This window comes from Caballeronia sp. A2-2 (genome assembly GCF_057612605.2).
In genome coordinates, this window is record NZ_JBVFIR010000004.1 from 286,235 (window position 1) to 341,764 (window position 55,530).

A 55,530-nucleotide genomic window follows, 5' to 3' on the forward strand; every position below is an offset into this window, starting at 1 on the left:
GTCGGGCCAGCGGCGGTTTGCATCGACCGTCGAGGCGAAGCCATCGGTGATGGAGTCACCGAAGGTCACCACGGCAGGCGTCACGCGCCCCGTATCGACCACTACGCCCGAAAGGAAAAAGCGGTTGAGCCACTTCTGCGGCGAAGGCTGATCCGCCGATGCCGTGTTGTCGCCGCTCGATACATAGGCCGTCTGCACCGCGAGTTGATGGACTGTTTGCGCCTGCGTGGCATCGGGCAGATAGAAGCTGATGGCGACATCCGCGAATGGTGACACTTTCATGTCGATAGGATCGCTCAATATCGGCGCGCCCGCGTAAAGCGTCGTGGTCGACTTGCCGTTGAAGGTGAGCGTGCGGTCCGTGTTGGGCGCGGTCTTGGCGGCCCCGGCGGACAAGGCGATATGCACCGGCCCTATGGTCACGGGCGCAGTACCGAATTCATTGGTGAAGCGCACGCGCACACGATCTCCACCCACGCTCAGATGGACCACTTGCCGAATCGTGCTGCCGGGATTGAAGAATTGCGGATTACCGATGTTGTTGTTGCGGTCCGCACTGGCCGTCCACGTCGATACCCATTGGTTGCTTGCATCGTCTGCCTGAGCGGCTGCAAGCGGCGGGACGCAAGCCAGAAACGCCAGGCAAAGCCCTGCCATCGCGCGGCACGCCGCGCGTTTCATGATGTCCTCGTTCATGTCTCGCTCCGAATGATTTTGTATAGATTACGTCAGTAACCCGAACTTAATATGGTTCATCGGAGGAGCAATGTCACTATCGTTTACCCGTTGGAATTGCGTGAGGCGAGGCGATCCAACGCCCTCCATGAGCGATCATCCACAAGGCGCTATTCAAGGACCTAGACAGGCACGTCTCGAAACGTACCTGCCACGATTGCGGGCTTCTTATTGCTCGAGCCACGCCTTCACTTTCTCAGGATGGGAATCGACAAACTTCTTGGCCGCCGCATTCCAGTCATTCGTTGCATTGCCATCGAGTTCGATCGCTTCGACATCGGAAAGGGTCAACTTGTAATGCCGAATGAATTTGTCGGCGGCGGGGAATTTCTGCGGAAATTGCTTCGATGAAAACCCACCGATATGTTCGTCACCGCCCAGCACGCCCTTGGGGTCTTTCAAATAACGCATCTTATATTTCTGCCACAGCCAATGCGGACTCCATACCGTCGCGACAATCCAAGTTTGTTGCGGATAAGCGCGCGAAATTGCCGTCAGCATGCCGGCTTCACTGGCGCGAATCAGGTTGTAGCCCGCGAGGTCGTACTCCTTCATCGCTTTTTCGGATGCCGCCATTTCTCCCGCGCCCGGCTCGATGCCTTGAATGTTGCCGTTCAGCTTGGCTTTGACCGCGGGCTTGTTGAGATCGGCAATCGACGACACTTCGCTTTCAGGCACATAGTCCGGCACCGCCCAGCCGATCTTGGCGCCCGAATAGATGGTGCCCATGTCGTTGATCTCATCCTTGAAGCGCGCGTAATAGGCCGCGTGCGTGACCGGAAGCCACGCGCCGAGCATCAGGTCCACGTCCCCGCGCGCGACCCCTTGAAACTGAAGTCCGAGATCGGCGGTGATAAGCGTGACAGGCTGATTCAACTTCGTTTCGAGCACGTATTTCGCCGTGTAGGTGACCGCTTGCGTGTCGGCCCAGTTGACCAGCGAGATCTTGAGCGGATCGGCGGCACTCGCGGACATCGCAAAGGTCACGGTGGAAACCGCCAGGCCAACGTTGAAAACAAATCGTACGACTGAGGAATTTTTCATGAGGGGTTCCCTGAGTTCTTATCGCGATGACGACAACGAAACGAGCTGGACGTGGGACGGAAATCCAGAGTCGAACGGTACGATTTATCCTTTAGCGAGTTGAATGAAATGGCTGCCCCAAGCCGGGCGTCAGGCGCTTGCGTTAATTCGGCGCTTGAGTATTCGAGTGCATAAAGGTTATGTCAACGTGATTTGTTTTCGCGCCGGCATTACTTTGAGTTATGCGACGGGGCACCGCTTCAGCCGTCGTCCCCGTAAGCGCGGCGCGCATAGAAGCGCTGCATCTCGTGCGCTTGCGGACGCACGCCGGTGAATACCTCGACGAATTCGGGAATGCGCTTCATGCGCGTGGCGAAGTCCTCGTTCGGTTGCGTCGCGGCATAGCCGACCTGAGTGAGATAGGTGGTGCGCGCGCGCACGTCCGCCACGCTTATCTCGTAGCCGAAACGAACGAACGTGGCCGTCAAGACCTCGATGCGCTGCGCGTCGTCTTTCTGAATGAGCCGCGCGATGTCGGGCGATTGCTGAGCCCAGTTGCGGATGGCGGCTTCGAAGCGGGTGTCGAAAAGCGTGTCGTCGAACCAGCAATCGAACACGTTCAGCATGGCTTCGCAGATGCTATCGGCGTAAGCCTCGTTGCGGCTGATCCAGTTGCCCGTGTTCTTTTCTTCCCAGCGGGCCAAGAGCTTATCGAGCAGTTCTTCTCTGTCGCGAAAGAACCAATAAAAACTCGTTCGCGCCAGATTGAGTTTTTTAGCCAGCGTGAGTATTCGAAGCGAATCGACCCCGCCTTCCAGCAGGCTCTCATAGGCGCAATCCAACCACATCTCGGAGGAGCCGCGAACGCTCTCGACTGTCTGATCCATGCCGTTCCTTTCGTATGAGGACTGCGCAATCATTAGCGATGTAATCTTTGACAGTCCTAATGTACACCATTGTCACGATACTTGACACCTGTGTACTGGCGTCCTAATCTGAGCGCACAGCACGTCATTCCATCTCCACGCTTCAATGAGACGCCCATGTCGACGGACCCGCTGCTTCAGCCGTACACGCTCAAACATCTCACGTTCCGTAATCGCATCATGACGACATCGCATGAGCCAGCGTATGCGGAGGACGGCATGCCCAAGGAGCGGTATCGTGCATATCACGTCGAGCGCGCGAAGGCGGGTATCGCGTTGACGATGACAGCCGGTTCCGCGGCGGTGTCTAAAGACAGTCCACCCGTTTTCAACAATATCCTTGCGTACAGAGACGAAGTCGTGCCGTGGATGAAGGATCTCGTCGACGAATGCCACGAGCACGGCGCGAAGGTCATGATTCAACTCACGCATCTCGGCCGTCGCACGCGCTGGGACAAGGGAGACTGGTTGCCGGCCGTGTCGCCTTCGCATCATCGCGAGCCCTCTCACCGTGCGTTTCCCAAGAAGCTGGAAGACTGGGATATCGAGCGTATCGTGCGCGATTTCGCGGATGCCGCCGAGCGCATGAAAGCCGCCGGTCTGGACGGGCTGGAAATAGAATCGTACGGTCACCTGATGGATCAGTTCTGGTCGCCGCTGACGAACACGCTTGACGGCGCTTACGGCGGGTCGCTCGATAATCGGCTGCGCTTTACCTTCGATGTGATGCGCGCCATGCGCGAACGCGTCGGCGAGCACTTTCTGCTCGGCATTCGCTATACCGCCGATGAAATGATGGCAGGCGGCATCACGAAGGAGGAGGGTATCGAGATTTCGAAGCGGATCAAGCAAAGCGGACTCGTCGATTTTCTGAACATCGTGCGTGGACATCTGGATACAGATGCGGGACTCACCGATGTCATCCCCATCATGGGCATGCGAAGCGCGCCGCATCTGGATTTCGCGGGCGAAATTCGTCAGGCGACCGACTTCCCCACCTTCCACGCGGCCCGCATTCAAGACGTGGCGACCGCACGCTTCGCCATCGAGTCGGGCAGGATCGACATGGTCGGCATGACGCGTGCGCACATGACCGACCCGCATATCGTGCGCAAGATCATCGAGCGCAGGGAAGACGATATTCGTCCTTGCGTGGGCGCGAATTATTGTCTGGATCGCATTTATCAAGGTGGCATGGCGCTGTGTATTCACAACGCCGCGACCGGGCGCGAGCTGGAGATGCCGCACAAGATCGAGCCTGCGCAGACGAAGCGGCGGATCGTGATCGTCGGTGCGGGACCGGCAGGACTGGAAGCCGCGCGCGTCGCGGGTGAGCGTGGCCATGATGTGATCGTGCTCGAAGCGATGAACGATGCCGGCGGACAAATTCGTCTCACCGCGCAAAACGTTCGCCGCAAGGAGATGATGGGCATCATCGATTGGCGCATGGCGCAGTGTGAAAAGCTCGGCGTGCAATTTTCGTTCAATACGTGGGCCGATCCCGAAACCGTGCTTGCGCACAATCCGGATGTCGTGATCGTCGCGACCGGCGGCATGGCGCACACGGACGTTTGTTCAGAAGGCAACGAGCATGTCGTGTCTTCGTGGGACATCATTTCGGGCGATGTGAAGCCGGGCGCCAACGTGCTGATTTTCGACGATGCCGGCGATCACGCGGCGCTTCAGGCAGCGGAAACCATCGCGCAAGCGGGCGGACGCGTCGAGGTGATGACCCCGGATCGCACCTTCTCGCCCGAGGTCATGAGCATGAACCTCGTGCCCTACATGCGCTCGCTTCAAAAACTCGCGACCACGTTCACGGTGACGTTCCGGCTGGAATCGGTGCGTCGTGAGGGCAAGGAGCTTGTCGCGACCATCGGCAGCGATTATGGCGGCGTGACGAAAGAGCAACGCCACGATCAGATCGTGGTGAATCACGGCACTATTCCAATGGACGATCTTTATTTCGAACTCAAGCCTTTATCGAAAAATCTCGGCGCGATCGACTATGAAGATCTTATCGACGGCAAGCCGCAAGTCATCGAACGTCATCCCGAAGGGCGCTTTCAGCTTTTCAGAATAGGCGATGCCGTATCCGCGCGAAACACGCATGCTGCCATTTATGATGCGCTTCGCCTCGTAAAAGACCTCTAGCCGCGGCGGGAACAATGCAACAGGAAGACTTCGACACCGCTATTCGGCAACTGGCCGCCGCTGCCGATTTGCTTGCGGCTCAGGCCGCATTCGACCAACGAATGAACGCGCAGCAATTGCGTGCTTTTTTCTTGATGCAAGAGAAACGCGCCTATTCGCCCGGTCTCCGACAAACGAGTAACGATGAACTTTTCATGGCGACGGCGGCGGCTTCGCTTGAGATGGCGGGCCGAAAAGAATACCTTGCCGCCGCCGCGCTGCTGGACCAAGCCCGCTCTTTGCTTTAAAAGCCTAAGAAAATGCATAATTTAAAGTAATGCGAACAGGCTAAAAATGCGCGTTGACGCCCTCATTTGCCGGCTCGATACTCAGCGTCATTAAACGCATTCACCGCGTGTCGAGATTCTTCCGGGAAATCCAATCATGGCTGAGATTCGCATCAAAACCCATCGCGAGTTGCTTGATGACCGCGAGGCCGGCCACGGCATGCCCGGTGAATTGTTTGGGCGGCCGGATATATTCGAAACCGACCTCGATGTGTTTTTCAACAAGCTGTGGATTCTGGTTGCAGTGACAGCCGACATTCCCGAACCGGGCGACGTATTTACTATCGATATCGGGCGCGCGTCGGTCATGGTCGTGCGCGACGAAGACGAGAACGTGCGGGCTTATCGGAACGTATGCCGGCATCGCGGATCGCGGCTCATGAAGGAGGAAGGCAAGGCGAGCGTCGGCATGCTCGTCTGTCCTTACCATCAATGGACGTATGAGCTGGATGGAAACCTTCGCCATACGTCGCACATGGGCCAAGACTTCGACCCGAAATGCCATAGCCTCATTCCCGTGCATCTCAAAGTGGTGGGGGCGCATATTTTCATTTGTCTCGACGACACTCCACCCAAGGATTTCTCTACACTCGAAGCCGTCATGGCGCCGCGTTTCGCACCTTATGAATTGCAGCGCACGAAGGTCGCGCACGAGATGACGATTATCGAAAACGGCAATTGGAAACTCGTCATGGAAAATAACCGCGAGTGTTACCACTGTGCCGGCACGCATCCCGAACTGGTGAACTCATTCCTGCCGGAAGATTTTGGATTCTGTCCGGACGGACAAAGTGAGGACGCACTGCTCGCGTTCGAGGAATATCAGCAGCGCAATGCCGCCAGTCATGCGCAATGGGAGAGCGAAGGATTCGTCTGCGCCAGTTTCGAATCGCTGGATGAGACCGTGGAAACGAATTTCCGTACTCAGCGCCTCGTGATCGCGGGCGCCGGGGAATCGCAGACCATGAGCACGAAAGTCGCGTGCACGAAGCTGCTTGGCGGACTGACGCGGCGCGATCTCGGCGATGTGCACATGTGGGGACATCATTCATGGACTCACGTGATGAGCGACCATACGCTGGTGTCGTATGCCATTCCCCTGGCGCCGGATAAAACGCAGGTGAGAACGGTATGGCTGGTGCATGAGGATGCGGTCGAAGGTGTCGATTACAAGCTCGACGAGCTGACCGAAGTCTGGGTCGCGACAACTGCGCAGGATGCCGAACTAGTCCGAAATGCGCACAGGGGAACACAAGACCCGGCTTATCGTCCCGGACCGTTTTCGCAATATACCGAGGCTTATCTCGACCAGTTTTCGCGCTGGTATGACGCACGCCTGAAGGTACACGGCGTATAGCGCGAAACTAAGCGTTAGGTAACAGTGAGCGAGCGAACCGCGTGCTATGGTCACGCGGCCCCTGGATTTTCGCTCGCCTTATGACATCGACATTCACTCGTCGCCGCATTCTTATCAATGGTGGTCTGCTTCTGGCGGGATTCGCCGTTCGACCCGTGCGCGCGGCGCGCACCGATGCATCCACGGTCATCACGCCGTTCGCCTTTGGCGCGCGCGGCGACGGACGCACCGACGATACCGCCGCGCTGAACGCCACGTATGCGCATGCGCGGCAACAGCGCATCGCGGCGGTGTCGTTGCGCGGCGCGACGTTTCGCGTCACGCAGGGCATCTATACGAACGGCGTGTCTACCTTGGGCGAAGGGGCGACCATTGTGTCCGTGCTGGACAGTGCGCGCGGCGGCGCAGCCTTCGAATGGGGCGGCAGCGGAACCTGGGTCGATAGCGTGAACTTCGATCTGTCCAATACGGGCAAGAACGACATGCAGGGCATTCTCAACGGTGTGCACGACGCCCGCAACCAGCGCTTTCGCAACAATCACGTGATCTGCCGCACGACCGCGCCCGGCCGCAAACAAGCGAACATCTTCGGCGCATGGTTCATGGGCACGGGCCTGAGCGGCCTGTATGTGACGGACAATCAGTTCGAAACCTGCTCATACGGCGTTCAGGTCGATAATCAGAAAGGCATGAACGGCGATGTCCGGCGCGCGCCGCTGGGCCGTCCTTCGTCGCATATCCATATCGCGGGGAATGTGTGCATCGATGCGGCCATCGGCATCAACACGCCTCATGTTCGATGTTCGAGCGTCGTCGTCGAAGGCAACACGATGACCGCTAACGCACTCGGCATGGACTTGCCGCTCAATATCGCGCATGTGACGGACCTGGCGGTTTTGGGCAACACGGTGATGTCCAACGTGGCGAGCGCGAATGGCACGTTGCATGTCGAAGATGCCTCGGGCGCGGTGTCGATCACCGGCAACGTCGTGAGCGTGACCGAGCGCAACAACGGCATTCAGGTCGGCACGCGCGCGAGTGTCAGCGGCGATGCACCGCAGCCGCGCAAGATCGTGATCGCGGGTAATCATATCGATGGTAGCGGCGCGGCCCGGGCGGGCACGGGCATTCTGATTCCCGATGTCGAAACCGTCGACACGGTGATCGGCAACAACGTGATCGCGCGTTTCGACGAAGGCATCACGGTGGTCGCGCGAAGCCTCGTGCAAGGCAATGTCATCACGGCATGCCGCACGCCGCTTCGTCTCACGAAGGACAGCGTGCAGGCCGCGAACCTTGTTGCGTGATCACGCAGGCTCGGATAGTTCGAGGTCGGCCGGCTTCATCAACGGCGCCTGCGATGGTTGTTCCAACGCGTAGGCGAGTGTTTTCCGCTCGACCGGCACGCTCACGTTCTGCCGGCGCATGCGCGGCAGATAGGCAAGCAGGATCACGTAGACCATCGGCGCGCCGGTGATCGGCTGCGACAACAGCGCGGTGATGAGCAAGGGCGAACAGATTCCGATCTTCGGCCAGCTCACCTTGATCCCCGGCCGCCATCCCGACATGATGACGACCTGACAAGCGAAGCCGATCAGGCCGAGCATGCCGAGCTGCGCGAGCAGCGAAATGCCATCGTTCTTTTCCGTGCCGCTATACAGTCCCGTGCCGAAGGGATGCAGCGCCACGCGCTCCATGCTGCGCAGCACGGACGACGAGCGGTCACTGACGGATTCGCCGTGGGTCTGCTGCTTGTCCTTCAGCCCGATAACCGGCGTGTAGAGCGCGACCGGATAAGCGAGTCCCAGGAATAACGCCGTCATGGCGATACGTCCCATCAGCAGGCGCTTGTTCGCGCCGCCCGAGAGCAGGAACACGAGGCCGAGCGACATCGCGAGCAGCGCGATGCCAAGCGTCGAGAACGCACACACGACGCCGCCCGCGAGGCACGCCATCACCAACCATGAGCGGCGTGTGAGCGCTTCGTAGATCAGGCAAAAGCATGCCACGGCCTGATAGATGCCGGCCTCGCGAAAGAACGCGCAATAGCGGTCGAGCGACACGAGCCCCGCGTTGTAGTCGCTATAGAGCATCGAAAAGGGAAAATACACCGCACCTGTCGCGATTTGCGCATTTCCTTCGGTGTCCCCATAACCTTTGATGGCGAGCGTGAACAAGTACAGACTCGTCTTGCCGCCCAGACACATGGAGAGCAGGCACGTGATGCAACTCGACAGGCCGAGCAGCGCGATTGCGTTGCAGAGCTGGCGGAAGAACAGCCGGTTGGCGTTGACGTCGAGCAGAAACGCGCTGTACGAGACCATGATGATGAACGTCGTCACGAGTTCGGTCATCGTCCAGGTCAGTTGCGATTGCTCGGACACCAGTGATACCGGTCCCATGTAGATCCAGTAGATCGCGACGAGCGCCAGCATCCCCATGGTTTCGCCGCGCAGGCGTGGGGTCGTGTAGCGCGTTGTGCGGCGTGTGTGGAATAGATAGAGGCCCGTGAGCAACGGCGCGATGAATACGCCGATGCTCGTGAAACGTTCACCCAGCGCGGAAGGGCGCATGATGAACAGATTGAGCACGAGGCCGAGGCTCAGCAGCCGTGGAAGCGAGAAAAACGGCGGTTCAGGTCGCATTGCAGGAGTTCTCTTTTTCGGTTCTGGAGACAGCCACCGCGCCGCCTGTCGCAGGCAACACGAATCCTTGCCGCACGAGCGGCCACGGATCGTCTGGATTCCTACGGAGTAGGCTTCGGACGTTCGAAAGGCAGGCAAAAGTCAGCGGCGAAATGCGGCGGACTTTAAAGGTTTTATCTGGCGCGATCGTCAGAGAATGTGGAGCGGGGCCGTGCGCGGCCGAGGAAACCCGAAAGCAACGAAAGGTCTTTTAAGGTAATTTTTTCTTGGGTCATGACTGGTCTGTGCGTTTTACTTATATAAGCGCCCATTGTAGGAATGTGCGAATGCGGCATCGGCCAAGGACGCCGCCTGATCCGCCAGAAAAGAAACGCAAACGATTGGCCCTGCGCGCGAATGCTTATCGCCACATTGTCATTCGACTTTTGCCTTGCCATTGCCAACATGAGAGTCACGATCTTCGGAAGGACTACAATTCCGGATTGCCTGTCTGTGCGGAGCATTCATGGAGGTCATTCTTGAGCAACTATCCCGATCGGTGGCGACTGCCGAGAGTCTCGAAGAACTTGCGCGGCCTTTACTCGAGATGCTGCAGATCGTCACGGGTTTGGAGTCTGTCTATCTGACATCCATCGACGAGGAAGCCGGCATTCAAACGGTCGACCTCGCGCGCAATTCCGGAGACCTGCAGATTTCCGAGGGATTGAAAGTGCCCTGGTCGGACACGCTTTGCAAACGCTGCATAGAGGAAGGGCGCCGCTTTACGTCGAAAGTCAGTGAAGTATGGGGCGAATCCAAAGCGGCGAGGGTACTCGGTATAGAAACGTATGCGAGCTCGCCGGTCTGCTCGTCGAATGGCGCGGTAATCGGGACGCTGTGCGCGGCAAGCAAGCAAAGCAAGTCGATCGGTCCACGCGCGCACAGCGCGCTCAACCTGTTTTCAAAACTCATTGCGCAGCATATCGAGCGAGAGCGTCTGCTGGATGAATTGCGCCGCTCGAACGAATACCTCGCGAAGTTCGCGTTGACCGATGCGCTCACCGGTCTTCCCAATCGACGCGCCTTGCAGGACGAATTGGGGCGGCTGCTCGCGCGTGCCGCGAGAGACGGTTCCTATGTCATCGTCGGCATGATCGATCTCGATGACTTCAAGGCGATCAACGACGAGCACGGGCATGGCGCCGGCGACAGTCTGCTCAAGGCCTGCGCACAGCGCATTTCGTCGATCACGCGCGAGACCGACATGCTCGCGCGCATCGGCGGCGACGAGTTTGCCTTCGTCGGACCGGGCCTCGTCGATCCCGACGACGCCAACCAAACCGCCGAACTCATTCGTGAACGAACCGCGCGTGCCGCAAGCGGCACATACGTTTTCGGCCACAAGACGGTGGACTATCGCGGTGCGAGCGTGGGTGTCGTCGCGGTTCGTTTTGTCAGCGCGGATCAGGCAATGGCTTTGGCCGATGCCGCGATGTATGAGGACAAGCGTCGCCGCAAAACCAATGAACAGGACGGCGGCGACGGCCCATGACACTCATGCCGTAGTGCTGACGAACATCCCGCTTGCACCTGATGCGCCGCCTTGCAGATTGCTTGCCAGCTTGGTCAGGAATTGTTGAAGCGTGGCGTTGCCGCTGCCGGAACTGGACGAGCTGCCAAGCGTGGCGAGCAGGTTTTGAAAGTCACTCGACAACGCGCTGTCGCTCGAAGCTGCCGTGCTGTTGCTCGTGGCCGTGGCGTTGGTGCTGCCCGATGAAAGCGACTGCGCGAGATTCTCGATGGCCGATGAAAGATCGCCACCGTAACCTTTGGCCTTTTGTGGCGGAGGCGGCGGAAGTGTCGGCTGTGTGCTCGCTGCGGTGCTCGTGGCCGAGCTTGTATCGCTGCCCGCATCAGCCGTGGACGAAGCGCCGTTTTGCCCGAGCGTCTGAAACAGGCCGCCGATGAATTGCTGGAGCGCCGCCGCGATGTCCTGCACGGCGTTGCCTGAAGTCGTTCCCGACGAACTCGTGGATGAACCAACCGTGCTTGAATCGCTCGACGATGAGGACGCCGATGAGGACGCCGATGAGCCGGACGCGCTGGTCGTCACGCCCAACTGCGAAAGCGCAGAAGCGATCGCCGCCTCGAGCGGATTGGTCGTGCCTGAATCGGTGCCGGAGGTGTCGTCCGTGCTGCTCGGAGCGTGATAATGCCTGACGTGCGCGGTTTGTGAGACCTGTGCGCTGGACGTGGTTCCGGTCAGTGCTGAGAGGGACATGAAAGTGCTCCGTGAAGAAAGTGGAAACCCGCCCGTTGGACGTAACCGTTATTACGGCGCAAAGGTTTCACACTGAATGGACGCCGGGCTGTTGTTCCATTACCGGAAATTTCCTTTCAGGTTATTTCGCTTTCCTTACGTTGCAATGCTCATTTCATTGCATCCGATTCGCAAAGTCGAGTCGCGGCCAGATCCCAAAGCGAATCCGGCGCGATCTCATGGAATTGCGTCGTCGATCCCGCTTTCGAGATCACTGCGGTGCCGCTTGCGTCATAACCGGTGTAGTCGCTCGTTGCAATGGTTTTATTCGAGCAATCGATCGACCAGTGCTCCATGCCCTGAACCTGGATATGTCCGTTCTCCGTCTTGAACGGCGGCTTGCCGTCGAAACGTACCCAAACCTTGACGAGCGGTGCGGGCGTGAAACTGGCGGCGTCGGCGTAGAGATCGAATGAGTCGGTTGTCGCGATGAAACGCCAGTCGGAGGCGAGTACCGCGCCCGTCGAAAACAATGCGATCAACGCGACGATGACCTTCTTCATTCGACTCCTCTTTAGCGTCTTATCAAAGGTTCTTATTGCACCACAACGGATAATGTCGTGTGAGGCGCAAGCGTGACGGACTCGCTATAAGTGCCTTGCAAATTGGTGCGCGCCGCCGGAAGACTCGACAATCCGGCCAGTGTGGCGGGTGAAGACGCGGGCAGGTCGCGGGTGAAAGCGGAAGGGTCGATCGGGACGAGCGTTAATCCGCTATCCGTGCGCGAGGGGAACGCATAGCGCGTCATGTTGGCGCTTGCCGGAACCTGACCATCTGCCGTCGCGGTAAAGTATCTGAATTCCTGCGACACACTCGAACCCGCATGATATTGACTGATTACGTTGTTCAAGGCAGTCAATGTGTCCGTCGAACTCTTGTCGGTCAGAATGGATTTATAGAACGCCAGGCCCAGTTGACGATTAAGATAGCCGCCGAACGACCCGTTCATTGCATAGCTGTCGCAGGCATCCACGAAGGGCGTCCACGTGGTCAGGCTGCACGAATACGCGCCGTGACTGTTATAGCTCAAGAGCGATTTGAAGCGGTCGTCGCGTATTGGCGCATATGAGGAATCCAGACTCGTGCTCAGCCAGTCTTCCATCATCATCGACATCATTTCTTCAAGCCACGTATCGAAAACGTAGTCCGAGCCCAGCAGCATGGCGCGGCGATAGAAGCTCTGCATGTGTTGGCTCTCGTGCGCCATCACGGTTTTCATCACGGTCATGCCGAGCGTGCCGCCAAGATATAAGGTCTCCGAATCGAGATAAATGGACAAGTCCTGATTGCTGTGCGCGGTCGCGCCGCTGCCCTGATTGACAAAGTTGTTCAGCGAATAGAAATAGCCGAGCTCGCCGAAAGCCTTGCCGTCGGGCGTGAGGTTCGCAATGACGACATCGACAGGCTGACCCGTACCGGAAATCACACCCGTATGATTTGTCGCGCCCCAGAACGGTCCACCGATGCTCTTGACGAGATCGTAGACGCCGCCGGCGCTTGCGTACGTCTGCAAGAGTTGTTGGGCCATGCTCTGCGTGACTTTCGAGGCGCCGTATTCGGAGGTCTCGACCCAGAGATTGATGATCGTGCCGTCCGACGCCTGCTGAGTGCCTTCGAGCGTCATCACGCGGCTGGAGTCATCGCCGATCCAGAACGTGCGCGTGGTCGCGCCGACGACGTTCGCCGGTGTCGCGGCCTTCGAAGTCGAAGAAGGGAGCAAGCTCGCGGCAGTGGGAAGAAGCGGCGCGGGGTTCGTTAAAGCGGTCCAGCCGGTTCGGTTGAATTCATGAATGGCCTTGACCCTTGCCGATTCGAACGACAGCGGAAAAGCCGAAGTCAAGGCGGTGAGCGAAGCGGGCGACACCGCGCTTTTGCTGACCGACGCCGCGAGGTTTTCATTCGTCGCGATGGCGGATATCGGTTGCGCGGCGCCTTCATTGGTAAAAACGAGCGACGCGCTTCGGCCAGCGACATTGCCAAGGCTGACATTGACCACGCTGCTCTGATCGCTTGCATTGATCGCCTGCCAGAGGCCCACACCGCTTCCGGAATAACTGGAATCATCGGTCGCCGCGCAGTTATCGCATGCCGCGTGAAGTTTCCCGTCGCTCGTCGGTGTGACGGTCGTGGGTGTCGTGGTGCCGGAAGCCGTGCTTGCACCGCTTGCGGTGACTGCTGTCTTACTGGTGTCCGCGCCGGGCGTGCCGCTACCTCCGCCACCGCACGCGCTGAGTGCTGAAATCAGTGTAATTGCCGCGGCCGCTGCGAATACGGCTTTCCCGTGATGCCCCGTCATACCGCCTCTCATGAATTTTTTGGTTATCGCGCTGGTTTTAGACAGCGCTCGATGTCTAAGAAGTTACGGCCCATTCGGTAAAAACTTGAGAAAACTAGAGGGATATAGCAGTTACGTCTATACCTTTAGGAAAGCCTTACCGATTATCACGAGAATTGAGTTGTGTAAGCCGCGTCCTACAGTTATCGCGGAATCGACAAGAATGCTTTGTCATCGCGATTCTTAAAGTTAAGCGTGCACTTACCTATACTGAATTCACTGAAACGCAAACAGGGCTGTTTGCGGAAAACAAAGATTCGGAGGAAGTGTCATGAAACTCGCAACCGTTATCGTCGCCGCTGCGCTCGCTATTCCCGCCGTCTCGTCCTTCGCTCAAAGCGAACCTTTGACGCGTGCCGAAGTGAAGGCGCAACTTGTTCAGGTCGAACGCGCTGGCTATAACCCCGGCATGGACCGCACGACCTATCCGGCTGAAATTCAAGCAGCGGACGCCAAGATCGCCGCGCAGAACAATCAGAATAGTTATGGCGGCGTGACCGATGGTGCCTCTGCTTCGGGCAGCTACCGCGCCCCGGCTCATACCGGAAATAACGTGGCGCCCGTTTATTTCGGCCATTGAACAAGAACGAGGCAATACATGGAGAACGCTTAGGTTCCCCACACTAAACGCTAAAGACTAAAGACTAAAGACTGGCCGCCGTCGTGATCGACGGACGGCCAGTGTGCTTTCGAACCTCCGCCACCGGCTCGCCGATGGCTTGCCCAGCGCCTGTGTCTGGGCTTTTTTCTTTCACGACAATCAGCTATCCAAATCCACGGTGTTACGAAAAAGTCGTTCCAAGGATGCCGTCGAGACGTGGCGGAGTCCGTGGGCATGGTGCTCGAAATGCTCGGTCACGACGTAACCGTCGCGCACGATGCGCAACGCGCCATCGAACGTGCGAAGAAAGAAACGTTCGACAGTTGCATTAAAGATATAGGATTGCCGGGCACACGAGATATGGTCGGAAGGAGGACAAATGATTGTCGTCCGAGGCGGCCTTCACGCATCATCTCGTCAAGCCGGCGGCGATCGCCGATCTCGAACGCGTGCTCGCGGACTCAGCGCTTCACTGGATTAATTCAGGCGTCAGTCCTGACGTCTTCCATGAATCGGCAAGCGCGCGGTGAAGCGTGTGCCTTCGATCAGCGACGAGGTGACCGTCAGGTCGCCCTCATGAGCGGACACGATCTGCTTGCAAATAAACAAGCCCAGTCCCAACCCACCGCCCGGCGCGCTCGTGGCGGGACGCCAATACGGCTGGAAGACTTTCTTTAGCGTGTCCGGGCCCATCACGTCGCCGCCATTGCGAACGGTCAGCGAGAACGAGCCGTCATCGGCCGATGCTTCCACGCAGACTGGAAACTCACTCGAACCATGTGTGATGGCATTGCCGAGTAAATTCGACAGCAGTTGTTGCACGCGCGCGCGATCGCAATGGACCGTGCCGATAGTGCCGATCCCATCTTCAATCAGCCGGTTGGGATGCGCAAGCCGCAATTCGTCGATGACATTGCGCAGCGCGACCGACATGTCCGTCTCAGGCGCGATATTCACGCCGATCCCGGAACCCATGCGGCCACGGGCGAAGTCCATCACGTCGTCGATCAGTGCGGACATTCGTCTGGATGACGAACGAAGTCTCAGACCGAGCCGTTCCGTGTTCGGCGATTCAGCCTTGAGGACAAGCACCTCGGCGATGGCACTGACAGCCGAAAGCGGATTGCGCAAATCATGCCCGAGCACCGCGATGAATTGCTCCCGGAGTTCCGAAGTCTCGCGTGCTTTCGAAAGCGCGAATTCCGATGCGCTGCGTTGCTCCTCATATTCGAGCTGAAGGGCAATGAGCTGCGCGTATGCCTCGAACATGCTGATGGTTCGCGGATCTTTAAGCGAGCGGGGCTGAGCGTCGATTGCACAGAGATTGCCGAAGTACCGGCCGTCGGAAAGGACGATCGGCACGGAGATATAACTTTGAAGTGAATAGATCCTGGACGTGTGATGTCCGCGATACTGCGGGTCTTCATCGAAATGATCGATGACGATAGCTTCCCGCGCCGCGCGAGACTCGAAACACAAGGTTGTTCTCAGGTCCAGTTCCGCACCCGCCGTCAATCCGAAATGGACATTGTCCTGTACGGCGCACGCCATCCATGTGTGATCGGTCACGCGTGCGACGGCGGCATAACCCATTGCCGTTTTCTCGCAAATGACCCTCAGAATGCTGGGAACCGCCTCGATTCTGGACACGGCTTCGATGTCTCGTCGCAGCGCGGCCGGTGAATCGTCTGTCAAATCGCTCATGATGAAGGTCGAATAAATGACGTTTTCTTATTATCCTCCATCAGTATTACCAGAGGTCGTGCAAGGACGCTGTGCCCTTTATTTTCGGGCACTTCGCTTGTTCTGCTGATGCACTTGCATGCCGGGTTCGACCGGCGTGAAAGGTGCCTGAAACCGGCTGACTAGAAAGTCGATAAAGGCGCGTGCGCGGGCTGTTTGATTCTTTTGACGCGGATAGTAGACGAACAGGTCGGCGGAAGGAAGCACCGTGTTCGGCAATACCAGTCTGAGCCGCCCGCTTTGAACATACTTGGCCAAATCCCATTCCGACCGAATGAGTATGCCGTGCCCGTCGAGGGCCCAGCGCAGCACGATATCGCCGTCGTTGCTCGATAACGCGCCCTTGACCTTGATCGCCTCGATATGATCGTTGACGATGTAGCGCCACACGCCGTATGTATCGTCGTTTTGCCGATGAATAATGCACCGGTGTCCGGCGAGATCCTCCACGCGCTCGGGTGCGCCGTGCTTTTCAAGGTATTTCGGCGATGCACACAGAAACCGCCTGTTGCTCATGATGCGCCGCGCGCTCAGACGGCTATCGGGAAGCTCCCCGAAACGGATTGCCATGTCGAAAGCGCCTTCTATTAAATCGACAGGCCGGTCCGTGACTTCGAACTGAACCTCGACGCCGGGAAATCGCCTCGCGAACTCCGACACCAGCGGCGCCAGTGTCGTCCGGCCAAAGCCAAGCGTTGCGTTGATGCGCAAAAGCCCTGACGGATCGCGCCTTGCGCCGGTAATGGCTTCTTCCATCTCACGGACTTGCCCCACGATCTGCGATGCGTATTGCAGGTAGGTCTCGCCCTCCGGCGTCAGACTCACGCTTCGCGTGGTGCGATTCACCAGACGCGCGCCGAGCCTCTGCTCGATCACGCCTAGCCGCTTTGTTGCGGCCGGCGGGGAGAGATCCAGCGCTCGTGCGGCAGCGGACAAACTCCTGAATTTCGCAAGCAGGATAAAGAACTCGAAATCGCTCGCGGTCTGCGTTTCGGTATTCACCGGATGTGAAGAATGAAATGAATGAAAGTGCAGTTTAGCAGCGGCTCAGGCGGTTAAGCTAAGGCTCATTCAGAAAAGCCCGGAGGCAATGACATGAGAATCGTTGAAATTCGCGAGAAGACCGTTCCGATCAGTTCTCCAATCCGCAACGCCTATATCGACTTCAGCAAGATGACACTGAGCCTGGTTGCCGTGATAACCGACGTCATTCGTGATGGCAAACCAGTGGTTGGATACGGCTTCAATTCGAATGGCCGGTATGGTCAAGGCAAGCTGATGCGTGAACGGTTCATCCCGCGCATTCTCGAAGCCGATCCTGCCTCGCTCGTGAACGACGCAGGCGACAATTTAGATCCCCATAAGATTTGGGCGGCCATGTTCACCAATGAGAAGCCCGGCGGTCATGGTGAACGTTCCGTCGCCATCGGCACCATCGACATGGCGATCTGGGATGCGGTCGCCAAGATAGAGGGCAAGCCGCTATTTCAATTACTTGCAGACCGCTACGGTAATGGTCAACCGAATCGAAAAATCTTCGTGTATGCGGCGGGCGGCTATTACTACCCCGGGCAAGATCATGAAAAGCTCAAGGATGAAATGCGCAGCTACATCGACCGTGGCTATACGGTCGTGAAGAAGAAGATCGGCGGCGCATCGCTCGATGAAGACCTGCGTCGTATCGACTCGATTCTTAGCGTGCTGCAGGACGGTCAAAAACTCGCGGTGGATGCGAATGGCCGTTTCGATCTCGATACCGCCATTCAGTACGCGAAGGCACTGTCGCAATACGATCTGTTTTGGTACGAAGAACCGGGCGATCCGCTCGACTTCGAATTGCAGGCCACGCTGCGCAATTACTACGACAATCCCATGGCCACGGGAGAAGACCTGTTCTCGATGCAGGACGCGCGCAATCTGATTCGCTACGGTGGCATGCGTGCCGACCGTGACTGGTTGCAATTCGATTGCGCATTGAGTTATGGACTCGTCGAATATCTGCGCACGCTCGACATGCTGCACGAACACGGCTGGTCTGCAAGCCGGTGTATTCCACACGGCGGCCATCAGATGTCGCTCAACATTGCGGCTGGCCTTGGCCTGGGCGGCAACGAATCCTATCCGGACTTGTTTCAGCCTTACGGCGGTTTTCCCGATGGCGTCAAGGTCGAAAACGGATTCATCAGCATGCCTGACTTGCCGGGCATTGGCTTCGAGGGAAAGGCCGATCTGTTCGCGGAGATGAAGAAGCTCTCCGCTTCAACATGAAGTTGCTATGGGCGTGGCGTCAGACTTAGTCGCTCGCGCCCACATACCGCCATTTCGCGGCGTTGACGTTGATTCGTGCATCGTCCTTGAGGCGCTTTTCCGCGCGGTCGAGATCGGCCTGACGCAAGGATTCGACACGGGCTTTCTGAGTGGACGTCAGGTCGGGCTTTCTGGTTTGCGTGGCCGGATAGGTCGAGGTCGCGTTGCGCGTCAGCATGCTGGAACCCTTTGAAGAGGAGCTCGCACCTGTGTGCAGGGAAAGCGCTTAGGGCGAGCCAAGCGAGCGTGCGCCGAATGTCGCAACAAAGCAAGGATTATCGTCAACGCGCGATTAATCGAGGCGTGGAAATAGATCGCGACAACGCTTGAGAATGCGTCCAAAATGCTGCTAAGAGCGACCCGTCCGTGGTTGCCACACAGGTATAAAAAGGGGTAAAGAAATGGCTAAAGGTCAAGTGCGGAGCAACCGCGAGGCGAAAAAGCCCAAACAACCGAAGAAAGTCGCTTCTCCGGCCGCCGATTCTTTTAAGGTCCCCCAGCCCAAGGCTTCGGCCGCAAGCAATGGCGCCAAGAAAAAATAGCGCTTGATGCAGACTTTAAGCCGCCGTTCCTTTTGTGTTGATCACATGATGGACGAATTCGAGCTTGCGCACCGCTGCCGGCGCAAGCGTGAACGGGTACGGGTCGGGCATGCCAAGGCTTCGGTTCAGGCTGTTCATCGCATAGGTGAGCGGCCACCATTGCTTGATGAGCGCATCGAAATGGGGTGAGCGCGGATCGGCGTTCTTCGATAATTTCGGCTCACTCAGAATGTCGGCTTCGATACTGATTCCGCACGCCTGCGCGGTGCCGACCGTGTCCACCATGTGCAGATAGTGCGCCCATGTCTCGGCCCAATCTTCCCAAGGGTGCATCGTGGCATAAGCGCTGACGTGCGTTTCTTCCCAATCCGCCGGCGCACCTTCACGGTAATGCAGTTCCAGCGCTTCGCGGTAGCTCTTGCGTTCATCGCCGAACAATGTCCGGAACGTGCGCATGTGCGGGGTGCCTTCCACGAGCCGGTCGAAATAGTAATGGCCTATTTCGTGCCGGAAATGCCCGAGCAAAGTCCGGTAGGGCTCGCCCAATGCAATGCGTACGCGCTCCCGGCGCATGTCGTCCGCCTCCGCGAGATTGAGCGTGATAAGGCCGTTGTCATGACCGGTCGTCACCTTCGAATCACGGCGATTCTCGCGAAACTCGAATTGCAAACCGCCTTTGGGATTTTCTTCTCTCGTTTCTACCCGCAATCCTAAAGCCGCGAGCGTGTAGAGCAAACGGCGCTTGGCCGCTTCCATCCTCGCCCAATAATCCTTGCGTCTGGGCGCCCTGAGATTCGGGATGATGGCAGTCAGGCGGCATGACGGACATAAGCGGTTTTGAGAATCGGCCGGCAGCATCCAGTTGCATACCTTTTCGACGGCATAGTTATGGCATGGCTTATAGAGTCCACCGCCGGCCTTTGACTGCTCTTTCCAGCGACCTGCAGAGTCCTTTACAAAGGCGCTCATTTCGCTCTTTTCGGGAATGAAGCCGAGCAACACGCCGCATCGTTCGCATTTAACGTTTTCAAAAAAAATCAGATGTCCACAAGCGCTACAGTGGAAAGTTTTCATTATCAGCCTGTGTCAATCGGACGAGCCGTGCAAGTGCGAATACATTCAACTCGGTTCACAGATGACCTTGAAGCCGATCAGGTCAGCGTCTCCGAAGGTCATGCTGATCGGCACGTCCGCTGCATCGCGACCGCGCGCCATCAGCACGCGTCCGGTTCGCGGCGCATTGTTGCGAGGATCGAAGGTTTGCCAGGTGCCGCCGAGGTACGCTTCGAACCATGCGCAGAAGTCTTGATCTGCGTAGGGCGGCGGAAGGTTCACATCGCTGATATAACCCGTGCAATAACGGGCTGGAATGTTTAACGCGCGGCACAGCGTAATTGCCAGATGCGCGTAGTCGCGGCATACGCCGATACCTTCGCTATAAGCCTCGAACGCCGTTCGGGTCGGTCGCGCGAGTTTGTAGTCGAACTTGATATGCGCATGTACGAAATCGCAGATCGCCTGGACCCGCGCACGTCCGGGAACGATACCGCTGAACAGACGCCATGCCGTGTCCGATAGCAGATCCGTTTCGCAATAGCGGCTGCCCAGAAGAAATTGAAGCGAATCGACAGGCAAGGATTCGACCGGATGCTGCGTGCCATCGATCGGATAAGTTTCGAATGTGTCGGGTACGTCGAGCACGCCCTCGGTCGTCACGGTAAGCGGGCCAAGCGGCGGTGTCACGATGCGCGTGCAGAGGTTGCCGAATGCATCGTAATAGTGCGTGAATGACAAGGGCGGATCGAACGAAATCCGATCCGCTTCGAGCATGTTTTCAGCCATCGAGGGATGCGTGTTCATCATCAGCACAGCGGGCGTTGCCTGGACACAAGAGTAGGTCAACTGGAAGCCAACGCGAAGTTTCATGGGATTAATGCTCCTGCTGCCTGATCGAAAAAAGTGTTGATACGGTAAATAGGCGAGCGACAGCGACGGTGTCAGCGCTATCGCACATATTTATTCCTCGGAAGGATTGGCAAGCGCTGACAGCCCATGCCTCACTCGGCCTGCATTATGGAGGCAAGGGCGGGCGCTTCGAGTCGAGACGAATTGGTCATGCAGGCCGCAACGCGCAAGGCAGAGGACGCAACGGATGTACCCAAGTTGGACAAGCGTAGCCGCGTGGGCCTCATCAGCAAGCTTAGAACGCGGAATAGCGCGCAAATAAGCGGTATCTGCTTCGTTGCGACGTGCAGCGGGAAGAAAGACCTTGTGCTCAGCCCGTTGCCGTTTTTAGGCACGGCACGTGCAACGCTGCAAATGACACTCGATGGAGAACGGGCCTTTCGCACCGTGACGATGCTCCCGGGCGCCATTTTGTTCGAGGCCGACATGCTATTTCTATTTATCGAGGACGACGTCGATTCGGCGGAGGCATTCGCCGCGCTCGCCGCGTCGCTCGGTCATCAATCTCATCTCGCGCATGATGGCGGCGCCGCACTGCGCATGGCGGCGTCGACGGCCTACGATGCTATTTTCATGGACATCGGATTGCCCGACATCGATGGTCTTACGCTGTGTAAGTACATTCGGTCAGCCGGAAACTCGACGCACGCCTGTATCGTGGCCGTCACGGGCAGGGTGGATCTCGAAGAAGCCGAGATTTCGGAATTCGATGGCTATGTCACCAAGCCGATGACCGAGTCCGGTTTGACCCGGATCATTCAGGGATGCTGACATTGTTCAGAGCATGACGGCAGGAGGCCGGCACATGGCGTGGCTACATTTCGTTTCATGGTTTTTCGGCGGCATGTCGCTCCTCAACGCAGTCCCGCACCTTGTGAGCGGCGTGCGAGGCGAACCTTTCCAGACTCCATTCGCCAAGCCGCCGGGCGAGGGCCTTTCGTCATCGACAATCAATGTGCTGTGGGGTCTTTTCAATCTGGTTCTGGCTTATGTGCTCGTCTTCTGCGTGGGAGATTTCGATCTGCGCAAGTCGGCCGACGCAATCGCGCTCGGCTTGGGCATGCTGGCGATCGGCGTGTTTTCGGCGAGACATTTCGGTCGATTTCACGGCGGTCGAATGAAAGAGTGAAAGACTTCGAAAGGACTTCCGCATACCACGCGTAAGCGTGAAAAACAGATTTCCTGCCCGACAGGCTTGATCCTGAGCCATCGCCCGACCGATACTTTACTCATCGATTTGAAACAAAGGTCCGCGCTAAGGATCGCATAAGAATTCCGCTGTACCATTTTTTGCGTGAAACCACTAAATGGACATGATGAAACCAGACGCCATGTCTGCAATTCGGGCGAATATCGTTCTGTTTGGACTGTCTGTCGTCGTGATCGCCTCGCTGTGCATGATGTATGCCGTCGTCGCGGGCGAGGGCGACTTGATCGGTCTGCGCAGTGTGAGGGTTTCGATACTCGTCGCCGCCGCCGTTCTTTCTGTTTTCGTGCGGCTCAAGGCGCGTCTCGCTTATGAACAGGCGATAAAGCAAGCGTACGTCGAATGGCGTCTCGAAGCGAACGATTCGAGCTCCGCCACAATCGATCACCGCGCGCAGCATGGCTGGCTGATTCAATTGCATATCGAAACACATCCGGCTTGCGCGCGGCGCACCGCTGCTTTTGCGCCATGATTCACCATGACCACGCGGACAGTCCGACGCAATTGGATTGTCCTTTCAGCCCGGCCTATCGCCGGGCTTTTTTTGATCGGCACGCTTGTGGGGAAATCAGGCCCGCTTTGAGCGGGCGTAGAATTGCCGCAGACGAACCTCTCTTGAACGGGGCAGCGGGCATGCGGGTACTCATTGTCGAAGACGAGCAAAAGGCGGGCGCTTATATCAAGAAGGGACTTGAAGAAGCGGGCTATTTCGTGGATGTCGTCGGCGATGGTGCAGAAGGCCTGATTCTCGCCAAAGAAGAAAATTACGATGTGATCGTGCTCGACGTCATGCTGCCTTCCATGGATGGCTGGTCTGTCATCAAGAACTTACGTGAATCCAAGTCCACGCCTGTGCTCTTTCTCACTGCGCGCGACGACGTTTCGGACCGCGTGCGCGGACTCGAACTCGGTGCCGACGACTACCTCGTGAAACCGTTTGCCTTTGTGGAATTACTGGCGCGGGTGCGTTCGCTTGCGCGGCGCGGGCCGCCAAGAGAAAGCGATCTCATTGTATTGGGCGATCTCGAGATAGACATCACGCGGCGCCGTGTAAAGCGCGCGGGCAAGCGCATCGAACTCACTCCGCGTGAATTTGCGTTGCTGCAATTGCTTGCAAGACGGCATGGCGAAGTAATGAGCCGCACGCAGATTGCATCCTATGTGTGGGACATGAATTTCGATAGCGATACGAATGTGGTCGAAGTCGCCATTCGAAGACTGCGCGCCAAGATAGACGACGATTTTCCGACGAAACTCATTCAAACCGTGCGCGGCGTCGGCTATGTCATTGCGCTGGATGAGCCCGAGTGATCCGGCCGCGCTCGCTGACCACCACGCTCGCCCTCGCTTTCGCGGCAACCACGCTCGCCGTGTTCGGGCTAGTCGGTAGCTTCGTTTATTTCGCGCTGGCGCAGCAGGTGAGGGTGCAGGATGACCTCGATATCGTGCTCGCTGCAAGGCATACGCGACGCCTCGCCAACGAACTGACTAACTACGCAGACGTGTTGCAGCACCGTGAACGGCTGGAGAGTCAGGTGCTCGGCAATGAAGCACTGTCGTTGCGCATTGCCGATGCAGCGGGAAAGACGCTCGTGCAGCATAACGTCGATGCAGCGAAGGCCGCGCTCAAGGTGCCTGTCGTCGTGCCCGCCGCCGGGCAGATCAACGAACGCTCCATCACGCCGCTGAGTGCCAGCGGCACGCCCATCCGCGCGCTCGCCGTCGATGCCCGGCTGCAGGACGGCAGCACCGCGACCATCGTCGTCATGCGCGACATGCACGACCGCTGGCTGTTGCTGGACCGGTATCGCGACAAGCTGCATGCGGCGGGTGTGCTGGGCGTTCTGCTGGCGTTCGGCATTGGTTATTTTCTCGTGCGCCGCGCCATGCGGCCCCTGCGCGAAATGGCGGCCAATGCCGCACGCGTCACGTCGGACAAGCTCGATACACGAATCGAAACGTCAAATATTCCTTCGGAGTTCGAACCGCTCGTCGCATCGCTGAACCGGATGTTGGAAGGTTTGGAAGGCAGCTTTCAGCGGCTCTCGCAGTTCACCGCCGATCTTGCTCACGACATGCGCACGCCGCTGTCCAACATGCGTGGTGCGATGGAAGTCGCACTGGCGCGTCCGCGTCCTGTCGACGAATATCAGGGGACGCTCGAATCCAGCCTGGAGGAATGCGACCGGCTCTCGCGCATGATCGAGAATGTGCTGTTCCTCGCGCGCGCCGAGCATCCCCAATTTGCGAAGAACATGAAGGTTATCGACGGAGGCAAGGAATTGACGCACATCGCCGAGTATTTCGAAGGCCTTGCTGAAGAAGCCGGCGTTCATATCGTCGTATGCGGGTCCGCGCCATTGACGGTCGATGTCGAACTCTTTCGGCGTGCAATCGGCAACCTGCTTGCCAACGCCATGCGGTTCACGCCGAAGATGGGCGTGATCACGCTATCGATACACGAGGCCGGGTTCATCGTCCGGGTATGCGTCGAGAACGAAGGTGCGCAGATCGATGCTGTTTTGATCGAGCGGATCTTCGACCGCTTCTATCGCGCCGATCCGTCGCGAGGTGCATCGGGCTCCGCGGGATCGTCAGGACTCGGACTGGCGATCGTCCGCACGATCATGGACCTGCACGGCGGACACGTTCATGCGGAAAGCGATGCACGCAGCACGCGCTTCGTGCTGACCTTCCCGAATCAGATATCAATTTTGTAATCCCACGGTCAGCATTCGGCCAACGCCTGGAATCCACAATTACTCCAACGTCAGCATTCATTGAAGCCGGCGTGAGGAGGGTAAATTGCATTCCGGCAATTCCCTCGTCTTCAAACTCAGCGAGGGAAGATTATGAAAACCATGACCTGTGCGGCGCTTGCAGCAACTGTTCTCCTGCCGCTTAGCGCATTCGCGCAATCCACCGCGGATCACGTGACGCGCGCGCAAGTGCGTAACGATCTCATTCAACTCGAAGCGGTCGGTTATCGGCCGAGCACGCATGACGCCGATTATCCCGGCGCGCTCATGGCCGCCGAAGCGAAAGTCGCGGCGCTTCACGATCAGAATCAATCCTACGGCGGCAATGATGGCGGTGCGCATCAAAGCGGCGTTTCCAAAGCCAATTGAACCGACTCAATCCATTTCCAAGGGAATATCAATCATGAAAAAGATCATCATGCTTCTTATCGCTTCTTTCGCAGTCGGTGTGGCGGGGCAGGCTTCCGCGCAAAGCACTCAATTGACGCGCGGCGAAGTCAAGCAACAACTTGTGCAGGCGGAATCGCAAGGCTTGGTGCCGTCGAATGGCGTGAATTATCCGCCCAACGCGCGCGCCATTGCGCGAAACAAGGCCGCTTTTCAAGCACGCGAGCAATCTCACGCTTCGCAAGCGAGCTATGGCGGTGTGACGGAAGAACACGCATCGAACTGATGCTCGCAAGACGCTGCCGCTCGCGCGACAGCGTCTTGCACATTATTGCGTCCGATGCTTCTTCCTCTTGCGATGCGGACGTGGCTGCGCTTGTTTGACCTTGGCCTGCGTCTGATTCTGCACGTTATCGCCCGCAGGCAAACGCGCGTTGTTCTCTTGAGCCGCATGCGCAATATCGATGCTCGCGATCAACCCGAGCGCCAAAAGAATTTTAATAAGCTTCATGAATGTCCCCAGATCAAAAGAGATGCCGGATAGCGACGCGGCCGACGAACTGATTGCGTGTTGAAGAAGGCGCGTCCGCACCCGTGATATAAGCCTGATCGAGTGGAGACGCCGAAGCATCTCCACCCGTGACGTGCTGAACCATGCCCTGTACATAGACATCGGTCCGAGTGGAAAGCGCGTAGTCGGCCATCAGCCCGAACTGATGCCACTTGGGCTTCGAGTTTCCGGCGTTGCTGTCGAACTTGCCGATCGTATAGTTGTACATGGCGCCGGCGTAAATAGCCTTGGTGAACTGGTATTTGAAATTCACTTCGAAGTTGTCGAATTTGAGTGAGTTCGCCGTGTTCGTGAAGTTGCCGACATAGACGGAACCCGTGGCATCGTTCAGGTCGGTGTGCGTATACACGAGGCCGAACGTCGCCGCTTCGGCGAAGGTGTAGTTCACGCCCGCGCCCCAGACACGTTGACGTCCCGCGAAGAAATCGGTGTCATCTGTCGAGAGCGATCCTCCCGCATTCGAACCGGGATGGTTGATCTGCATGTACGCCGCGGCGGCCGAGAGCGGGCCGCGAACATACTGAGCACCCAGACTGTATGAGCGATTGTCGGAAAAGCCGCCTGCCTGGTTACTGAACCCATAAAGGCCGCCGAAAGTGAAGCCGCCATAGGTGTTGCTCGTGTACTTCACGGTATTGTTGAGCCGGAATGAGTTGTCCGTGTTGTCGTTATCGAATGGATGCGAAAGAAGATAGCCCGCCCAGTTGCCGTTCGCAGTGAGCGGCGCAAGATAGTCGACCACCGAATCGTATTGACGCCCGAGCGTGAGCGTGCCGAGCGTGGCCGAACTCAGTCCGGCATAAGCTTGCCGGCCGAACATGCGGCCGCCCTGACCGAGCTTGCCGTTATTCACATCGAAACCGTTTTCCAGCTGGAAGATGGCTTTCATGCCGCCACCCAGATCTTCCGATCCTTTGAGACCCCAACGGCTTCCTTGAGCGAAGCCGCTTGCGAGCTGCTCGTTCGAGTGACCGCCGACATTGCTCGTATAGTCGAATCCTTCGTCCAGGACGCCGTAAAGCGTCACACTGCTTTGCGCATGAGAGGACAGTGGCAGGATGAGTGCGCCGAGGCTCGCCCCGGCCAGCAAGAGTTTTTTCATTGTGTAAGTCCGTTGATGAGTGGTTACGTCGTGTTGCGACAACGGACTTTAAAAGGCACAAAAACGCTATCGCCATGCAAAACTGTTTTGCCGACGTGTGTGGTGTCCAACCCACTCGCGGGCATGACGCGAATATTGTTCAGAGATCTTGTTTTCCAGCGTCGATGGGCATCGAGGGACACGTAGTGCGCCGGCTCACTGCGAAATCCACGAAGGCGCGCGCGGTCTGCGTGGCACGACGCTGCCCCGCGTAAAGCATCCAGACCGTGCGCTCGCCGCCTTCGATCTCGAAGTCGTCCAGCAAGGACACCAGCTTGCCCACCGCGAGTTCATCGCTGACAAGCAAGCGCGGCAACCGGGCGATACCCAGCCCCGCCATCGTGGCGCGCAGGATCGCGCCGATACTTTCCACGCTTAGAATCGGCACGAGCGTGATTCGATGCACCCCGTTGGTGTCAGTGAAGGTCCAGTAGCGCATCAACGATTCGGAGTCCAGTAGAATATCGTGATCGGCGAGATCGCGGGGCGCGGCTGGCGTTCCGCGTCGCTCGACATAAGCGGGCGATGCGAGGATCACATCGCGCGAATGTCCGAGCGTGCGGCACACCAGCGCCGAATCCTTGAGCTTGCGTTCGAACATCACGCACACTTCGAAGTCTTCGGGCATGATTTCCGAAGCGCTTTCGTACACGGTGAGATCGAACGAGACGAGCGGATGCATCGCGCGAAACTCGGTGAGCAGCTTGGGCAACTCCGTCGTGGCGAAGAACGCTGGCACGGCCAGCTTGAGACGGCCCGCCGCGCTTTGCGACTCCGCGCGCACCCGTTGCTCCATGCGCGCCAGTTGCGTGAGCACGTCCGCGCAGCCCTCGAAGTAGCTCTGGCCGACGGGCGTGAGCGAAACATGCCGCGTGGTGCGATTGATGAGCCGCAAGTTAAGATGATTTTCGAGCGCGGTGAGCCCGCGCGTCACCGCCGAGTTGGAGATGCCGAGTTGCCGCGCCGCGTCGGTGAAATTGAGGCATTCCGCGACCTTGGCGAAAATGCGCATGGAATCGAGCTGATTCATTTGGTTAGGATAGCTTCGTTAAATTCGAACGCTTACCAGTCGCCGCCCAACGCCACGAGCAAGCCCACCGATGCGACCGCGCGGCACGCATCGACCTGTTCTGCCGTGCGTTCGTTCGTGAGCGCGATAGTCTGCGCGGTGACGACATCGAGATAGCTGACCGCTCCTGCGTGGAAGCGGTTCTGCACGAGTTTCAGCGAAAGCGCCGACGCGTCCGACGCCAGACGTTGGCTACGCGCTTCGTCGGCGAGCATGCGCAACGCGGTGAGGTTGTCTTCGACCTGCTGAAACGAAGTCAGCACCGTTTGCCGATAATCCGCGACCGTGCCGTCGTATCGCGCATGCGCGCTATCGAGCACGGCTTCGCGACGGCCACCATCGAACAAGGTGCCCGCGAGTTGCGGACCGAGCGACCAGAACAGGCTCGGCGCGGTCAGCCACGGCGCGAAGAAGCTGGACTCAAGTCCCGCGCTTGCGCTCAGAATCAGACTCGGGAAGAACGCGGCATGCGCCTCGCCGATCTGCGCATTTGCGGCGAACACGCGTCGCTCCGCAGCCGCGATATCGGGCCTTCGTTCGAGCAATTGCGAAGGAACGGTGCGCGGAATGTCCGGCAACAGGAAAGCCTGTTTGCGCGGCGCAATCGAGAACGTGGATGCCGGTTCGCCAACCAGCGTGGCAATGGCATGTTCCAGCATGGCGCGCTGCGATGCGGCCTCGGTGGCCTGCGTGCGCGTGCTCTCCAGTTGCGCCTGCGCCTGCGCGACGGCGGACGCATCGATCGCGCCGCTGGCAAGCTGACGCTTGAGCAATTGCAGCGCCGCGTCATAGGCGGTCACGCTATCGTCAAGAAGCTGCTTTTGCGTGTCGAGCGAACGAAGATCGAAGTAGTCCACCGCGAGTTGGCTGGCTAGTGAGAGATGCAGCGCCTGCACGTCCGCGGCCGTTGCATCGGCGTCGGCTTGCGCGGCGAGCGTGGCATCGTGAATGCGGCCGAACAGATCGGGTTCCCACGATGCGGACACGCTCGCCGAATAGTCGGGAATCGTCTTGCCCGCAAGCGATTTGCCGAGCAGGTTTTGCGACGTGCGATAACGGCTTTGAGATGCGCCTGCGGTGATCGTCGGGAAAAATCCGGCGCGTTGGTAATCGAGCATGGCGCGTGCTTCCTGCAACGACGCAGCCGCCTTCTTCAAAGTCTGATTCGACACATTCACGCGCGCTTCGAGATCGTCGAGTTGGGGGTCTTTATACGCTGTCCACCACGGTCCGCGTGGAGTCGAATCGTTGGGCGCGGCGACGGACCAGTCCGGCGTGGCGGCGAAATGCGCGGGAACGGCCACTTCCGGTTGTTGATAGCGCGGCACGGTCGAGCATGCAGAAATGAACATGCACAACAGCGCGGCGGCCGCTTTATGCAATTTCTTCATGACGCGTTCCCCGGCGCGGCGATCTTGACCGGCTCTCCGTTCGTGATCGCATCGCCGGGATTGTCGATTATTTTGTCGGAATCCTGAATACCCGTCATGACCTCGACATGCGTGCCGAAATCGCGGCCGAGCGTCACCTTCCTGAGACTCGTTTTATTCAATGCATCCACGGTGGCGACGGTCACGCCATCGGGCCGGAAAAGCAACGCGCTGACAGGCACATCGAGCTTGGGCGACGCGCTCTGCAATTCCAGATGCGCCTGCGCGTAGACACCGGGCATCAACGCGCCGTCGTTGTTCGCCACGTCGAGTTCGACACGCAAGGTACGCGACACCGGGTCCAGCGCGCCTGCATTGCGTGCGACCCGTGCCGCGAAATGACGGCCCGGATACTGCTGCAAGGTGAGATACGCAGTGGTATCCGGCGTGATGTAGGGCGCATCCGCCTGCGGTACATCGACGAACACGCGCAATGTATCGCTCTGCGCGACATGGAACAGTTCGCCGGTCGTGCCCGCGAGTCCGGGTGCGCCGCCTGCTGTCACGAGCGCGCCGACATCGACATGGCGCGCAGTGAGGACGCCATCGAAGGGCGCCAGGACTTTCTCATACGAAACGAGTTCCGCGAGCCGGCGCACATTGGCTTGCGCGGAGGCCAGCATGGCGCGCTTGGCGAGCATGTCGCCGGACTTGGTGTCGGCATCTTGCTGTGAAACCGATTGCGTTTTCAACATGTCCTGCCAGCGCAGCGCCGTATCGCGTGCGTAGGCGTAATTGGCTTGTGCGGTGGCTTCATCGGCGCGCGCTTGCTGAAGCTGGGCATCGACTTCGGGTGTTTGAATCAAAGCGAGCAACTGGCCTTGCTTCACGTGTGCGCCGATATCCGCGTACCAGTGCTGCACATAACCGCTGGTGCGCGCATAGATCGATGCATCCGAGAAGGCCGATACCGAGCCGGGCAACAAGAGGTCTTGTGTGGCAGGCGCCTGACGTGCATTGATCACCGAAACGGTCACGATGCTTTGGGCGTCGGCTTGCGCTGCCAATGCGTCCTGCATATGGACGCGCGGCACAATGCCTGCGGCCAGCAACGCAGCAGCGACTCCGAGCAGCAGGGCAGGAAGAAGATACGACTTGGATTGTTTGTCTTGCTTATTCATGATGGTCATCTTTATTGGACGTCATCGGCCGAACCGACAAACGAAGTCGAGCGCCGACGCGCAAGCCATGCATGCACGACACCGAACACGACCGGCACGAAAAGCAGCGTCGATACGGTGCCGAGCATGAGACCGCCGATCACCGCGCGTCCGAGCGGCGCGTTCTGTTCGCCGCCATCGCCGAGACCGAGCGCCATCGGCAACATGCCGATCAGCATGGCGAGCGCAGTCATCAAAACAGGCCGAAAGCGCGAGAAACCCGCTTCGATCGCGGCCTGCACGGGTGCCATGCCTTTGTCTAGCAATTCACGCGCGGCATTCACCACGAGAATGCTGTTCGCCGTCGCGATGCCGATACACAGAATGGTTCCGGTCAGCGCCGGCACGCTCAACGTGGTGCCGGTCGCAAAGAGCATCCACGCAATGCCCGCGAGCGAAGCGGGCAAACCGCCGATGATGATGAGCGGATCGAGCCACGACTGAAAATTCACGACCATCAGCAAGTAGACGAGTGCAATCGCGAACACCAGTCCCAGCCCGAGGCCATTGAACGATTGCGTCATCGACTGCACCTGACCGCGCATGACGATGGTCGAGCCTCCGGGCAAATGCGCGCGGCTTTGCGCGATCAGCTTCGATACTTCCGATGCTACGCCGCCCAGATCTCGGTTCTGCACCGACGCATAAATATCGATGACAGGCTGCACGTTGTAATGCGACACGACCGCTTGCTGCGCGCCACGCTGCATGCTGCCAAGCGACGCAAGAATGCTCTGCGGTGCGTTCGACGCCGCATGCTGACTCAACGGTAGATTCGCCAACGTCTGCAACGAATGAATGTCGTACTGCGGCACTTCCGTCATGAGCGGATAGCTCACGCCATTCTTGGGATCGAGCCAGAAATTGGGTGTGGTCTGCGAACTTCCCGACAGTGAGATCAGCAAGTCCTGCGCGACTTCCTTCTGCGTGAGACCGGCCAGCATCGCCTTGGTGCGGTCCACGCGAATGTTGATGGCGGGCGCATCGCCTGGTTGTTGAATGTGCGCATCGACGAGTCCGTGTATGTGACGCATCTTCGTGAGCAGATCGTTGGCGACGGCGCGATCGCCTTCGAGATTCTTCCCGACGATCTGTATATCGATGGGCGCGGGCTGACCGAAGTTGAGAATCTGACTCGTGATGTCGGCGGCAAGAAACGAGAACGTGGTGCCGGGAAACGAAGCGTTCAGCACGCCACGCAAGCGCGAAACATAGGAAGCCGTCGGTGCATGATTGGGCTTGAGCGCGATCATGATGTCGGCATCCTCCGTTCCGATCGGTGCCGACGATGAATACGTGAGGTTGATGCCGCTCACCGGCAAGCCGATATTGTCGAGCAGCGACGCTTCCTCGGACTTGGGTATCACCGTGCGGATTTTCGCTTCGACCTGATCGGCGAGCCGCGCGGTTTCCTCGATGCGCGTGCCGGTCGGTGCGCGCATATGCAGGCGAATTTCGCCGGTATCGACGGTCGGGAAGAAGTCGCGTCCCGCAAAAGGGATGAGCGCCATCGAGCCTGCGCAGAAGAGCACGAAGATCGCCACGACGATAAGCGGGCGGTTCGTGTTGCGCGTCAATGCATCTTTGTATCGATTGCGCAGTAGTTCGAATCTGTTTTCGAAGCCGCTCTGAAAGCGCGATAAAAACGCGAACGGGCCGCGCGGTGCTTGTTTCGATTTTGCCTTGAGCAAGTACATGGCGAGCGTCGGAATCAGCGTGCGCGAGAAGAAATACGACGCGCACATCGCGAACACCACGGCCTCGGCCATCGGCACGAAAAGGTAGCGCGCCACGCCTGAGAGCAGGAACATCGGCGCGAAAACAATGCAGATGGAAAGCGTCGAGACGAAGGTCGGCACCGCGATTTCGCCGGAGCCGTTGAGAATCGCATCTGCAAGCGGCGCGCCATTCTCCAGATGATGCGTGATGTTCTCGATGGCGACAGTTGCATCGTCCACCAGAATACCCACGGCCAACGCGAGTCCGCCGAGCGTCATGATGTTGATGGTTTCGCCAAGCGCTGATAACGCAAGCAACGACGTGATGACAGACAGTGGAATCGTCACCGCAATGATGAGCGTTGCGCGCCAGCTTCCGAGAAAGAGCAGGATCATCATCGCGGTGAGGCAAGCCGCGATCAACGCTTCGCGCACCACGCCCGTGATGGCTGACTTCACGAACACCGACTGATCGGCCAGCGGCACGATATGCAGCGCCTTGGGCAATCCCGCAGAAATCGTCGGGAGCATGGAGCGTATTTGCTGGATGATGGTGAGCGTAGACGTGCTGCCGGTTTTCTCGATGGTCAGCAACGCCGCACGCTTGCCCTCGCTGCGCACGATATTGGTTTGCGGCGCATAGCCGTCGCGCACTTGCGCCACATCGCGCAGATAAACCACACCGCCGTCGATTGCCTTGATCGGCAAATCGTTTAGCGCTCCGATGCTTTCGGTGCTGCCGTTCATTTGCACGTTGTATTCGCGCGTGCCGATCTTCGCCGTGCCGCCCGGCAAGATCAGGTTCTGCACATTCACCGCGTTGACGACATCGCTCGGTGAGAGGTTTCTCGCCTGCAGCTTGCTCGGATCGATATCGACCATCACCTGACGGATTTTTCCGCCATAGGGCAGAGGCACGGCCGCGCCCTGCACCGTGGCAAGCTGCGTGCGCACGAAGCTGTTGCCGAGGTCGTACAGCGATTGTTCCGGCAGCGTCGAACTCGTCAGGCCCAGTTGAAGAATGGGAACCGTGGACGCGTTATACGTGATGATATTGGGCGGCAGCGTGCCGGGCGGCAGGATGCGCAGGATCGATGCCGAGCTCGACGTTGCCTGCGCCACCGCACGATTGATGTCCGCGCCCGGATGAAAAAATATCTTGATGATCGACACGCCGTTGAGCGATTGCGACTCCACGTGCTCGATGTTTTCTATATCCGATGTCAGCGCGCGTTCATAGTTGGTCGTGATCCGCTGCGCCATGTCCTCGGCGGAAAAGCCGTTGTAGGACCAGACGATGCTCACCACCGGAATATTGATGTTGGGGAAGATATCGGTCGGCGTGCGCATGATCGCGAGCGGCCCGATCATGAAAAGCAGCAGCGCAAGAACGATAAAGGTATAGGGCCGACGAAGGGCCAGTCGAACGATCCACACGAGAGGTATCCACATTGCACGATGCGTGGAGTGTGCGTGCCGCCGACTTACCCGATTCTGACCGCCACATGACAAGCTTGTAATGTGCGGTCTATTCTATTTCACGTCGAAGACCTGAAGTCCGGCTTGATCGGCCAGCGGGCCTTTGGTGTGAACGACATAGAGTTTCGCGAGTTCAGGTACGAGCGCGAAGGTTTTTCCGCCGAAGGTATCGATATGTTGCGCGATGGAATAGCTTCCGTTCGCATCTCGTTGCAGGATGTCGAGACCGCCTTCGCCCGCGACGTAAATGCGCTTGCCTGATGCATCGATTGCGATTTCGTCCGATATGTTGGTGATATCGAGCGATTGCAACACCTCGCCGTTATCCAGATCCAACACGAACAGCTTGCCGGGATTGCGCGAACCGATGAACAGGCGTCGCGCCCGGCTATCGAGCGCCATTGCGGAATTGCGGGAAGGGCCGGGCACGCTCCATACATCGACCAGTTTTCTGCTGGACAGATCGACAACGCCGATTTGATTTCTGTCTCTGAAGTTCACGAGCAGCCGGTCCGTGACAGGATCGATGGCCATCGCCTTGACCTGCGCGGAAGGCACTTTGATGCGACCGAGCAGCGCCCCGTCGTGCATCGAGACGAGACTGATGTACGAACTGTCGTCGTCGCTGCCCTTGCCGCCATTGCCGATATAAAGAATGCCCGTGCGTGCGTCGGCCACGCCGCTGTCCGGTTGCGGCACGAGCGGTATGCGTTTCTCGATGGAAAAGCTGCGCGTATCCGCGACGATGAGATCCGCCGTGCCCGCATCCGCGATCAACAGGTCGCGTCCGTCGTTGGCGAGTTCGATCTTGCGCGGTGAGACAGTGACCGACCGGATACTCGCGATATGTTGCCCGTCGGGCAGATGGAATACTTCGATGGAGCCGAACTTTTCGGCAGCGACGTAAAGGCGATCGCGTTTCAGATCCACGGCGAAGTGGTCGAAGTCGCCGCCGGTGATGGCAGGCAGCGGAATATCGTCGATAAGCGTGATTTTTGTCGCTGAGGCAGGATGAATCGACGACAAGACCAGACTCAAGGCAATTGCAACGGAGCGGAATCTCATGAATGAAAAATCAGGCTGGAGGTTAAGCCAGCCTAATGATTCGGAAAGCTAACGTACAGAGCGTCGGCAGGAATTGAGAATTCCTGCTGACGCTGCAGGTCTTGAATCAAAACCGCTCGCGCTCCCAACCCGGCAACGCTTTCGTGCCTTCGATCGACACGGAATGCAGACGTCTGGGCTCGATTCCGAGCACGCGCAAAATGGTGGGCGCGACTTGCGTGGTCAGCACGCGTTCGTCTTCGACACGTCCCGCGCGTTGCTCGCCGGGGACATAGACGATCAGACCGAGGTGATTGTCGTTCGGTGCGTTGCCACCGTGCTCTTCGTCTTTCGTTGTGCTCGACGTATAGATCACGCCCGGATTTGGCTGAACGATGATATCGGGCGTGCGGCCTGCCTGCGGATTGCCGAACACATTCGAAATGCGCGGACCATAAAGCAGATAGGAGTAGGGGCCGTCCGCGCAAATGCCCGGCGCATTGCAACTCAGATTGTCCTTGAGCGTCTTGATGACTTGCGCAAGCTGACTTTGATCGCGCAGCCAGATCAGCCCTACGTCATCGGTCTGAATAAAGCCTGTGCCCACGAGTCCCGTTCCGTCGTTGAGGTTGCCGCTTTTGGTCGCGTTCTGGCCGAAGTTTCCATTCGGGTCGATATAGTTATTCGCTTCGAGCAGCTTGGTCAGCGTATCGCCATTCTTCACCAGCTTCGTATGGTCGGTCGGAGACTGGCCATGTTTCGACGTGACGATGATCGCCGTCGTCTTATACAGATTGCGTTGCTTCAGTTCGGCGACAAGCCGGCCGAGCGATGCATCGATATAGGCAATCGCCGCGCTGACCTGAGGACCGGGCGTGAAGTCTGCATCGAGATAGCCGCCGCCTGTCGCCACGGTGGCCTTTTGCGCCACGCTCAACGTTTGAAAGTCCGCACCGAAAAGCGTCGGCACGCCGGGCGTGGCATCGCCGGTCGAATTCTTTCCGTCGATCTGGTTGATGAGCGCCTGAACGTGGATGTCGTCGAAAACTTCGGTATGCGTGTAGATGTCCGTGTAGTTCGTCTTGGTCTTGGGATCGATCGAATTGATTTCGGTTCTTGCGAGGTCGTCCACGCCTGCACCGGATGGGCCGTTCAGCCAGTCATAGCCCCAGGCGTGCTTATCGGACCATGCAGTGAGTGCGTGCGGCGTGCTGTCCTTGATGACTTCGAAAACGGTATTGGTTTTCAGATAGTCGTGCGGATAGACCGGCACGCACTTGCCGTCCACCTTGGCGTGCGGAATGGCTTGCGGATTGAACGCGCCGCCACCGTCGAGATGCACGAGTGCGCCGCCATTCTCGGCATCGATGCCAGTCGTTTCATCGAAGACCACGTTCCAGCCTTGCGTGCCCGTGCAGCTCGTATCGGATGGTGCGTAGAGCGTGCGGTCATACGACACATCGTAGAAAAGCCCGGCGGATTTGGGCGAACCGCCGGTGACGAGCGCCGCGAGTCCGGGAAACGAATCGGACAGACCGGGCGTATGCGCGTTCGTGAAGGTCGTGCCTGCCTTGGCGAGCAACGCAAGGTTAGGGCATGCATTGGAGGCGACACAGCGCGCGACGTCCTTTTCATGAAGACCATCGAAACTGATCAACAACACATGTTGAGTGAGGCGATGCTCCCGCCCCGGCGAATGATCGTCGTCATGTGCCATTGCATTCGCTGCATGGAGCGCGACGGCTGTCAGTCCTGCGGCAGCCATGCGATTTCTCAAAAGAATGGGATTACGTTGGCGCGTCATGTCTCGTCCTCGTCATGGATTGTTGAATACTGCTGAAGGCACTGACAATCTGAAGGAGGACTACGGCGAACCGATGAAAATTGACTTTCAATACCCTGTCCGAAGGGAAGTTTATTTCTGCAGGGAGAAGGGCATTAGAAGAAGATCTTAAGCAAACCTTAAGGAAGTCTGTGAGCGCGTTATTTTGTTTTGGTTGACAGCCGATTTTGGACGGCCAAATCTGATGTTGTGCAACGCACCATTTTGGCCTCATGCCGTTTGAATGGAAGCGTGCGCGCTATCGTCCATCATTCGGTCTGGAGCCGTCATGCGACTTTATTTTCTTCCCGTTTTAATCGTGGCCGCGTTGAGCGTGCCCGCTCAGGCGGACGAATTGAATGCCCCGGAAAATTCGACCCTCAACGTTTCGAGCGTCGGCGAAGGCCCTGCGAATCTATCCACAGACAATTCATGCAGCGCGCCGGGAAGGAAAGTTCAAAAGGATATTCGCGGCTCCATAGATGGCGGGGCGCGTTGTGAGAGCACGACGACTTCCTCGCTCTAACAGCGCGAGCAAGCCGACTCAAACGCCCGCTTGACGCTCTTTCCGGCCAAACGTTGCTTCGCTTCGCCATCAGCGATACCCTTGAAAGGGCCATGATGGTCGAGTGCAGGTCAACCCGGAGACAATCGTTTGCTGAAGCGAGCACGGGCTTTAATATTCATCCTCGCCGCGAGTGCGATTCTCGGCGGATGCAACAAGGACAAATCGCGAACCGCCAATCAGGAGACGGGCGCATCGGCTGCCAGCGCAGCGAGCGCGCCGGATCAGGCTGCGAGCGGCATGGCGGCTGCGTCCGGCGCAACCGCCATGCAAAGCGCGCCAAGCTCCATCACACAGGCGCAATTGCCTGGAGAAGCCACGGAAACACTTCGTCTGATCAAGAAGGGCGGACCATTTCCCTTTGCCGAAGATGGCGTTCTTTTCCGCAACAGCGCAGGCTCGCTGCCACAGCATCCTCGCGGCTATTACCGCGCCTATACCGTTCGCACGCCGGGCGCGACCGATCGCGGATTGCGACGCATCGTATGCGGTGGGCCGCGCGGGAAGACGGTCGATTGCTATTACACCGAGGATTACTACGCAAGTTTCAAACGCATCGCGAATTAACCGTGGGTGTCTCGTGGACCTGTGATCGCGCGAAGTTCGATCCAGGCCCGAAGCTGGGTCGGAATATCGAAGGCAGGATCCACGGCCAACGCGACATCGATCGCGTCGTCCAAACTGAGTCCTTGTTGCAGCGCAAGGAAGGCTTCATGCGCGGCGGCGCTTTGATCGATCACGGTCGGTCGCCATTCGGTGCGTATGACAAGCCCGCAAGCGGGAACATCGACGCACATGGGCAGCGCCTCATTCGCTTGATGCCCTCGCCATAGGTCGAACACGGCATGGCAAGATCGAATGGCCGTGCACGCGGGATTCACGGCAAGCGAACTCGCCAATAAAATCCGACTGTCGATGCCTTGCCACTCGGCCGAGTCCATCGCCATGACATCGGCTGCGTAATACGCGCGATGAATCGCCCATTCGAGCCGGGCCATGTCGCTGAAATAAGCGTACCGGGCATCTTTTTCCCATTCTTCTATGAAGCTCGCGAGCTCCGCGCCGAACATGTTCAGATCGCCGCTAGTCGATGGATGCGCCACAGCATAAGCACGAGCAAGATCGGAGAAGTAAGCGTCGCCTGTCAGCGCGCGCAGCACCGGATAAGCGTTCTTCAAAGCTGCGCGCAAATTCGACCGCATGTTGTTTCGATAAACGTCGAGGCGCTTCGTGTCCTCGACCGACAACGCTTCGCTTAGGACGCACTCTTTTCGTGGATCACTCAAAGCGTCGATAAAAACCCGCTGAAGTTCGTCGAAGCGAATGCTCATGATCGATTTTCCACATACAGCGCTCGCGCCTTGTTCGCTTCGTCGAGAAGCTCCTCGATGGGTGGCACATTCGTGTCCCACTCGATCAGCGTCGGGCGCGTACCTATGCGCTGCAACGCGTACTCATAAAGCGACCAGACTTCAGGCGCGACGCGGGCACCGTGGTCGTCGACGACGAGCGCATCCGTGACGGCATGACCCGCCAGATGAAACTCGCCGACGACATGAACCGGAAGCGAATCGATGGCATGCCTCGCATTCTCGCCATGATTGCGCTGATTGACATAGAGATTGTTGATGTCCAGCAGAACGCGGCATCCCGTCCTGCGCGCGAGCGCCGCGAGAAAGGCGGTTTCTCCGTATTGATCGTCCCTGAAGCGTAAGTACGTCGAAACATTTTCGACGAGGATCTGACGGCCGAGCGCGTCCTGTACAACGTTCACGTGCGCGCAAAGATGATCGAGCGCGTCATCGGTCAGCGGCATGGGCAGCAAATCGTTCACATGGCCCGATGCCGCGCGATTCCAGCAGAGATGTTCCGACACGGCCGCAGGCGAAATGCGCTGAACAAGCCTGTGCAGTTTCGCGAGATGCGCACGGTCCAGCGGAGCGGCCGAACCCAGACCCAAGCCGACGCCATGCAAACTAACAGGCAGGTCGCGCCGAACGGTTTCGAGCACATGCAGATCGTAGCCGCCGTCGCCGAAGTAATTTTCGCTATGCACTTCGACCCAATCGACGGCGGGTGGTCGATCGAGAAAGTCCGCGTAGTGCGCATGCCGCAGCCCGACGCCAACGCCCGATAAAGTCATTCCTCGAACGTGCCGCCCAGCTTCTTGCAAGTGCCCGCCGGTACGTTCCTGAAGTCACCCTTGTCGTGATCGATCTTGGCTTCGCCCGAACAACCGTGTACGCCTGTCTTGCTCGAACAGTCGTTTTGCCCGGCCTTCGCAATGCCGTAGCACTGCACTTTTTTCTCGGCGTGCGCGGTCATGGGCGTGCCGACAGTGAGGCCCGCCAAAGCCGCAGCAACAAGTGCGTGACGTGCGATGTCCTGTTTCATGTTCAAGCTCCTGTTCGTGCGAAAAAACGCCGTCTTACTTTACATCGAAGCCATAATCGCCGTGCGTGCGATGTCCATCGTCCGCGACCGCGACCCAGTGGACCTTGTAATGCCCCGGCGGCAGCGCCGTGACGCCGACGGAAATTGTATCGGTGTGCTGAGGATCGACCGAGGCTTTCGCGGCATTGACCGGCTTGCCGTTCGCGTCGGTGACAGTCAGCGAGGAAAACGCTGGTTCCAGCGGGCCATCGAAAACGATACGAACCTCGGCGGGCGACGCAACGGAAGCACCGGCAGCAGGCACCTGCGTGCGCGGAAAGACGTGAGCCTGAACCGCGCCCGCCCACGCACATGCCATCAGGCAAGCCGTGAGCGCAATATGACGTGCAAACATGAGCGACCTCCGCTACCAGTTGAACAACGGCTTGCCGATGGTGGTCGGCGCGACATCATCGAAGAAGATATGCGCCTGCACGATCACGCCCACGTGCGACCCGCTCGCGCGGTTGATCGGTATCTGCGCCTCCACGCCGAATTGTCCATAACGATTGATCCAGATAAAGCCGGGATTCACCGTTCCTGTCGTTTGACCCTGACTTCTCGAAAGCGGAATTTCGACGATCGGAATGATGTTCGCCAGCGGTTGCGGCAAGCCCAGCGAATGCACGTGCTGTTCGAGATAAGGGAGGCTGTATTGCACCGTGAAGCCATAATTAAAGGCATTAGGCTGACCCGCGCCGGTAGTCAGCGAAGGGCCGAATTCGCCGGTGATGGCGACCGGACGCAACCATGCGAGCGAATCCGGCAGATCGCCCATGCCTTTGCCGACATAAAGCGTGGGCGAGATCGTCGAAAAGTTATCCGCGATGGCGCGGCTTCCCGTGCCACCCAGTTCGGCATCGACGCCAATCGAAGTCATGAACTCGTGGGCGTCGTTCACATAGAGCAGGTACTTGAGTCCCACATCGAAATTATCGAAGCCATGCGCGGTGGGATTGTTTTGCATCACGTACGTGCCGCCGACAGAAAGCGCGAGGCGTGACGTAATGAGCTTGTCGTATTCGAAGTCGAACGTGTTGATGCTCTGATCGCCATCATCGCCGGGCGCGCGAACGTGTCCGAATTGCAGGTTGGCTTCGTCGCCGACGCCGGGGTCGTCTATTCCCATCGTTGCGGGGAATACCCGGTCGCCCGCGATGGCGTGGGCTTGTGTGTGAAGCGGCAACATCGTCAGGATGCCAAATAAAAGCGGCACGCCACGCGTGGCCGCACGTCGAATGTATCGCGTGTTCATGTTGATCCTGTTCTCGATCGAGTGATCTCTTCGCCTGGAGCACGACGAACGCGCACGAGCATGTGCTCGCGCATGGCGCTTCGCGTATCAAAAGGCGATTCGGCTGCGATTCAGGAAACAGAACGGGGAGGGGCGCGCGGCTGACCGGGTCTGACCGGCGGCAAAAGCAGGACGCTCTCGAATGGCGTCGCGCTCGTCTGCGATGCATCCGACCTCGCGTGAGCAAGAACCAGCGATGGTGATGTAAGAAGCGGGAGATGCGCGAAGAAACTGCAATAGCCGCAGGCATCCGACGAGCGATGCAAGGCGTCATGCGAACGATCATGCTGCATCGAAGGCATGTCGCAATGCATGCCGCTTTCGTGAGCGCCTTGCTCCGCTGCCAACGTTTGCGAAACGACAGGCGCAACCGAGCACATGAGGATTGCGATCAATCCAAGGATGCTGCCGGTCATCCGAAGGAAGCGGCTTCTCATCGGGCGATGCACCAGGTCGAGGTTGCGCGGATTATGACACGCGTCCGGCGTTTTGTAATCGCGTTTGTCAGGCCCGCCAACGATAGTCGCGCCCGCAGCCAGTGTGCTACCCTGAATTCCTCTGTCTCGTGCGGCTTTACAGGCCAATGAAAAATCATCGCCCCGAAAATGCCGGTCCCGATGAACGCCCCCATCCGGGCGCGCTGCTTCGTGACCATGTGCTGCCCGGCATCGGGCTATCGATTTCCCAGGCCGCGCGCGAGCTTCAGGTTTCGCGGCAAACGCTGCATCGCATTTTCGATGGCACGGCAAGCGTCACACCGGACATGGCAGCGCGAATCGAAACGCTGACCGGCGTGCCTTCCATGTTCTGGCTGCGTCGTCAGAGCGCGTTCGATCTCGATCGCGCCCGCGCCTCGCTTGTCGATGTCCTCGCGCACATTCCGCGGCACAACCTCTCACGCGCAGTCATGAAACAGATCGGAGCGCTCGGTGAACGTCAGTAACAGCTCGACTCCCATCGCACGGACCGGCGTGCCCGGCCTCGACGATGTTCTCACAGGCGGTTTGACGCAAGGTAACTTGTTCCTGCTCGAAGGCGACCCCGGAACCGGCAAGACGACCATCGCCATTCGCTTTCTCATGGCGGGTCTCGAAGCGGGTGAACACGGCCTTTACATCACGCTGTCGGAGACGGAGAAGGAGTTGCGTCACGGTGCGGCGTCGCACGGCTGGCAGTTGGAAAGCGGCATCACCATCTTCGAAGTCGTGCCGCCAGAGAGTTTGATGGAAGCGGATCAGCAGCAAAGCCTGTTGTATTCTTCGGACCTCGAACTAGGTGAAACCACGCGGCTGATTCTGGGCGAGTTCGAGCGAGTGCGGCCGCAACGCGTGGTGATCGATAGCCTCTCCGAAATCCGACTGCTCGCGCAAAGCTCATTGCGTTATCGCAGGCAGATTCTCGCGTTCAAGCATTACTTCTCGCGGCATGGCGCGACGGTGCTGCTGCTCGACGACATGACATCGGATGCGGCGGACAAGACGGTTCACAGCATCGCGCATGGGGTGATCAAGCTCGAAGAACTGGCGCCCGATTATGGCGCCGAGCGGCGCAGGCTCAAGGTCGCGAAGTATCGCGGGCAGTCTTATCGCGGCGGCTATCACGACTTCACGATCAAGAAGGGCGGCGTGTCCGTGTTTCCGCGCCTAGTGTCCGGCGAGCATTACACCAAGTTCGTGCGCCATCAGGTCACGAGCAACGTGGAAGGACTCGATGCCTTGCTGGGCGGCGGCATCGAGCAAGGGTCGAGCACGCTCATTCTCGGCCCTGCGGGCACGGGCAAGAGTCTCTTCGCGTTGCAGTTCATTGCTGCGGCCGTGGCGCGCGGAGAGAAGGCCGCCTTGTTCGTGTTCGATGAAGAACTCGGCCTGTTGTTCGATCGCGTGCGCGGCATGGGACTGAACCTCGAAACGATGCGCGATTCCGGTTGTCTGCAAATCGAACAGGTGGATGCCGCCGAACTGTCGCCCGGCGAATTCGCGCATCGCGTGCGGGCGCGCGTGGACATGGCGCAGGCGAAGACCATCGTCATCGATAGTCTGAACGGTTATCAGGCCGCGATGCCGCAAGAGAATTCACTCATTCTGCACGTGCATGAGTTATTGCAATATCTCAACCGGCAAGGTGCGAATACGTTTCTCACGGTCGCGCAGCATGGTCTGGTCGGCGACATGAAAGCGCCGGTCGATGTCACCTATCTCGCCGATACGGTCATTCTGCTGCGCTATTTCGAAGCAATGGGCCGCGTGCGCCGCGCCGTGTCGATCATCAAGAAACGCACGGGGCATCACGAAGAAGCCATTCGCGAGTTTCGCATCACGCAGGCGGGATTGACGGTCGGCAAACCATTGGTCGAATTTCAGGGCGTGTTGCGTGGCGTGCCGACATTCATCGGCAACGCGGGCCCCTTGCTCTCGGCGAACGAAGGCGGCGGGAGCCATGTCTGACGCGTCGTGTCCAACCTTGATTCTCGCGCCTTCGGGACGCGACGCCAGCATCGCCGCCGCGCTGCTCAGCGAAGTGGATGTCGCCTCGTGCATCTGCCGCGATGTGGGCGATCTTTCGTCGAAGGTCGGTGACGATACGTGCTGCGTCATCGTCACGGAAGAAGCGCTCGTCAATGCCGATCTTCAGGCGCTTTCCGCATGGATCGATGCGCAACCGGCGTGGTCGGACTTGCCCTTCATCGTGCTGACGCGCCGTGCGGGCGTGACGGACCGCGCGCCCGAAGGACGGCTTGCCAGGACATTCGGAAACGTCACGTTCATCGAGCGGCCGTTTCATCCGACCACGTTCGCGAGCGTGGTCACCACCGCCGTTCGCGGACGCTTCCGCCAGTTCGAAGCGCGCTCGCGTATCGAACAATTGCATGAGGGCGAGGCACGACTTCAGACCGCGTTGACGGCAGGCCATCTCGGCTCGTGGTCACTCGATATTTCCACCGGAGTCCTGACGGCCTCCACGACCTGCAAGGCCATCTTCGGTCACGCTGCCCACGCTGAATTCACTTACCAGACGCTGCTTTCCACCATTCACCCCGACGACCGCGAACGGATGCGTGCAGCCGTCAAGGTGAGTCTGGAAACGCATGCCGATTACTCCATCGAATATCGCAACGTGTGGCCGGATCACACCGTTCACTGGGTCGATATTCGTGCTCGCTACTTGACGGGAGAAGGCGCGAATCCTGATCGGCTCGTCGGCGTTTCATCGGATATCACGGCACGCAAGACCGCCGAAGATGCGTTGCGGCAACTCAATGAATCGCTCGAAGCCAAGGTCGCGGCGCGCACGGCGGAGCTTCAGCAAACACACAAGAAAGTGCTCGACGAGATTCGGCAACGCGAGCAAACCGAAGAGTTCCTGCGGCAAGTGCAGAAGCTCGAAATGGTGGGTCAGCTATCGGGCGGCATTGCGCACGACTTCAATAATCTATTGATGGCGATCATCGCCAATCTGGAACTTGCGCGCAAGGAAGCGCCCGAAGGCTCGCGCATCATGCGTTTGATCGATGGCGCTTTCGGAGGCGCGCAACGCGGCGCGGCGCTGACTCAGCGGCTGCTTGCCTTCGCGCGTCAGCAAGAACTGAAGGTCGAGCCGGTGTCGATGTCTTCGCTGATCGCGGGCATGTCGGATCTGATGGAACGGTCGATCGGTTCTGCCATCGAACTTGTGATCGAAACCGGTCCGGCTTCGTTGCCAGTCATGCTCGATGCAAACCAGGTGGAACTCGCCATTCTCAATCTCGTCGTCAACGCCCGCGATGCCATGCCCGATGGCGGCACGCTCACCATCACGGTGGACACCGCGCAGTCATCGGGAAGCAAGGAACTGCGCGCGGGACAATATGTTCGCGTCACCGTGAGCGATACCGGCACGGGCATGAACGCGGACACGCTCGCGCGGGCCACCGAGCCGTTCTTCACAACCAAGGAGATCGGCAAGGGCACTGGGTTGGGTCTTTCCATGATTCACGGCCTGGCGCGCCAGTTGAACGGCTCGTTGCGGCTGGAAAGCAGTCCGGGAAGCGGAACACGGGCGGCGCTCTGGTTGCCGGTCAGCGAACACAGTGTGATTGCGATGCATGATTCGCTTCCCGTCGCCGCGCAATCCGACGAACAAGCGGACGCGCGCGCCATCATCCTCGTGGTCGATGACGATCCGCTCATCGCCACGAGCACCACGTACTTGCTCGAAGATCTCGGACACGAAGTGGTCGAAGTCGGCTCGGGTGCGGCCGCGCTCGATGTGCTTAAAAATGGCAAGCGCGTGGACCTGATACTCACCGACTATTCCATGCCGCGCATGACGGGGCTCGAACTGGCGCACGCGGCACGTGTGCTCAGGCCGAATCTACCCGTCATTCTCGCCACGGGTTACGCCGAATTGCCCGACGGCGCGGATAACGACATTCCGCGCATACGCAAGCCGTATTTGCAGAATCAGCTTGTCGCCGAAATTCGGAAGGCGCTGCATCAACCATCGGGTCAGGCGGGCGGGGTCTTCATCAGCGACAGCAAGTAGGCGCGGTCGGCCTCGGGCAAACCGTCGAACCACGCCTGTTCCGTTCCGGGCTGCGGCAAGACTTGCCCGTATTCGATCATGTTCGCGGGCGGCAACTCCGAGATATAAACCCACAGAAAGCGCTTTTCCAGCTTCGTCAGCCGATGCAGCGACTCCACGATATCCGCGAGCAACTGCGCCTTTTGTTCGGGCGTTCGTCCCGCGCGAATGTGTCCGTGCACGAAGACCTGATTCGTCTCGATCCGCGTGCCGCCCATGAAGTGCGTGCCGCGTGGAATCGCGTTGAACATGACCTGTGCGAAGAAACTTTGCGCACCGGTGGCCTGACTGTGCGCGCGCGTGATCTCGCGTGCGATCTCGGCTTGCGTGTGATCGGAAATGAGGCCATCCGTGGCTGATACGAGGTAAGTCGGCATGTCGTTTCTCCTGGAATGAAGCTATAAAGCTATCGCTGCATGTCTTTCTCGAAGCGTTCTGCAAATTCATCCGACAAGAGCTTGTCCAGCAAGCCGCGCAAAAGTTCGGCTTCCGCACGCCCGAACGATGCATCGAACACGCCCTGCGCACGGCGCCATAGCACCTCGGATTCCGCGAGCTTTTTGCGTCCTGCCGGCGTCAGGCCAATGATCTTGTGCCGCCGGTCCTCCGGGTCGACCTCCAGCGAGATGAAACCGTCGCGCTCCAGCGGTTTGAGCGTATGGGCGAGGGCGCCCGAATCCATCACCAGCGCCGCCGCGAGCATGCCGACATTCGTCGGCTCCGAGCGCCCGATCTGCGCCAGCACGCCGCGTTGCGTGATCTTCAGGCCGCACGGAGACAGCGCTTCGTCGTAAAGCTGCGATACGCGGCGCGTGACTTTTCGCAGCGCGGTGCAACTGCAACCCGAACGCCCGCGATTCGCATTTTTTGCCGCCATCTTTGTCGCCATTTCATGTTTCCTTTGCCAATGCATTGTCAGCATACGCAGGCAATTGACATGATGCAAGCATATGCTGATAATCGCTTCGAACCTGTTCCACTCACCGGAGTTTCGACATGCCGCTCGTTCGTATCGATCTGAAGAAGGGTAAGACCGCCGACTATCGCCAGAAGATTGGCCGTGTCGTCTATGAAGCGCTGCTCAGTGTCGGCGTGCCGAAGGATGACCGGTTTCAGGTCATCCACGAGCACGACGATGGCAATTTTCTGTTCGACCCCACCTATCTCGGCATTCAACGCGACGACGACCTCGTGATCGTTCAGATTACGTGGAACGAAGGCCGCACGCTCGATCAGAAAAAAGCGCTGTACCGCGCCATTGCCGATGGGCTCGCGGCGTCGCCGGGAATCCGGCCGCAGAACGTGTTCATCAATCTGGTCGAAGTGAAGAAGGAGAACTGGTCGTTCGGCGACGGCCTCGCGCAATACGCAAGCTGAAGCGACGCCTCTCATGGAAGCGACCACGAAACGTCATGAATGGCTCGTGCTGATCTGCACATCGGCACCGTCGTTCATGCTGCAACTCGATGCGAACATCGTTTCGGTGTCGCTGCCTTCCATCGCGCACTCGCTGCATGCGGATTTCGCGGGCATCGAGTGGGTCATCACGGCGTACATGCTGAGCTTTGCGTCGCTGCTGATGCCGGCGGGCGCGTTGGCTGACCGCTTCGGACGCAAGCGCTTGCTCGTCACCGGGCTGACGTTGTTCACGTTCGCGTCGCTGTTGTGCGGCTCTGCGTGGAGTTTGCCGATGCTGATCGCCGCGCGCGCGTTGCAAGGCGCGGGCGCCGCCATGCAACTGAGCGCCGCGCTCGCCACGCTGTCGCATGCGTTTCACGGCGAAGCGCGGGCGCGCGCGTTTGCGTTCTGGGGGACGGTGGTGGGCATCGGCATCGCGAGCGGGCCGGTGGTCGGCGGGCTCATCACGCAGGCATTCGGCTGGCAATGGGCGTTCTATGTGAACGTGCCGATCGGCGTCGCGCTGCTAGCGTTGATCGTGCGCGTGATCGAATCGTCGCGCGACCCGCACGCCATGCGGCTCGATCTGCCGGGCGTCGCGTGCTTCGGCACGGCATTGTTCCTCACGACGCTTGCGCTGATCGAAGGCAACCGGCGCGGCTGGCACGATGGCTGGATCATCGGCGAATTGTCGGGTGCGTGCGTGCTGTTCGTGTTGTTCGTCGTCGTCGAGCGGCGTCAGCATCGGCCCATGCTCGATCTCGCGCACTTTAGGAATCCGACCTTTCTTGGCGCGACACTGGCGCAGTTCTCGTTTTCCGTCGGCATGCTAACTATGCTGACGTTCGTGCCTATCTTTTTGCAGAGCGGTCTGGGCGCGACATCATCGAAAGCGGGCTTGATGATGCTGCCGATGGTCGGGCCGCTGTTCATCGTGCCGCGTCTCGTGTCGAAGCATCTTGCGCATCGGCTTAGCGGGCGTGCGTTGCTTGCGCTCGGATTGTTGCTGGTGTGCGTGGGGCTGGTCTGCTTCGCCGCGGTGGTGACGACGCTGACTTACGCGCCATTGATCGTCGGCATGATCGTGACGGGCACGGGCGCGGGTTTGCTCAACGGCGAGACAACGAAGGTCGCGATGACGGTCATTCCGAAAGAGCGCTCGGGCATGGCTTCAGGCGTGTCCGGCACGACGCGTTTCACGGGCCTTGTGATCGGCATCGCGCTGCTCGGCGCGGTGATGTTCGCGCGCGTGCAGGCAGTCGTCGCCGATGCCATGCCGTCCGCCGATGCGGACCACCGCCTGCGTCTGGTGGTAGACATCACCGCCGGGCATCTCTCGACGGCGACGCTGCCGGGCTGGAGCGAAGCGGCCTTGCATGCGCTCGGTTCAGCGAGTTTCGCCGAGGGTTATCAGGCCTTGTTCACGGTGGCCGCGTTGTTCATGCTGTTTTCAGCGATGCTGACATGGCGTCTCGTCAATCCGGCCGAGACGGCTCCGATCCTCGCGCGACCACGCGACGCGAACTGAAAGCAGAGCTTGAAAGAAGCGGGTATCGTGTCTCGTGTCGACATTTGCACGTGCCCCCATGAACCTCAATCGAATTAGGTGGTCGCGCCCGGCCGCGATCGCCATTACGTTCCTGATGCTTGCGCTGACGGGCTGTGCGTCTTCCAATTCGCAGCATTCGTCGAACGCGACCGCGCTCGAAGCCGCCATCGACGGCCCGCAACGCAGTGACCAGGCGCGGGCGCGGGACGTCTATCGGCATCCCGAGGAAACGCTGCAATTCTTCGATCTCGGTCCGGGCATGACCGTGCTGGAGATCGCGCCCGGTGGCGGATGGTACACGGACATTCTCGCGCCGTATCTGCATGCGACGGGTCATCTTTATGAAGCGCAATACATCAGCACGTCGTTCGATCTCGCCTCCGAAGACAACGCCACGGATACCGCATATCGGCGCAAGCTCGCAGGCGCGCCGGATGTATATGGAAACGTCGTGGTCGGGACACTGCACGCGGGCCGCTTCTTTGAATTCGATTCGCAAGCGCGGTTCGACCGCGTGCTCACGTTCCGAAATATCCACAACTGGATCAAGGACGGACAACTCGATGCGAATCTCCACGCCTTCTACGGCGCGCTGAAGCAAGGCGGCGAACTCGGCGTCGAGGAACATCGCGCGCAGTCGGGAACGAGCGTGCAGCAGATGATCGACACGGGTTATGTGACCGAGGCGTTCGTGATCGAGCATGCGCAGGCGGCTGGCTTCAGGCTGCTCGCGCGCAGTGAGATCAATGCGAATCCGAAGGATACGAAGGACTATCCGCACGGCGTGTGGTCGCTGCCGCCGACGTATCGGGGCGCGGACGCGGACCGGTCGCGTTATGCGGCGATTGGCGAGTCGGATCGCATGACGCTCAAATTCGTGAAGCCTTGAATCAGGGAGACGCTCATGTCTGACTGGAAACCCGCTGGCTATCCATCGGTCAGTCCGTATCTCATTTGTAGCGATGCGGAGAACATCATCCGCTTTCTGCAGACCGTGTTCGATGGCGAGATCGTCCGGCGCATCGACCGGCCCGATGGCACGTTGATGCACGCGGAAATTCGCATCGACGACAGCATCGTGATGATCGGCGGCGCAGCGACTGCGGAGCATGCGACGGCGCCGCACGTGCATGTCTACGTTCCCGATGCGCAAGCGGTTTTCGACCGCGCAATCGCGAATGGTGCGCAGCCGGTGCAGCCACCCGAACGAAAGCGTCCCGACGATGACTTCCGAGGCGGCTTTCGCGATGCGGCGGGGACGACGTGGTGGGTTGCGAGTCAGTGAGCGCTTTTGGGTCACACGCTCTCGTGGGTGCGCACATTGACATAATACAAATTAGCGGATCTTTTTGTGTGCGTCGAAAGCTCAAATATCTGCCTTTACCCATATAAACCCTAAAGTCCCCGGAGATTAGGCCGTAAACAGCGGTAACCGGGGGAACATCATGCAACGCTTTTCGTCTTACGCCGCAATCGTTTGCGCGCTGCTCGCGACGCTAGGTGCCGCGCTGTGCTTCTTCGCGCTGCCACTCGCGCACTCGCTCGGAAACGTGCTTGATACGTTTGGCATGCCGGTCTGGCTGTTCGAGTTCTGGCTGGTTTTCGTGGCAGTCGGTCTGGCCGCCATCGTGGCGATATGGCGCGCGGTCGAAGCAACGCGCTGGTAGTCGGTAACAAGCTCTTAGGAAGCAACACCCGTCAGCATGGGAATGGCGGTCAGAGCCATCAGCACGGCGGTCGGCGCGTGAATGCCGAGCGCGCTCCGGGTCGAGCCTTTCGCGGCAAGAATGAGCAGCATGTCGCCAACGGGAACGACCGTTTCCACGAGCAGAATCACACCGAGTCCGCGCGTGGCGCCCCACGCCATGAACGCGAGCACCAGCAATCCCGACGCAATATCGCGCACGCCCTTCAGACGAAGCCACCACGCAATGTTCGCCCCTTCCTCGGGAAGCGGCAGACCAAAATTTCGCGTCGCGGCGAGCGGGTTCAGCAGATACCAAACACCGATGGCGATGATCGCCAGCGCCAGCAACAACGCCATTCCGTTTGTCAGCCAATGCATGGAACGCTCCGCAAATCGTATCGGCACAATATAATCTAGCATTGCTAGATTAACAAGCTTCGATACCATGGCCGAATCAAATCGGAGCACGCAAATTGAGCATTGCTGAACGGAAAGGCAGACATCGGGCGGAGCGCGAGGCGCGGATCATTGGCGCGGCGCGGGAGATTGCGGAACGCGAGGGCTGGAACGCGGTGACCATCCGCCGGCTGGCCGATGAGATCGAGCACAGTCAACCGGTCCTCTACTCGCATTTCGATGACCGAAATGCAATCGTCGAGGCGGTTGCGGTCGAAGGCTTCCGGGAAATTACTGCGGTGCTTCGAAAGGCTGCGTCTGCGTCAAAGGAAAAAAGAAAGGTCGTCGAGCATGTCGCCCGGGCGTATGTGGACTTTGCGCTGAGCCGCCCCGCGCTCTACGAAGCAATGTTCGTCCTCCCGACCAATCTCCGCTTCGCCGATGCCGAAACCCGGCCGGAACTGCGTGCCGCTTTCGAATCGCTTGCGGCGGTCATCGCGCCCTTCTGCGTCGATGTGGATGTCGCGACCGAAGCGTTCTGGGCCGCCCTTCACGGGCTAGTCGAACTCGAACGCTCGGGCCGGATTCCGCCCGATGCGCGCGCTGAACGCATCACGATGGTCGTTCGCGCGCTGCTGCTTTCGGGAAAGACGCCATGAGCGCCTTTGAAAGTCAGACGCCCTTCGATTGCAGCAAGTCGCGCGCGTGGCCCAACACGCCATCGGCAATCTTGCCCGAATCGATCTTATAGCTGCCATCGCGAAGCGCCGCCTTGATCGATTCGACCTTGGCCGTGTCGATATCCGAGCCGGCCGCGGCTTGCAACGCCGACACCGACGACAGATTCACTTTCGAACTGCTTGCGCTCGCGCCGCTCGTTTGCTGCACGCTGCCGACGGCGCCCGCTGCATCGCTTTTCTTCACGCGCAGGGAGTCGCTTTGGAGTGCTGCGAGTGCGTTGCTGTTGCCCGATTCGATCTTCATGATATCCGTTCCTCACTTGTTAAGTTCTTTAACGGTGCGAGGTTTGAAGTCTTTACCAACCCCGGACGCGCGCAACCGGTCTTCATCCACCTCGAATCGCTCAAACCCTTGACAGGCCGGCCTTCCAGCCAATTGAAACAAATTGCAACAAAGTGTTAGCAAGCGCACATTGAGGGTTTCCAGGCCGCTTTGAAAGGCGAACTTAAACGCACTGTCGGCCTTCTGATTTCTGCATTCAACACCCGCACAACTCATATAAATAAACCGTGGAGCCGTCCTTCTCGTTTCCCTATAATCGACTCGAATTACTTCCCTCGACGAGGACACCGTGAGACTGGTCTGGTTGATTGTCGTGTTGACCGCGGTGTGTGGCGTGGCGTTGGTGAACGTGTTCAACCACGCCATGAGTTCGGTCAATTGCAATTCGGGCGATGCAGCGGTTTGCCTCGAATCGCTTTTCTTTCTCGAAGGCTGACAGCCTGTCTTGATGTGCACATGACGCAAAACACCGGCCCCAACCGGCTCACCGAACAATTCAGATTTCTCATCGAGCTGGACAAGCTCAAGTCCGTTCTCCGGCAATCTCCGCTCATCGATCGAAGCCGCAAGGAAAATTCGGCGGAGCATTCGTGGCATCTGGCGATGTTCGCGCTGGTGCTTTCCGATCACGCCGGCGATATCGACGCCGTTCACGCCATCAAGCTGCTCCTCGTTCACGATATCGTCGAGATCGACGCGGGCGATCATCCTATGCACGCGCCGGGCGCGGATGTTGTGCTCATCGAGGCTTCTGAGCATCGGGCGGCGGAACGGATCTTTGGTTTGCTGCCGGATGATCAGTTTGGCGAACTTCGCGCGTTGTGGGGAGAGTTCGAGGCCGCTGAAACGCCTGAGGCCATTTTTGCGAAGGCGCTTGATCGGTTGCAACCGTTGCTTATTAATACGCTGACTGGGGGCGGAACGTGGACGGAGAACGGCATTACCGAGCAACAGGTCGTGGAGCGTTATGGGCCTGTGATCGAGCGCGGCTCGCCGGTGTTGTGGGAGGAGGCGCGTAGGCTCGTTCGGGTGCATTTCTTGAGCAAAGATAAGCGCTAGGCTTTAGATAGCAATACTCGAACTGATAGTCGGTGTTTGTTTTTGTTGTTCTGTCTGTCTGTTGTGCAAGGGGCTTCTCTTGTATGTGCTGTTTATTCAGTAGCCGCCTCCCCGGCGGGGGGGTAACTTTCTTTGCTGCTGCAAAGAAAGTCACCAAAGAAAGCAGCTTTTTACCCCATGCACGCTGGCTGGAGAGTGTTGGTCTGGATTAACCGATGCAGTGGCCGCAATAGGACTTTCCACGCATAACTTGCCGCTTAGGCAACCTAGCGATTTCGTGCTCGAATCCTTGAGTCTTAGTGGATCGCACTCATGCTTTCGGCCATGCGCTGCGCGCGCCGAGAACGTAAGAACGGAATCCCGCAGCGTATGAGCGCCCAGTCACATCACACCGCATCGCACCTCTCCCATTGGGCCCTACCTTGGTAAGCGCTTCTCGGCAAAGCGTGCACACCAACGCGCGTCACCTTTTAGTCGGAGCACTAACCAAGGTAGGGCCGAATAGCAATCTTGCGGGGAAGTGTGATGTGGCTGGGCGCTGATAGGCTGCGGGATTCCGTTCTAAAGCTCTCGGCGCGCGAAGCGCATGGCCGAAAGAATGAGCGCGGTCCACTTAGACTAGAGAGTTAGAGCGCGTAATCGCTAGGTTGCCTAAGCGGCTCTATACGTGGAAGGTCCTATTGCGGCCACTGCATCGTTAATCCAGACCACCCTCTCCCGCCATCGTGCATGGGGGTAAAAGCGGCTTTCTTTGGTGACTTTCTTTGCAGCAGCAAAGAAAGTCACCCCCCCGCCGGGGAGGCGGCTACTGCAATAAAGACACAAACAGAAGAAACCCCTTACACGACACACAGACACCAACCCTATCCCCCCCGCGCCGCCAGAACAAAACTCCGCACCTTCCCCTCATCCACAGGATTCCACCACACCCCGCCCACCTTCAACGAACTCGCGACAATCACCGCATCCACGACAGAAAGAATGGAAGCGATATTGGCCTCCGTGCACCCGCTGCCGACCAAAAGCGGAAGCCGCGTCGCCGCGCGAATCTGCCTCAGGTAATCGAGGCTCGCGGCATCGCCGGTACGCTGACCGGTGGCAATAATCGCATCGGCATCGAAAAACTCGACATCACGCACGAGTTCTTCCAGCGCACGATCCGCCACGATGGCATGCGCGCCGTGCTTGACGTGCGCATCGGCGAATACGCGGATGCCTTCCGCCCGCAAGCGCGCCCGGTAGCGCAACGCCCGCGCCGCCTCGCCTTCGATAATGCCCTCGTTCGCCACATAAGCGTTCGCCCACTGATTGACGCGCACGAACGCCGCGTTGCTCGCCGCCGCAATGGCAAGCGCCGGCACGGATGCATTGGCCAGCACGTTGATCCCGATCGGCAAGCCCGTTTCACGCGCGATCCGGTCCGCCGTCACCGCCATGAACGCCGATGTTTCCGGGCCGATATCGTCCGGTTTGGCGAACGGCACATCGCCGTGATTCTCGACGATGAGACCATCCACGCCGCCTTGCGCATACGCACGGGCATCGGCCAAAGCGGTTTCGTACAGCGCCTCGCTCGTGCGTCCGTCGAAACGCGGCGCACCGGGAAACGCCGGGCAATGGACCACGCCGATCACCACGCCGTTCGCGCGGCCGAAAATCTGCGCGATGCTATCGGTGCGTCCGCGTCCTACTTCGTTTGCATTACTCATGAGCGTCCTGTCGATGATTGAAGCGCGCGAGTTCGCCCATGCGCGCGCGATCCGGAAAACTCGCCTGCGTGCCGCGACGGCTGACGACGAACGCGGCCACGTCCATCGCGCGAGGCAGGATGTCGCGCAGCGCGAAACCTCGTGCAAGGCCAGCGGCGAGCGTGCCGCATAACGCGTCGCCCGCGCCGACTGTATCCGTTGCTTTCGCGGGAGATGCGGGTACGTGTTCGATACGCCCATCGCCACCGCACCAGACCACGCCGCACGCGCCGAGCGTGACCAGCACATCCTTTGCGCCTTCGGCATGCAGAAAAAGCGCGGCGCGATGCGCATCGGTTTCGCCGGACAGCATCGCCGCTTCCACGCTATTGACCACGAGCACGTCCACATCGGGCAGCATCGCGCCGATGTCGAACTGCACCGGCCCGGGGTTCAGCATCGTATGCCGTCCGCCGATACGCGCCGCGCGCAACAGCGATGCGGTCACGTCGCGCGACAGATTGCCCTGCAACACGCACCAGTCGCCGTCGAGCATCGCGGCATCGGGCGCATACGCGTTCGCGGCTTCGTTGCGCGTGACGATGGTGTTTTCGCCGTTGGCATCGACGGTGACGATGGACAGATCCGTCGCGCAATCGAGCCGCGTGATGTGGCGCGTGTCGATGCCTTCCGCATCGAGCATGGCGACGATGCGCGCGCCATCCGCATCGCGGCCAACCGCTGCAAGCAAACTCACTTCCGCGCCCGCACGCCTTGCGATCACCGCCTGATTCGCGCCCTTGCCGCCAAAATCCAGCATGCTGCCAAGCGCAAGCGATGTCTCACCCGGCTTCGGCAACGAAGCCACGTGCAGCGTCAGATCGATGGCCGCGTTGCCGATCACGCACACGCGCGCGCCGCCGCTCACGACTGCATCACTCCGTCAGCCAGTCGAGGCATTGACGCCAAAGCCGCGCATAGCCATCCCACGCGGAAAACTCGGGCGGCAACCAATGCACGGACATATCGCTCGTCCACGCGAGGGTGCGGCCTGCGCCATACTGTCCCGCCACCAGCAACGGATGACCGGATTCCGGCACCGTTGCAATCAACGTCGCATCCGGCTTCACTTC

General features: G+C 58.9%; 59 protein-coding genes (2 of these 59 only partly in view). 26 read left to right on the forward strand and 33 right to left on the reverse strand.

What is annotated here, in order from left to right:
- The 3 genes from ACZCWR_RS32250 to ACZCWR_RS32260 all read right to left on the reverse strand — a co-directional run.
- Positions 1-696 carry the 5' portion of an SGNH/GDSL hydrolase family protein gene (locus ACZCWR_RS32250; protein WP_487306743.1) on the reverse strand. It extends 588 nt beyond the left edge of the window, so only the first 696 of its 1,284 coding nucleotides appear in the window; the start codon lies at positions 694-696; its stop codon lies beyond the left edge, outside the window.
- Between the two features lie 207 nt (positions 697-903).
- Positions 904-1,779, reverse strand: coding sequence for a glycine betaine ABC transporter substrate-binding protein (locus ACZCWR_RS32255; protein WP_487306744.1), 876 nt, complete (start codon positions 1,777-1,779; stop codon positions 904-906).
- A gap of 239 nt (positions 1,780-2,018) precedes the next feature.
- Entirely contained in the window at positions 2,019-2,645 is a 627-nt protein-coding gene (locus ACZCWR_RS32260; RefSeq protein WP_487306745.1) for a TetR/AcrR family transcriptional regulator, read from the reverse strand.
- A gap of 156 nt (positions 2,646-2,801) precedes the next feature.
- On the opposite strand from ACZCWR_RS32260, the gene ACZCWR_RS32265 reads away from it, so the two are divergent.
- From ACZCWR_RS32265 to ACZCWR_RS32280, 4 genes are all read left to right on the forward strand, one after another.
- Complete coding sequence (locus ACZCWR_RS32265; RefSeq protein WP_487306746.1) at positions 2,802-4,838, forward strand: oxidoreductase; 2,037 nt, start codon at positions 2,802-2,804, stop codon at positions 4,836-4,838.
- Positions 4,839-4,852: 14 nt separating this feature from the next.
- Positions 4,853-5,125 (forward strand): hypothetical protein, encoded by a 273-nt coding sequence (locus tag ACZCWR_RS32270; protein WP_487306747.1) that lies wholly within the window; start codon positions 4,853-4,855, stop codon positions 5,123-5,125.
- A gap of 136 nt (positions 5,126-5,261) precedes the next feature.
- Positions 5,262-6,521, forward strand: a complete 1,260-nt coding sequence (locus tag ACZCWR_RS32275) for an aromatic ring-hydroxylating oxygenase subunit alpha (RefSeq protein ID WP_487306748.1) — start codon at positions 5,262-5,264, stop codon at positions 6,519-6,521.
- Positions 6,522-6,601: 80 nt separating this feature from the next.
- Positions 6,602-7,828 carry a hypothetical protein gene (locus ACZCWR_RS32280; protein ID WP_487306749.1) on the forward strand — a complete coding sequence of 409 codons (1,227 nt, stop codon included), beginning with the start codon at positions 6,602-6,604 and terminating at the stop codon, positions 7,826-7,828.
- On the opposite strand, the gene ACZCWR_RS32285 is transcribed toward ACZCWR_RS32280, so the two are convergent.
- The gene (locus ACZCWR_RS32285; RefSeq protein ID WP_487306750.1) at positions 7,829-9,166 is read right to left on the reverse strand and encodes a hypothetical protein; all 1,338 of its coding nucleotides are present in this window, start codon (positions 9,164-9,166) and stop codon (positions 7,829-7,831) included.
- Between the two features lie 505 nt (positions 9,167-9,671).
- Between ACZCWR_RS32285 and ACZCWR_RS32290 the strand changes: the two genes are divergently transcribed.
- Positions 9,672-10,697 (forward strand): sensor domain-containing diguanylate cyclase, encoded by a 1,026-nt coding sequence (locus ACZCWR_RS32290; protein ID WP_487306751.1) that lies wholly within the window; start codon positions 9,672-9,674, stop codon positions 10,695-10,697.
- Between the two features lie 3 nt (positions 10,698-10,700).
- Here the strand turns inward: ACZCWR_RS32290 and ACZCWR_RS32295 are convergent, their stop codons facing one another.
- The 3 genes from ACZCWR_RS32295 to ACZCWR_RS32305 all read right to left on the reverse strand — a co-directional run bounded on the left by ACZCWR_RS32295 (position 10,701) and on the right by ACZCWR_RS32305 (position 13,773).
- Positions 10,701-11,426, reverse strand: coding sequence for a hypothetical protein (locus ACZCWR_RS32295; protein ID WP_487306752.1), 726 nt, complete (start codon positions 11,424-11,426; stop codon positions 10,701-10,703).
- Positions 11,427-11,575: 149 nt separating this feature from the next.
- On the reverse strand, positions 11,576-11,968 hold the full coding sequence (locus tag ACZCWR_RS32300; RefSeq protein WP_487306753.1) for a surface-adhesin E family protein: 393 nt from the start codon (positions 11,966-11,968) through the stop codon (positions 11,576-11,578).
- A 32-nt stretch (positions 11,969-12,000) separates the two neighbouring features.
- Positions 12,001-13,773, reverse strand: a complete 1,773-nt coding sequence (locus ACZCWR_RS32305) for a M30 family zinc metallopeptidase (RefSeq protein ID WP_487306754.1) — start codon at positions 13,771-13,773, stop codon at positions 12,001-12,003.
- 298 nt (positions 13,774-14,071) lie between these two features.
- Between ACZCWR_RS32305 and ACZCWR_RS32310 the strand changes: the two genes are divergently transcribed.
- Entirely contained in the window at positions 14,072-14,380 is a 309-nt protein-coding gene (locus tag ACZCWR_RS32310; protein ID WP_487306755.1) for a DUF4148 domain-containing protein, read from the forward strand.
- Positions 14,381-14,890: 510 nt separating this feature from the next.
- Here ACZCWR_RS32310 and ACZCWR_RS32315 read toward each other — a convergent pair.
- Positions 14,891-16,105, reverse strand: a complete 1,215-nt coding sequence (locus tag ACZCWR_RS32315; RefSeq protein ID WP_487306756.1) for a GAF domain-containing sensor histidine kinase — start codon at positions 16,103-16,105, stop codon at positions 14,891-14,893.
- Positions 16,106-16,183: 78 nt separating this feature from the next.
- On the reverse strand, positions 16,184-17,146 hold the full coding sequence (locus ACZCWR_RS32320; RefSeq protein WP_487306757.1) for a LysR family transcriptional regulator: 963 nt from the start codon (positions 17,144-17,146) through the stop codon (positions 16,184-16,186).
- Positions 17,147-17,239: 93 nt separating this feature from the next.
- Between ACZCWR_RS32320 and ACZCWR_RS32325 the strand changes: the two genes are divergently transcribed.
- Positions 17,240-18,412: a mandelate racemase/muconate lactonizing enzyme family protein gene (locus ACZCWR_RS32325; RefSeq protein WP_487306758.1), complete on the forward strand. Its 1,173-nt coding sequence runs from the start codon at positions 17,240-17,242 to the stop codon at positions 18,410-18,412.
- Between the two features lie 25 nt (positions 18,413-18,437).
- On the opposite strand, the gene ACZCWR_RS32330 is transcribed toward ACZCWR_RS32325, so the two are convergent.
- From ACZCWR_RS32330 to ACZCWR_RS32340, 3 genes are all read right to left on the reverse strand, one after another.
- Positions 18,438-18,629 (reverse strand): hypothetical protein, encoded by a 192-nt coding sequence (locus tag ACZCWR_RS32330; protein ID WP_487306759.1) that lies wholly within the window; start codon positions 18,627-18,629, stop codon positions 18,438-18,440.
- A 379-nt stretch (positions 18,630-19,008) separates the two neighbouring features.
- Entirely contained in the window at positions 19,009-20,067 is a 1,059-nt protein-coding gene (locus ACZCWR_RS32335; protein WP_487306760.1) for a zinc-binding metallopeptidase family protein, read from the reverse strand.
- A 45-nt stretch (positions 20,068-20,112) separates the two neighbouring features.
- Positions 20,113-20,919: a transglutaminase-like domain-containing protein gene (locus ACZCWR_RS32340; RefSeq protein WP_487306761.1), complete on the reverse strand. Its 807-nt coding sequence runs from the start codon at positions 20,917-20,919 to the stop codon at positions 20,113-20,115.
- Between the two features lie 189 nt (positions 20,920-21,108).
- Here ACZCWR_RS32340 and ACZCWR_RS32345 point away from each other — a divergent pair, with 189 nt between their 5' ends.
- The 7 genes from ACZCWR_RS32345 (at position 21,109) to ACZCWR_RS32375 (ending at position 25,597) form a co-directional block, all read left to right on the forward strand.
- Positions 21,109-21,729, forward strand: a complete 621-nt coding sequence (locus tag ACZCWR_RS32345) for a response regulator (RefSeq protein ID WP_487306762.1) — start codon at positions 21,109-21,111, stop codon at positions 21,727-21,729.
- Positions 21,730-21,763: 34 nt separating this feature from the next.
- On the forward strand, positions 21,764-22,087 hold the full coding sequence (locus tag ACZCWR_RS32350; RefSeq protein ID WP_487306763.1) for a hypothetical protein: 324 nt from the start codon (positions 21,764-21,766) through the stop codon (positions 22,085-22,087).
- A gap of 202 nt (positions 22,088-22,289) precedes the next feature.
- Entirely contained in the window at positions 22,290-22,637 is a 348-nt protein-coding gene (locus ACZCWR_RS32355; protein WP_487306764.1) for a hypothetical protein, read from the forward strand.
- Between the two features lie 161 nt (positions 22,638-22,798).
- On the forward strand, positions 22,799-23,476 hold the full coding sequence (locus tag ACZCWR_RS32360; protein WP_487306765.1) for a heavy metal response regulator transcription factor: 678 nt from the start codon (positions 22,799-22,801) through the stop codon (positions 23,474-23,476).
- Positions 23,476-24,885 (forward strand): heavy metal sensor histidine kinase, encoded by a 1,410-nt coding sequence (locus ACZCWR_RS32365; protein ID WP_487306804.1) that lies wholly within the window; start codon positions 23,476-23,478, stop codon positions 24,883-24,885. The genes ACZCWR_RS32360 and ACZCWR_RS32365 overlap by 1 nt, the downstream gene beginning before the upstream one ends.
- A gap of 132 nt (positions 24,886-25,017) precedes the next feature.
- Positions 25,018-25,293, forward strand: a complete 276-nt coding sequence (locus ACZCWR_RS32370; RefSeq protein WP_487306766.1) for a DUF4148 domain-containing protein — start codon at positions 25,018-25,020, stop codon at positions 25,291-25,293.
- The gene (locus ACZCWR_RS32375) at positions 25,253-25,597 is read left to right on the forward strand and encodes a DUF4148 domain-containing protein (RefSeq protein WP_487306767.1); all 345 of its coding nucleotides are present in this window, start codon (positions 25,253-25,255) and stop codon (positions 25,595-25,597) included. The genes ACZCWR_RS32370 and ACZCWR_RS32375 overlap by 41 nt, the downstream gene beginning before the upstream one ends.
- A gap of 42 nt (positions 25,598-25,639) precedes the next feature.
- Here the strand turns inward: ACZCWR_RS32375 and ACZCWR_RS32380 are convergent, their stop codons facing one another.
- From ACZCWR_RS32380 to ACZCWR_RS32415, 8 genes are all read right to left on the reverse strand, one after another.
- Positions 25,640-25,822 carry a hypothetical protein gene (locus tag ACZCWR_RS32380; protein WP_487306768.1) on the reverse strand — a complete coding sequence of 61 codons (183 nt, stop codon included), beginning with the start codon at positions 25,820-25,822 and terminating at the stop codon, positions 25,640-25,642.
- A 13-nt stretch (positions 25,823-25,835) separates the two neighbouring features.
- Complete coding sequence (locus ACZCWR_RS32385) at positions 25,836-26,984, reverse strand: porin (RefSeq protein ID WP_487306769.1); 1,149 nt, start codon at positions 26,982-26,984, stop codon at positions 25,836-25,838.
- 139 nt (positions 26,985-27,123) lie between these two features.
- Positions 27,124-28,053, reverse strand: coding sequence for a LysR family transcriptional regulator (locus ACZCWR_RS32390; protein WP_487306770.1), 930 nt, complete (start codon positions 28,051-28,053; stop codon positions 27,124-27,126).
- Positions 28,054-28,085: 32 nt separating this feature from the next.
- Complete coding sequence (locus ACZCWR_RS32395; protein ID WP_487306771.1) at positions 28,086-29,483, reverse strand: efflux transporter outer membrane subunit; 1,398 nt, start codon at positions 29,481-29,483, stop codon at positions 28,086-28,088.
- Complete coding sequence (locus tag ACZCWR_RS32400; protein ID WP_487306772.1) at positions 29,480-30,643, reverse strand: efflux RND transporter periplasmic adaptor subunit; 1,164 nt, start codon at positions 30,641-30,643, stop codon at positions 29,480-29,482. Before ACZCWR_RS32400 ends, ACZCWR_RS32395 begins: the two co-directional genes overlap by 4 nt.
- A gap of 11 nt (positions 30,644-30,654) precedes the next feature.
- Complete coding sequence (locus ACZCWR_RS32405; protein ID WP_487306805.1) at positions 30,655-33,837, reverse strand: efflux RND transporter permease subunit; 3,183 nt, start codon at positions 33,835-33,837, stop codon at positions 30,655-30,657.
- A 96-nt stretch (positions 33,838-33,933) separates the two neighbouring features.
- Positions 33,934-34,944: a YncE family protein gene (locus ACZCWR_RS32410; protein WP_487306773.1), complete on the reverse strand. Its 1,011-nt coding sequence runs from the start codon at positions 34,942-34,944 to the stop codon at positions 33,934-33,936.
- 106 nt (positions 34,945-35,050) lie between these two features.
- On the reverse strand, positions 35,051-36,688 hold the full coding sequence (locus ACZCWR_RS32415) for an alkaline phosphatase family protein (protein WP_487306806.1): 1,638 nt from the start codon (positions 36,686-36,688) through the stop codon (positions 35,051-35,053).
- A gap of 346 nt (positions 36,689-37,034) precedes the next feature.
- On the opposite strand from ACZCWR_RS32415, the gene ACZCWR_RS32420 reads away from it, so the two are divergent.
- Positions 37,035-37,271, forward strand: a complete 237-nt coding sequence (locus ACZCWR_RS32420) for a hypothetical protein (RefSeq protein WP_487306774.1) — start codon at positions 37,035-37,037, stop codon at positions 37,269-37,271.
- Positions 37,272-37,403: 132 nt separating this feature from the next.
- A complete protein-coding gene (locus ACZCWR_RS32425) occupies positions 37,404-37,877 on the forward strand; it encodes a ribonuclease (RefSeq protein WP_487306807.1) in 474 nt (157 codons plus the stop codon).
- Here the strand turns inward: ACZCWR_RS32425 and ACZCWR_RS32430 are convergent.
- The 6 genes from ACZCWR_RS32430 to ACZCWR_RS32455 form a co-directional block, all read right to left on the reverse strand.
- Positions 37,874-38,641: an HvfC/BufC family peptide modification chaperone gene (locus ACZCWR_RS32430; protein WP_487306775.1), complete on the reverse strand. Its 768-nt coding sequence runs from the start codon at positions 38,639-38,641 to the stop codon at positions 37,874-37,876. The two genes, ACZCWR_RS32425 and ACZCWR_RS32430, sit on opposite strands and share 4 nt — an antisense overlap.
- The gene (gene bufB, locus ACZCWR_RS32435; protein WP_487306776.1) at positions 38,638-39,453 is read right to left on the reverse strand and encodes an MNIO family bufferin maturase; all 816 of its coding nucleotides are present in this window, start codon (positions 39,451-39,453) and stop codon (positions 38,638-38,640) included. The genes ACZCWR_RS32430 and bufB overlap by 4 nt, the downstream gene beginning before the upstream one ends.
- A complete protein-coding gene (locus ACZCWR_RS32440) occupies positions 39,450-39,704 on the reverse strand; it encodes a BufA1 family periplasmic bufferin-type metallophore (RefSeq protein WP_487306777.1) in 255 nt (84 codons plus the stop codon). Before ACZCWR_RS32440 ends, bufB begins: the two co-directional genes overlap by 4 nt.
- Before the next feature lie 34 nt (positions 39,705-39,738).
- A complete protein-coding gene (locus ACZCWR_RS32445) occupies positions 39,739-40,098 on the reverse strand; it encodes a copper resistance CopC family protein (RefSeq protein ID WP_487306778.1) in 360 nt (119 codons plus the stop codon).
- Positions 40,099-40,110: 12 nt separating this feature from the next.
- A complete protein-coding gene (locus tag ACZCWR_RS32450; protein WP_487306779.1) occupies positions 40,111-40,998 on the reverse strand; it encodes a hypothetical protein in 888 nt (295 codons plus the stop codon).
- A 110-nt stretch (positions 40,999-41,108) separates the two neighbouring features.
- The gene (locus ACZCWR_RS32455) at positions 41,109-41,474 is read right to left on the reverse strand and encodes a DUF2946 domain-containing protein (RefSeq protein WP_487306780.1); all 366 of its coding nucleotides are present in this window, start codon (positions 41,472-41,474) and stop codon (positions 41,109-41,111) included.
- A gap of 146 nt (positions 41,475-41,620) precedes the next feature.
- Between ACZCWR_RS32455 and ACZCWR_RS32460 the strand changes: the two genes are divergently transcribed.
- The 3 genes from ACZCWR_RS32460 to ACZCWR_RS32470 are packed head-to-tail and all read left to right on the forward strand — an operon-like array spanning position 41,621 to position 45,558.
- Positions 41,621-41,980, forward strand: coding sequence for a HigA family addiction module antitoxin (locus ACZCWR_RS32460; RefSeq protein WP_487306781.1), 360 nt, complete (start codon positions 41,621-41,623; stop codon positions 41,978-41,980).
- Positions 41,967-43,481 carry an ATPase domain-containing protein gene (locus ACZCWR_RS32465; protein WP_487306782.1) on the forward strand — a complete coding sequence of 505 codons (1,515 nt, stop codon included), beginning with the start codon at positions 41,967-41,969 and terminating at the stop codon, positions 43,479-43,481. The genes ACZCWR_RS32460 and ACZCWR_RS32465 overlap by 14 nt, the downstream gene beginning before the upstream one ends.
- Entirely contained in the window at positions 43,474-45,558 is a 2,085-nt protein-coding gene (locus ACZCWR_RS32470; RefSeq protein ID WP_487306783.1) for an ATP-binding protein, read from the forward strand. The genes ACZCWR_RS32465 and ACZCWR_RS32470 overlap by 8 nt, the downstream gene beginning before the upstream one ends.
- Here ACZCWR_RS32470 and ACZCWR_RS32475 read toward each other — a convergent pair.
- Both ACZCWR_RS32475 and ACZCWR_RS32480 read right to left on the reverse strand, forming a co-directional pair.
- Positions 45,522-45,974, reverse strand: coding sequence for a tautomerase family protein (locus ACZCWR_RS32475; RefSeq protein WP_487306784.1), 453 nt, complete (start codon positions 45,972-45,974; stop codon positions 45,522-45,524). The two genes, ACZCWR_RS32470 and ACZCWR_RS32475, sit on opposite strands and share 37 nt — an antisense overlap.
- 29 nt (positions 45,975-46,003) lie before the next feature.
- On the reverse strand, positions 46,004-46,486 hold the full coding sequence (locus ACZCWR_RS32480) for a MarR family winged helix-turn-helix transcriptional regulator (RefSeq protein ID WP_487306785.1): 483 nt from the start codon (positions 46,484-46,486) through the stop codon (positions 46,004-46,006).
- A gap of 107 nt (positions 46,487-46,593) precedes the next feature.
- Between ACZCWR_RS32480 and ACZCWR_RS32485 the strand changes: the two genes are divergently transcribed.
- From ACZCWR_RS32485 to ACZCWR_RS32505, 5 genes are all read left to right on the forward strand, one after another.
- Positions 46,594-46,974 (forward strand): tautomerase family protein, encoded by a 381-nt coding sequence (locus tag ACZCWR_RS32485; RefSeq protein WP_487306786.1) that lies wholly within the window; start codon positions 46,594-46,596, stop codon positions 46,972-46,974.
- Positions 46,975-46,987: 13 nt separating this feature from the next.
- Positions 46,988-48,523, forward strand: coding sequence for an MFS transporter (locus ACZCWR_RS32490; protein ID WP_487306787.1), 1,536 nt, complete (start codon positions 46,988-46,990; stop codon positions 48,521-48,523).
- Between the two features lie 58 nt (positions 48,524-48,581).
- Positions 48,582-49,433, forward strand: coding sequence for a class I SAM-dependent methyltransferase (locus ACZCWR_RS32495; RefSeq protein WP_487306788.1), 852 nt, complete (start codon positions 48,582-48,584; stop codon positions 49,431-49,433).
- 15 nt (positions 49,434-49,448) lie between these two features.
- Complete coding sequence (locus tag ACZCWR_RS32500; protein WP_487306789.1) at positions 49,449-49,829, forward strand: VOC family protein; 381 nt, start codon at positions 49,449-49,451, stop codon at positions 49,827-49,829.
- A gap of 160 nt (positions 49,830-49,989) precedes the next feature.
- Entirely contained in the window at positions 49,990-50,211 is a 222-nt protein-coding gene (locus ACZCWR_RS32505; protein WP_487306790.1) for a hypothetical protein, read from the forward strand.
- Between the two features lie 14 nt (positions 50,212-50,225).
- On the opposite strand, the gene ACZCWR_RS32510 is transcribed toward ACZCWR_RS32505, so the two are convergent.
- On the reverse strand, positions 50,226-50,609 hold the full coding sequence (locus tag ACZCWR_RS32510) for a DUF4267 domain-containing protein (protein WP_487306791.1): 384 nt from the start codon (positions 50,607-50,609) through the stop codon (positions 50,226-50,228).
- A gap of 95 nt (positions 50,610-50,704) precedes the next feature.
- Here ACZCWR_RS32510 and ACZCWR_RS32515 point away from each other — a divergent pair, with 95 nt between their 5' ends.
- The gene (locus tag ACZCWR_RS32515) at positions 50,705-51,286 is read left to right on the forward strand and encodes a TetR/AcrR family transcriptional regulator (protein WP_487306792.1); all 582 of its coding nucleotides are present in this window, start codon (positions 50,705-50,707) and stop codon (positions 51,284-51,286) included.
- Between the two features lie 13 nt (positions 51,287-51,299).
- Here the strand turns inward: ACZCWR_RS32515 and flgM are convergent, their stop codons facing one another.
- Positions 51,300-51,611, reverse strand: a complete 312-nt coding sequence (gene flgM / locus ACZCWR_RS32520; protein WP_487306793.1) for a flagellar biosynthesis anti-sigma factor FlgM — start codon at positions 51,609-51,611, stop codon at positions 51,300-51,302.
- Positions 51,612-52,106: 495 nt separating this feature from the next.
- Between flgM and ACZCWR_RS32525 the strand changes: the two genes are divergently transcribed.
- A complete protein-coding gene (locus ACZCWR_RS32525; protein WP_487306808.1) occupies positions 52,107-52,709 on the forward strand; it encodes an HD domain-containing protein in 603 nt (200 codons plus the stop codon).
- 863 nt (positions 52,710-53,572) lie between these two features.
- On the opposite strand, the gene ACZCWR_RS32530 is transcribed toward ACZCWR_RS32525, so the two are convergent.
- The 3 genes in view from ACZCWR_RS32530 to ACZCWR_RS32540 are tightly spaced (at most 7 nt apart) and all read right to left on the reverse strand, a layout consistent with a single transcriptional unit that may run on beyond the window.
- Positions 53,573-54,418 carry a BtpA/SgcQ family protein gene (locus tag ACZCWR_RS32530; protein WP_487306794.1) on the reverse strand — a complete coding sequence of 282 codons (846 nt, stop codon included), beginning with the start codon at positions 54,416-54,418 and terminating at the stop codon, positions 53,573-53,575.
- Complete coding sequence (locus ACZCWR_RS32535; RefSeq protein WP_487306795.1) at positions 54,411-55,325, reverse strand: ribokinase; 915 nt, start codon at positions 55,323-55,325, stop codon at positions 54,411-54,413. Before ACZCWR_RS32535 ends, ACZCWR_RS32530 begins: the two co-directional genes overlap by 8 nt.
- A 7-nt stretch (positions 55,326-55,332) precedes the next feature.
- Positions 55,333-55,530, reverse strand: partial view of a glutamine amidotransferase gene (locus ACZCWR_RS32540; RefSeq protein WP_487306796.1) — the end only. It continues 555 nt past the right edge of the window; the window shows 198 of its 753 coding nt (coding positions 556-753); its start codon lies off the right edge, out of view; it ends in the stop codon at positions 55,333-55,335.

What these genes read in the sequence shown, in the direction of transcription:
- ACZCWR_RS32350 (WP_487306763.1), top strand. Translation starts at nt 21,764, where the DNA reads ATGGCGTGGCTACATTTCGTTTCATGGTTTTTCGGCGGCATGTCGCTC.
- ACZCWR_RS32355 (WP_487306764.1), top strand. Translation starts at nt 22,290, where the DNA reads ATGTCTGCAATTCGGGCGAATATCGTTCTGTTTGGACTGTCTGTCGTC.
- ACZCWR_RS32305 (WP_487306754.1), bottom strand. Translation starts at nt 13,773, where the DNA reads ATGAGAGGCGGTATGACGGGGCATCACGGGAAAGCCGTATTCGCAGCG.
- ACZCWR_RS32500 (WP_487306789.1), top strand. Translation starts at nt 49,449, where the DNA reads ATGTCTGACTGGAAACCCGCTGGCTATCCATCGGTCAGTCCGTATCTC.
- ACZCWR_RS32275 (WP_487306748.1), top strand. Translation starts at nt 5,262, where the DNA reads ATGGCTGAGATTCGCATCAAAACCCATCGCGAGTTGCTTGATGACCGC.
- bufB (WP_487306776.1), bottom strand. Translation starts at nt 39,453, where the DNA reads ATGACTTTATCGGGCGTTGGCGTCGGGCTGCGGCATGCGCACTACGCG.
- ACZCWR_RS32455 (WP_487306780.1), bottom strand. Translation starts at nt 41,474, where the DNA reads ATGAGAAGCCGCTTCCTTCGGATGACCGGCAGCATCCTTGGATTGATC.
- ACZCWR_RS32340 (WP_487306761.1), bottom strand. Translation starts at nt 20,919, where the DNA reads ATGAAACTTCGCGTTGGCTTCCAGTTGACCTACTCTTGTGTCCAGGCA.
- ACZCWR_RS32335 (WP_487306760.1), bottom strand. Translation starts at nt 20,067, where the DNA reads ATGAAAACTTTCCACTGTAGCGCTTGTGGACATCTGATTTTTTTTGAA.
- ACZCWR_RS32525 (WP_487306808.1), top strand. Translation starts at nt 52,107, where the DNA reads ATGACGCAAAACACCGGCCCCAACCGGCTCACCGAACAATTCAGATTT.
- ACZCWR_RS32495 (WP_487306788.1), top strand. Translation starts at nt 48,582, where the DNA reads ATGAACCTCAATCGAATTAGGTGGTCGCGCCCGGCCGCGATCGCCATT.
- ACZCWR_RS32485 (WP_487306786.1), top strand. Translation starts at nt 46,594, where the DNA reads ATGCCGCTCGTTCGTATCGATCTGAAGAAGGGTAAGACCGCCGACTAT.
- ACZCWR_RS32300 (WP_487306753.1), bottom strand. Translation starts at nt 11,968, where the DNA reads ATGAAGAAGGTCATCGTCGCGTTGATCGCATTGTTTTCGACGGGCGCG.
- ACZCWR_RS32260 (WP_487306745.1), bottom strand. Translation starts at nt 2,645, where the DNA reads ATGGATCAGACAGTCGAGAGCGTTCGCGGCTCCTCCGAGATGTGGTTG.
- ACZCWR_RS32315 (WP_487306756.1), bottom strand. Translation starts at nt 16,105, where the DNA reads ATGAGCGATTTGACAGACGATTCACCGGCCGCGCTGCGACGAGACATC.
- ACZCWR_RS32440 (WP_487306777.1), bottom strand. Translation starts at nt 39,704, where the DNA reads ATGAAACAGGACATCGCACGTCACGCACTTGTTGCTGCGGCTTTGGCG.
- ACZCWR_RS32490 (WP_487306787.1), top strand. Translation starts at nt 46,988, where the DNA reads ATGGAAGCGACCACGAAACGTCATGAATGGCTCGTGCTGATCTGCACA.
- ACZCWR_RS32395 (WP_487306771.1), bottom strand. Translation starts at nt 29,483, where the DNA reads ATGAAGAAATTGCATAAAGCGGCCGCCGCGCTGTTGTGCATGTTCATT.
- ACZCWR_RS32475 (WP_487306784.1), bottom strand. Translation starts at nt 45,974, where the DNA reads ATGCCGACTTACCTCGTATCAGCCACGGATGGCCTCATTTCCGATCAC.
- ACZCWR_RS32410 (WP_487306773.1), bottom strand. Translation starts at nt 34,944, where the DNA reads ATGAGATTCCGCTCCGTTGCAATTGCCTTGAGTCTGGTCTTGTCGTCG.
- ACZCWR_RS32375 (WP_487306767.1), top strand. Translation starts at nt 25,253, where the DNA reads ATGGCGGTGCGCATCAAAGCGGCGTTTCCAAAGCCAATTGAACCGACT.
- ACZCWR_RS32450 (WP_487306779.1), bottom strand. Translation starts at nt 40,998, where the DNA reads ATGAACACGCGATACATTCGACGTGCGGCCACGCGTGGCGTGCCGCTT.
- ACZCWR_RS32445 (WP_487306778.1), bottom strand. Translation starts at nt 40,098, where the DNA reads ATGTTTGCACGTCATATTGCGCTCACGGCTTGCCTGATGGCATGTGCG.
- ACZCWR_RS32330 (WP_487306759.1), bottom strand. Translation starts at nt 18,629, where the DNA reads ATGCTGACGCGCAACGCGACCTCGACCTATCCGGCCACGCAAACCAGA.
- ACZCWR_RS32265 (WP_487306746.1), top strand. Translation starts at nt 2,802, where the DNA reads ATGTCGACGGACCCGCTGCTTCAGCCGTACACGCTCAAACATCTCACG.
- ACZCWR_RS32255 (WP_487306744.1), bottom strand. Translation starts at nt 1,779, where the DNA reads ATGAAAAATTCCTCAGTCGTACGATTTGTTTTCAACGTTGGCCTGGCG.
- ACZCWR_RS32510 (WP_487306791.1), bottom strand. Translation starts at nt 50,609, where the DNA reads ATGCATTGGCTGACAAACGGAATGGCGTTGTTGCTGGCGCTGGCGATC.
- ACZCWR_RS32360 (WP_487306765.1), top strand. Translation starts at nt 22,799, where the DNA reads ATGCGGGTACTCATTGTCGAAGACGAGCAAAAGGCGGGCGCTTATATC.
- ACZCWR_RS32385 (WP_487306769.1), bottom strand. Translation starts at nt 26,984, where the DNA reads ATGAAAAAACTCTTGCTGGCCGGGGCGAGCCTCGGCGCACTCATCCTG.
- ACZCWR_RS32280 (WP_487306749.1), top strand. Translation starts at nt 6,602, where the DNA reads ATGACATCGACATTCACTCGTCGCCGCATTCTTATCAATGGTGGTCTG.
- ACZCWR_RS32420 (WP_487306774.1), top strand. Translation starts at nt 37,035, where the DNA reads ATGCGACTTTATTTTCTTCCCGTTTTAATCGTGGCCGCGTTGAGCGTG.
- ACZCWR_RS32295 (WP_487306752.1), bottom strand. Translation starts at nt 11,426, where the DNA reads ATGTCCCTCTCAGCACTGACCGGAACCACGTCCAGCGCACAGGTCTCA.
- ACZCWR_RS32470 (WP_487306783.1), top strand. Translation starts at nt 43,474, where the DNA reads ATGTCTGACGCGTCGTGTCCAACCTTGATTCTCGCGCCTTCGGGACGC.
- ACZCWR_RS32380 (WP_487306768.1), bottom strand. Translation starts at nt 25,822, where the DNA reads ATGAAGCTTATTAAAATTCTTTTGGCGCTCGGGTTGATCGCGAGCATC.
- ACZCWR_RS32345 (WP_487306762.1), top strand. Translation starts at nt 21,109, where the DNA reads ATGCAGGCCGCAACGCGCAAGGCAGAGGACGCAACGGATGTACCCAAG.
- ACZCWR_RS32505 (WP_487306790.1), top strand. Translation starts at nt 49,990, where the DNA reads ATGCAACGCTTTTCGTCTTACGCCGCAATCGTTTGCGCGCTGCTCGCG.
- ACZCWR_RS32415 (WP_487306806.1), bottom strand. Translation starts at nt 36,688, where the DNA reads ATGGCTGCCGCAGGACTGACAGCCGTCGCGCTCCATGCAGCGAATGCA.
- ACZCWR_RS32290 (WP_487306751.1), top strand. Translation starts at nt 9,672, where the DNA reads ATGGAGGTCATTCTTGAGCAACTATCCCGATCGGTGGCGACTGCCGAG.
- ACZCWR_RS32430 (WP_487306775.1), bottom strand. Translation starts at nt 38,641, where the DNA reads ATGAGCATTCGCTTCGACGAACTTCAGCGGGTTTTTATCGACGCTTTG.
- ACZCWR_RS32310 (WP_487306755.1), top strand. Translation starts at nt 14,072, where the DNA reads ATGAAACTCGCAACCGTTATCGTCGCCGCTGCGCTCGCTATTCCCGCC.
- ACZCWR_RS32285 (WP_487306750.1), bottom strand. Translation starts at nt 9,166, where the DNA reads ATGCGACCTGAACCGCCGTTTTTCTCGCTTCCACGGCTGCTGAGCCTC.
- ACZCWR_RS32400 (WP_487306772.1), bottom strand. Translation starts at nt 30,643, where the DNA reads ATGAATAAGCAAGACAAACAATCCAAGTCGTATCTTCTTCCTGCCCTG.
- ACZCWR_RS32325 (WP_487306758.1), top strand. Translation starts at nt 17,240, where the DNA reads ATGAGAATCGTTGAAATTCGCGAGAAGACCGTTCCGATCAGTTCTCCA.
- flgM (WP_487306793.1), bottom strand. Translation starts at nt 51,611, where the DNA reads ATGAAGATCGAATCGGGCAACAGCAACGCACTCGCAGCACTCCAAAGC.
- ACZCWR_RS32460 (WP_487306781.1), top strand. Translation starts at nt 41,621, where the DNA reads ATGAAAAATCATCGCCCCGAAAATGCCGGTCCCGATGAACGCCCCCAT.
- ACZCWR_RS32530 (WP_487306794.1), bottom strand. Translation starts at nt 54,418, where the DNA reads ATGAGTAATGCAAACGAAGTAGGACGCGGACGCACCGATAGCATCGCG.
- ACZCWR_RS32390 (WP_487306770.1), bottom strand. Translation starts at nt 28,053, where the DNA reads ATGAATCAGCTCGATTCCATGCGCATTTTCGCCAAGGTCGCGGAATGC.
- ACZCWR_RS32370 (WP_487306766.1), top strand. Translation starts at nt 25,018, where the DNA reads ATGAAAACCATGACCTGTGCGGCGCTTGCAGCAACTGTTCTCCTGCCG.
- ACZCWR_RS32270 (WP_487306747.1), top strand. Translation starts at nt 4,853, where the DNA reads ATGCAACAGGAAGACTTCGACACCGCTATTCGGCAACTGGCCGCCGCT.
- ACZCWR_RS32480 (WP_487306785.1), bottom strand. Translation starts at nt 46,486, where the DNA reads ATGGCGACAAAGATGGCGGCAAAAAATGCGAATCGCGGGCGTTCGGGT.